Source organism: Nitrosopumilus sp. K4, assembly GCF_018128925.1.
Taxonomy (GTDB): Archaea; Thermoproteota; Nitrososphaeria; order Nitrososphaerales; family Nitrosopumilaceae; genus HKST03.
This window is the reverse complement of the sequence record NZ_CP067007.1, coordinates 904,954-960,679: the sequence shown is the minus strand read 5'-3', so window position 1 is coordinate 960,679 and position 55,726 is coordinate 904,954. Positions and strand designations below refer to the sequence as shown.

At 35.0% G+C, this 55,726-nt stretch carries 70 protein-coding genes and 2 tRNA genes (2 of these 72 running past the window's edge); 41 read left to right on the top strand and 31 right to left on the bottom strand.

Annotated elements, in window-relative coordinates; all coding sequences use genetic code 11:
* From NsoK4_RS05795 to NsoK4_RS05775, 5 genes are all read right to left on the bottom strand, one after another.
* Positions 1–182: the 5' portion of an H/ACA ribonucleoprotein complex subunit GAR1 gene (locus tag NsoK4_RS05795; protein WP_249111000.1), read on the bottom strand. The gene continues 67 nt to the left of window position 1, outside the view; only the first 182 of its 249 coding nucleotides appear in the window; it begins with the start codon at positions 180–182; the stop codon falls past the left edge of the window.
* 95 nt (positions 183–277) lie between these two features.
* On the bottom strand, positions 278–577 hold the full coding sequence (locus tag NsoK4_RS05790; RefSeq protein WP_211686049.1) for a signal recognition particle subunit SRP19/SEC65 family protein: 300 nt from the start codon (positions 575–577) through the stop codon (positions 278–280).
* 4 nt (positions 578–581) lie between these two features.
* The gene (locus tag NsoK4_RS05785) at positions 582–962 is read right to left on the bottom strand and encodes a 30S ribosomal protein S8e (protein ID WP_211686048.1); all 381 of its coding nucleotides are present in this window, start codon (positions 960–962) and stop codon (positions 582–584) included.
* Between the two features lie 59 nt (positions 963–1,021).
* On the bottom strand, positions 1,022–1,597 hold the full coding sequence (gene scpB, locus NsoK4_RS05780) for an SMC-Scp complex subunit ScpB (RefSeq protein ID WP_211686047.1): 576 nt from the start codon (positions 1,595–1,597) through the stop codon (positions 1,022–1,024).
* 51 nt (positions 1,598–1,648) lie between these two features.
* Positions 1,649–2,323, bottom strand: a complete 675-nt coding sequence (locus tag NsoK4_RS05775; protein WP_211686046.1) for a chromosome segregation protein ScpA — start codon at positions 2,321–2,323, stop codon at positions 1,649–1,651.
* 95 nt (positions 2,324–2,418) lie between these two features.
* Here NsoK4_RS05775 and NsoK4_RS05770 point away from each other — a divergent pair, with 95 nt between their 5' ends.
* Complete coding sequence (locus NsoK4_RS05770; RefSeq protein WP_211686044.1) at positions 2,419–3,471, top strand: alcohol dehydrogenase; 1,053 nt, start codon at positions 2,419–2,421, stop codon at positions 3,469–3,471.
* A gap of 53 nt (positions 3,472–3,524) precedes the next feature.
* Positions 3,525–4,274, top strand: coding sequence for a response regulator (locus NsoK4_RS05765; RefSeq protein WP_249110999.1), 750 nt, complete (start codon positions 3,525–3,527; stop codon positions 4,272–4,274).
* Here the strand turns inward: NsoK4_RS05765 and NsoK4_RS05760 are convergent.
* Both NsoK4_RS05760 and NsoK4_RS05755 read right to left on the bottom strand, forming a co-directional pair.
* The gene (locus NsoK4_RS05760; protein WP_211686042.1) at positions 4,266–4,766 is read right to left on the bottom strand and encodes an Lrp/AsnC family transcriptional regulator; all 501 of its coding nucleotides are present in this window, start codon (positions 4,764–4,766) and stop codon (positions 4,266–4,268) included. The two genes, NsoK4_RS05765 and NsoK4_RS05760, sit on opposite strands and share 9 nt — an antisense overlap.
* Before the next feature lie 50 nt (positions 4,767–4,816).
* Positions 4,817–5,377 carry a YkgJ family cysteine cluster protein gene (locus tag NsoK4_RS05755; RefSeq protein WP_211686040.1) on the bottom strand — a complete coding sequence of 187 codons (561 nt, stop codon included), beginning with the start codon at positions 5,375–5,377 and terminating at the stop codon, positions 4,817–4,819.
* A 105-nt stretch (positions 5,378–5,482) separates the two neighbouring features.
* On the opposite strand from NsoK4_RS05755, the gene eif1A reads away from it, so the two are divergent.
* Together eif1A and NsoK4_RS05745 are read left to right on the top strand one after the other, a co-directional pair.
* Positions 5,483–5,794, top strand: coding sequence for a translation initiation factor eIF-1A (gene eif1A / locus NsoK4_RS05750; protein ID WP_211686038.1), 312 nt, complete (start codon positions 5,483–5,485; stop codon positions 5,792–5,794).
* 66 nt (positions 5,795–5,860) lie between these two features.
* Positions 5,861–6,052: a cold-shock protein gene (locus NsoK4_RS05745; protein ID WP_211686036.1), complete on the top strand. Its 192-nt coding sequence runs from the start codon at positions 5,861–5,863 to the stop codon at positions 6,050–6,052.
* 87 nt (positions 6,053–6,139) lie between these two features.
* On the opposite strand, the gene NsoK4_RS05740 is transcribed toward NsoK4_RS05745, so the two are convergent.
* Positions 6,140–6,265 (bottom strand) — tRNA-Tyr (locus NsoK4_RS05740).
* Between the two features lie 108 nt (positions 6,266–6,373).
* Here NsoK4_RS05740 and NsoK4_RS05735 point away from each other — a divergent pair.
* From NsoK4_RS05735 to NsoK4_RS05700, 8 genes are all read left to right on the top strand, one after another.
* Positions 6,374–6,985, top strand: coding sequence for a hypothetical protein (locus tag NsoK4_RS05735; protein WP_211686034.1), 612 nt, complete (start codon positions 6,374–6,376; stop codon positions 6,983–6,985).
* Positions 6,986–7,320: 335 nt separating this feature from the next.
* Positions 7,321–8,232 (top strand): HEPN domain-containing protein, encoded by a 912-nt coding sequence (locus tag NsoK4_RS05730; protein ID WP_211686032.1) that lies wholly within the window; start codon positions 7,321–7,323, stop codon positions 8,230–8,232.
* 138 nt (positions 8,233–8,370) lie between these two features.
* Positions 8,371–8,781, top strand: coding sequence for a translation initiation factor IF-5A (locus NsoK4_RS05725; RefSeq protein ID WP_211686030.1), 411 nt, complete (start codon positions 8,371–8,373; stop codon positions 8,779–8,781).
* Positions 8,782–8,850: 69 nt separating this feature from the next.
* Positions 8,851–9,519 carry a hypothetical protein gene (locus NsoK4_RS05720; RefSeq protein ID WP_211686028.1) on the top strand — a complete coding sequence of 223 codons (669 nt, stop codon included), beginning with the start codon at positions 8,851–8,853 and terminating at the stop codon, positions 9,517–9,519.
* Between the two features lie 196 nt (positions 9,520–9,715).
* Entirely contained in the window at positions 9,716–10,405 is a 690-nt protein-coding gene (locus NsoK4_RS05715; protein ID WP_211686026.1) for a diphthine--ammonia ligase, read from the top strand.
* On the top strand, positions 10,398–11,723 hold the full coding sequence (locus NsoK4_RS05710) for a signal recognition particle receptor subunit alpha (protein ID WP_211686024.1): 1,326 nt from the start codon (positions 10,398–10,400) through the stop codon (positions 11,721–11,723). Before NsoK4_RS05715 ends, NsoK4_RS05710 begins: the two co-directional genes overlap by 8 nt.
* A gap of 29 nt (positions 11,724–11,752) precedes the next feature.
* On the top strand, positions 11,753–12,904 hold the full coding sequence (locus NsoK4_RS05705) for a tRNA pseudouridine(54/55) synthase Pus10 (protein WP_211686022.1): 1,152 nt from the start codon (positions 11,753–11,755) through the stop codon (positions 12,902–12,904).
* A gap of 176 nt (positions 12,905–13,080) precedes the next feature.
* A complete protein-coding gene (locus NsoK4_RS05700) occupies positions 13,081–13,788 on the top strand; it encodes a hypothetical protein (RefSeq protein WP_211686021.1) in 708 nt (235 codons plus the stop codon).
* 2 nt (positions 13,789–13,790) lie between these two features.
* Here NsoK4_RS05700 and NsoK4_RS05695 read toward each other — a convergent pair whose 3' ends face one another.
* From NsoK4_RS05695 to NsoK4_RS05685, 3 genes are all read right to left on the bottom strand, one after another.
* Positions 13,791–14,144 carry a hypothetical protein gene (locus NsoK4_RS05695; RefSeq protein ID WP_211686019.1) on the bottom strand — a complete coding sequence of 118 codons (354 nt, stop codon included), beginning with the start codon at positions 14,142–14,144 and terminating at the stop codon, positions 13,791–13,793.
* A 103-nt stretch (positions 14,145–14,247) separates the two neighbouring features.
* Positions 14,248–14,421, bottom strand: a complete 174-nt coding sequence (locus tag NsoK4_RS05690; RefSeq protein ID WP_211686017.1) for a 30S ribosomal protein S27ae — start codon at positions 14,419–14,421, stop codon at positions 14,248–14,250.
* Positions 14,421–14,840 (bottom strand): hypothetical protein, encoded by a 420-nt coding sequence (locus NsoK4_RS05685; protein WP_211686015.1) that lies wholly within the window; start codon positions 14,838–14,840, stop codon positions 14,421–14,423. The genes NsoK4_RS05690 and NsoK4_RS05685 overlap by 1 nt, the downstream gene beginning before the upstream one ends.
* Positions 14,841–14,923: 83 nt before the next feature.
* Between NsoK4_RS05685 and NsoK4_RS05680 the strand changes: the two genes are divergently transcribed.
* Complete coding sequence (locus NsoK4_RS05680; protein ID WP_249110998.1) at positions 14,924–15,484, top strand: DUF309 domain-containing protein; 561 nt, start codon at positions 14,924–14,926, stop codon at positions 15,482–15,484.
* Here the strand turns inward: NsoK4_RS05680 and NsoK4_RS05675 are convergent.
* Entirely contained in the window at positions 15,468–16,754 is a 1,287-nt protein-coding gene (locus NsoK4_RS05675) for an alkaline phosphatase family protein (protein WP_211686013.1), read from the bottom strand. The genes NsoK4_RS05680 and NsoK4_RS05675 overlap by 17 nt on opposite strands.
* 209 nt (positions 16,755–16,963) lie before the next feature.
* On the opposite strand from NsoK4_RS05675, the gene NsoK4_RS05670 reads away from it, so the two are divergent.
* Both NsoK4_RS05670 and NsoK4_RS05665 read left to right on the top strand, forming a co-directional pair.
* Positions 16,964–17,980 (top strand): galactose-1-phosphate uridylyltransferase, encoded by a 1,017-nt coding sequence (locus NsoK4_RS05670; protein ID WP_211686011.1) that lies wholly within the window; start codon positions 16,964–16,966, stop codon positions 17,978–17,980.
* Positions 17,981–18,022: 42 nt separating this feature from the next.
* Positions 18,023–18,463: a hypothetical protein gene (locus NsoK4_RS05665; RefSeq protein ID WP_211686009.1), complete on the top strand. Its 441-nt coding sequence runs from the start codon at positions 18,023–18,025 to the stop codon at positions 18,461–18,463.
* Here NsoK4_RS05665 and NsoK4_RS05660 read toward each other — a convergent pair.
* From NsoK4_RS05660 to thiD, 3 genes are read right to left on the bottom strand one after another with little or no spacing between them, the layout of a single operon-like run.
* The gene (locus tag NsoK4_RS05660; protein WP_211686006.1) at positions 18,460–18,897 is read right to left on the bottom strand and encodes a GNAT family N-acetyltransferase; all 438 of its coding nucleotides are present in this window, start codon (positions 18,895–18,897) and stop codon (positions 18,460–18,462) included. The two genes, NsoK4_RS05665 and NsoK4_RS05660, sit on opposite strands and share 4 nt — an antisense overlap.
* Before the next feature lie 9 nt (positions 18,898–18,906).
* Complete coding sequence (locus NsoK4_RS05655) at positions 18,907–19,608, bottom strand: nucleotidyltransferase family protein (RefSeq protein ID WP_211686004.1); 702 nt, start codon at positions 19,606–19,608, stop codon at positions 18,907–18,909.
* A gap of 58 nt (positions 19,609–19,666) precedes the next feature.
* Positions 19,667–20,965, bottom strand: coding sequence for a bifunctional hydroxymethylpyrimidine kinase/phosphomethylpyrimidine kinase (gene thiD, locus NsoK4_RS05650; RefSeq protein WP_211686002.1), 1,299 nt, complete (start codon positions 20,963–20,965; stop codon positions 19,667–19,669).
* A gap of 102 nt (positions 20,966–21,067) precedes the next feature.
* Between thiD and NsoK4_RS05645 the strand changes: the two genes are divergently transcribed.
* From NsoK4_RS05645 to thiC, 3 genes are all read left to right on the top strand, one after another.
* On the top strand, positions 21,068–21,265 hold the full coding sequence (locus NsoK4_RS05645; RefSeq protein WP_211686001.1) for a hypothetical protein: 198 nt from the start codon (positions 21,068–21,070) through the stop codon (positions 21,263–21,265).
* Between the two features lie 2 nt (positions 21,266–21,267).
* The gene (locus NsoK4_RS05640; RefSeq protein WP_211685998.1) at positions 21,268–21,486 is read left to right on the top strand and encodes a hypothetical protein; all 219 of its coding nucleotides are present in this window, start codon (positions 21,268–21,270) and stop codon (positions 21,484–21,486) included.
* 231 nt (positions 21,487–21,717) lie between these two features.
* Complete coding sequence (gene thiC, locus NsoK4_RS05635; RefSeq protein WP_211685996.1) at positions 21,718–23,046, top strand: phosphomethylpyrimidine synthase ThiC; 1,329 nt, start codon at positions 21,718–21,720, stop codon at positions 23,044–23,046.
* Here the strand turns inward: thiC and NsoK4_RS05630 are convergent.
* The 10 genes from NsoK4_RS05630 to NsoK4_RS05585 form a co-directional block, all read right to left on the bottom strand.
* A complete protein-coding gene (locus NsoK4_RS05630) occupies positions 23,029–23,436 on the bottom strand; it encodes an NUDIX domain-containing protein (protein WP_211685994.1) in 408 nt (135 codons plus the stop codon). The two genes, thiC and NsoK4_RS05630, sit on opposite strands and share 18 nt — an antisense overlap.
* Positions 23,437–23,441: 5 nt before the next feature.
* Positions 23,442–24,296, bottom strand: a complete 855-nt coding sequence (locus tag NsoK4_RS05625; protein WP_211685991.1) for a prephenate dehydrogenase/arogenate dehydrogenase family protein — start codon at positions 24,294–24,296, stop codon at positions 23,442–23,444.
* The gene (locus NsoK4_RS05620; RefSeq protein ID WP_211685989.1) at positions 24,293–25,663 is read right to left on the bottom strand and encodes an aminotransferase class I/II-fold pyridoxal phosphate-dependent enzyme; all 1,371 of its coding nucleotides are present in this window, start codon (positions 25,661–25,663) and stop codon (positions 24,293–24,295) included. Before NsoK4_RS05620 ends, NsoK4_RS05625 begins: the two co-directional genes overlap by 4 nt.
* A gap of 4 nt (positions 25,664–25,667) precedes the next feature.
* Positions 25,668–26,765, bottom strand: a complete 1,098-nt coding sequence (aroC, locus tag NsoK4_RS05615) for a chorismate synthase (protein ID WP_211685987.1) — start codon at positions 26,763–26,765, stop codon at positions 25,668–25,670.
* 325 nt (positions 26,766–27,090) lie between these two features.
* Positions 27,091–28,359, bottom strand: a complete 1,269-nt coding sequence (gene aroA, locus NsoK4_RS05610) for a 3-phosphoshikimate 1-carboxyvinyltransferase (RefSeq protein WP_211685985.1) — start codon at positions 28,357–28,359, stop codon at positions 27,091–27,093.
* The gene (locus NsoK4_RS05605) at positions 28,349–29,203 is read right to left on the bottom strand and encodes a shikimate kinase (protein ID WP_211685983.1); all 855 of its coding nucleotides are present in this window, start codon (positions 29,201–29,203) and stop codon (positions 28,349–28,351) included. Before NsoK4_RS05605 ends, aroA begins: the two co-directional genes overlap by 11 nt.
* 1 nt (position 29,204) lies before the next feature.
* Positions 29,205–30,041 carry a shikimate dehydrogenase gene (gene aroE / locus NsoK4_RS05600; protein WP_249110997.1) on the bottom strand — a complete coding sequence of 279 codons (837 nt, stop codon included), beginning with the start codon at positions 30,039–30,041 and terminating at the stop codon, positions 29,205–29,207.
* Positions 30,042–30,111: 70 nt separating this feature from the next.
* Positions 30,112–30,783 (bottom strand): type I 3-dehydroquinate dehydratase, encoded by a 672-nt coding sequence (gene aroD / locus NsoK4_RS05595; protein ID WP_211685981.1) that lies wholly within the window; start codon positions 30,781–30,783, stop codon positions 30,112–30,114.
* 1 nt (position 30,784) lies between these two features.
* Complete coding sequence (locus NsoK4_RS05590; protein ID WP_211685978.1) at positions 30,785–31,843, bottom strand: 3-dehydroquinate synthase II; 1,059 nt, start codon at positions 31,841–31,843, stop codon at positions 30,785–30,787.
* A complete protein-coding gene (locus NsoK4_RS05585; protein ID WP_211685976.1) occupies positions 31,836–32,618 on the bottom strand; it encodes a 2-amino-3,7-dideoxy-D-threo-hept-6-ulosonate synthase in 783 nt (260 codons plus the stop codon). Before NsoK4_RS05585 ends, NsoK4_RS05590 begins: the two co-directional genes overlap by 8 nt.
* 160 nt (positions 32,619–32,778) lie before the next feature.
* Here NsoK4_RS05585 and mqnC point away from each other — a divergent pair, with 160 nt between their 5' ends.
* On the top strand, positions 32,779–33,897 hold the full coding sequence (gene mqnC, locus NsoK4_RS05580) for a cyclic dehypoxanthinyl futalosine synthase (protein WP_211685973.1): 1,119 nt from the start codon (positions 32,779–32,781) through the stop codon (positions 33,895–33,897).
* Here the strand turns inward: mqnC and NsoK4_RS05575 are convergent.
* Positions 33,889–35,334, bottom strand: a complete 1,446-nt coding sequence (locus NsoK4_RS05575) for a menaquinone biosynthesis decarboxylase (protein ID WP_211685971.1) — start codon at positions 35,332–35,334, stop codon at positions 33,889–33,891. The two genes, mqnC and NsoK4_RS05575, sit on opposite strands and share 9 nt — an antisense overlap.
* Positions 35,335–35,446: 112 nt before the next feature.
* Here NsoK4_RS05575 and NsoK4_RS05570 point away from each other — a divergent pair, with 112 nt between their 5' ends.
* Positions 35,447–35,677: a hypothetical protein gene (locus tag NsoK4_RS05570; RefSeq protein ID WP_211685969.1), complete on the top strand. Its 231-nt coding sequence runs from the start codon at positions 35,447–35,449 to the stop codon at positions 35,675–35,677.
* A 3-nt stretch (positions 35,678–35,680) separates the two neighbouring features.
* Here NsoK4_RS05570 and NsoK4_RS05565 read toward each other — a convergent pair whose 3' ends face one another.
* A complete protein-coding gene (locus NsoK4_RS05565; RefSeq protein WP_211685967.1) occupies positions 35,681–36,055 on the bottom strand; it encodes a hypothetical protein in 375 nt (124 codons plus the stop codon).
* A gap of 99 nt (positions 36,056–36,154) precedes the next feature.
* Between NsoK4_RS05565 and NsoK4_RS05560 the strand changes: the two genes are divergently transcribed.
* From NsoK4_RS05560 to NsoK4_RS05550, 3 genes are all read left to right on the top strand, one after another.
* Positions 36,155–36,835, top strand: a complete 681-nt coding sequence (locus tag NsoK4_RS05560) for a trans-sialidase (protein WP_211685965.1) — start codon at positions 36,155–36,157, stop codon at positions 36,833–36,835.
* 67 nt (positions 36,836–36,902) lie between these two features.
* Complete coding sequence (locus NsoK4_RS05555) at positions 36,903–37,094, top strand: hypothetical protein (protein ID WP_249110996.1); 192 nt, start codon at positions 36,903–36,905, stop codon at positions 37,092–37,094.
* A gap of 139 nt (positions 37,095–37,233) precedes the next feature.
* Complete coding sequence (locus NsoK4_RS05550; RefSeq protein ID WP_211685961.1) at positions 37,234–38,172, top strand: trans-sialidase; 939 nt, start codon at positions 37,234–37,236, stop codon at positions 38,170–38,172.
* A 25-nt stretch (positions 38,173–38,197) separates the two neighbouring features.
* On the opposite strand, the gene bcp is transcribed toward NsoK4_RS05550, so the two are convergent.
* Positions 38,198–38,656, bottom strand: coding sequence for a thioredoxin-dependent thiol peroxidase (gene bcp / locus NsoK4_RS05545; RefSeq protein WP_211685959.1), 459 nt, complete (start codon positions 38,654–38,656; stop codon positions 38,198–38,200).
* A 97-nt stretch (positions 38,657–38,753) separates the two neighbouring features.
* Between bcp and NsoK4_RS05540 the strand changes: the two genes are divergently transcribed.
* From NsoK4_RS05540 to NsoK4_RS05485, 12 genes are all read left to right on the top strand, one after another.
* Complete coding sequence (locus NsoK4_RS05540) at positions 38,754–39,458, top strand: MIP/aquaporin family protein (RefSeq protein WP_211685956.1); 705 nt, start codon at positions 38,754–38,756, stop codon at positions 39,456–39,458.
* A 37-nt stretch (positions 39,459–39,495) separates the two neighbouring features.
* The gene (locus tag NsoK4_RS05535; protein ID WP_211685954.1) at positions 39,496–39,924 is read left to right on the top strand and encodes a hypothetical protein; all 429 of its coding nucleotides are present in this window, start codon (positions 39,496–39,498) and stop codon (positions 39,922–39,924) included.
* 1 nt (position 39,925) lies between these two features.
* Positions 39,926–40,753: a hypothetical protein gene (locus tag NsoK4_RS05530; RefSeq protein WP_211685952.1), complete on the top strand. Its 828-nt coding sequence runs from the start codon at positions 39,926–39,928 to the stop codon at positions 40,751–40,753.
* Between the two features lie 38 nt (positions 40,754–40,791).
* A tRNA-Arg gene (locus NsoK4_RS05525) sits at positions 40,792–40,866 on the top strand.
* Between the two features lie 49 nt (positions 40,867–40,915).
* A complete protein-coding gene (locus NsoK4_RS05520) occupies positions 40,916–41,251 on the top strand; it encodes a hypothetical protein (protein ID WP_211685950.1) in 336 nt (111 codons plus the stop codon).
* 89 nt (positions 41,252–41,340) lie between these two features.
* Entirely contained in the window at positions 41,341–43,788 is a 2,448-nt protein-coding gene (locus tag NsoK4_RS05515; RefSeq protein ID WP_211685948.1) for a PKD domain-containing protein, read from the top strand.
* A gap of 175 nt (positions 43,789–43,963) precedes the next feature.
* On the top strand, positions 43,964–44,845 hold the full coding sequence (locus NsoK4_RS05510; RefSeq protein WP_249111190.1) for a PAS domain-containing sensor histidine kinase: 882 nt from the start codon (positions 43,964–43,966) through the stop codon (positions 44,843–44,845).
* 245 nt (positions 44,846–45,090) lie between these two features.
* A complete protein-coding gene (locus tag NsoK4_RS05505) occupies positions 45,091–45,477 on the top strand; it encodes a DUF302 domain-containing protein (RefSeq protein ID WP_211685944.1) in 387 nt (128 codons plus the stop codon).
* Positions 45,478–45,726: 249 nt separating this feature from the next.
* A complete protein-coding gene (locus tag NsoK4_RS05500) occupies positions 45,727–46,314 on the top strand; it encodes a plastocyanin/azurin family copper-binding protein (protein ID WP_211685943.1) in 588 nt (195 codons plus the stop codon).
* Positions 46,315–47,147: 833 nt separating this feature from the next.
* On the top strand, positions 47,148–47,945 hold the full coding sequence (locus NsoK4_RS05495; RefSeq protein WP_211685940.1) for a winged helix-turn-helix domain-containing protein: 798 nt from the start codon (positions 47,148–47,150) through the stop codon (positions 47,943–47,945).
* Positions 47,946–48,118: 173 nt separating this feature from the next.
* Positions 48,119–48,832 (top strand): PAC2 family protein, encoded by a 714-nt coding sequence (locus NsoK4_RS05490; protein ID WP_211685938.1) that lies wholly within the window; start codon positions 48,119–48,121, stop codon positions 48,830–48,832.
* 222 nt (positions 48,833–49,054) lie between these two features.
* On the top strand, positions 49,055–49,420 hold the full coding sequence (locus NsoK4_RS05485; RefSeq protein ID WP_211685937.1) for a DUF5654 family protein: 366 nt from the start codon (positions 49,055–49,057) through the stop codon (positions 49,418–49,420).
* A gap of 3 nt (positions 49,421–49,423) precedes the next feature.
* On the opposite strand, the gene NsoK4_RS05480 is transcribed toward NsoK4_RS05485, so the two are convergent.
* Positions 49,424–49,609 carry a hypothetical protein gene (locus NsoK4_RS05480; RefSeq protein WP_211685935.1) on the bottom strand — a complete coding sequence of 62 codons (186 nt, stop codon included), beginning with the start codon at positions 49,607–49,609 and terminating at the stop codon, positions 49,424–49,426.
* A gap of 67 nt (positions 49,610–49,676) precedes the next feature.
* On the opposite strand from NsoK4_RS05480, the gene NsoK4_RS05475 reads away from it, so the two are divergent.
* Positions 49,677–50,645, top strand: a complete 969-nt coding sequence (locus NsoK4_RS05475) for a dienelactone hydrolase family protein (protein ID WP_211685933.1) — start codon at positions 49,677–49,679, stop codon at positions 50,643–50,645.
* Between the two features lies 1 nt (position 50,646).
* Here NsoK4_RS05475 and NsoK4_RS05470 read toward each other — a convergent pair whose 3' ends face one another.
* Positions 50,647–51,072, bottom strand: a complete 426-nt coding sequence (locus tag NsoK4_RS05470; protein WP_211685930.1) for a hypothetical protein — start codon at positions 51,070–51,072, stop codon at positions 50,647–50,649.
* Positions 51,073–51,149: 77 nt separating this feature from the next.
* On the opposite strand from NsoK4_RS05470, the gene NsoK4_RS05465 reads away from it, so the two are divergent.
* Complete coding sequence (locus tag NsoK4_RS05465; RefSeq protein ID WP_211685928.1) at positions 51,150–51,701, top strand: DNA-3-methyladenine glycosylase I; 552 nt, start codon at positions 51,150–51,152, stop codon at positions 51,699–51,701.
* 10 nt (positions 51,702–51,711) lie between these two features.
* Here NsoK4_RS05465 and NsoK4_RS05460 read toward each other — a convergent pair whose 3' ends face one another.
* Positions 51,712–52,017, bottom strand: a complete 306-nt coding sequence (locus NsoK4_RS05460; RefSeq protein ID WP_211685925.1) for a hypothetical protein — start codon at positions 52,015–52,017, stop codon at positions 51,712–51,714.
* A gap of 90 nt (positions 52,018–52,107) precedes the next feature.
* On the opposite strand from NsoK4_RS05460, the gene NsoK4_RS05455 reads away from it, so the two are divergent.
* The 4 genes in view from NsoK4_RS05455 to NsoK4_RS05440 are tightly spaced (at most 59 nt apart) and all read left to right on the top strand, a layout consistent with a single transcriptional unit that may run on beyond the window.
* The gene (locus tag NsoK4_RS05455) at positions 52,108–53,382 is read left to right on the top strand and encodes an NRAMP family divalent metal transporter (RefSeq protein ID WP_211685923.1); all 1,275 of its coding nucleotides are present in this window, start codon (positions 52,108–52,110) and stop codon (positions 53,380–53,382) included.
* Positions 53,383–53,441: 59 nt separating this feature from the next.
* Entirely contained in the window at positions 53,442–53,957 is a 516-nt protein-coding gene (locus NsoK4_RS05450) for a ferritin (protein ID WP_211685921.1), read from the top strand.
* 47 nt (positions 53,958–54,004) lie between these two features.
* Positions 54,005–54,340, top strand: a complete 336-nt coding sequence (locus NsoK4_RS05445; protein WP_211685918.1) for a hypothetical protein — start codon at positions 54,005–54,007, stop codon at positions 54,338–54,340.
* Positions 54,341–54,359: 19 nt separating this feature from the next.
* A protein-coding gene (locus tag NsoK4_RS05440) for a cation:proton antiporter (protein ID WP_211685916.1) crosses the window boundary here: on the top strand, positions 54,360–55,726 show its 5' portion. It continues 244 nt past the right edge of the window; 1,367 of the gene's 1,611 nt are visible here — the first part of the coding sequence; the start codon lies at positions 54,360–54,362; its stop codon lies off the right edge, out of view.

The window sequence follows — 55,726 nt, the reverse complement described above, 5'->3', positions numbered from 1 at the left end:
TTGCCAATGTACTTTTTGATGTTGTTTGTTAATGGACTTGCTGATGCAAACGGTCTTTTTACTGGACCGATTAATTCCATTACTTTTGCAACTCTAGTTCCTTTCTCGTCGCAGAGTATGTTTCCTTCTACTACCTTTTCAGATAGTTGAATGATTACCCTGCCACTACCGGCTAGGTGCATTATTTCGCCTACCTCCTGCAATTAGAAACACTAATCATGATATTCTTATCATAGACTTCTGTCAACTTTACTTTAGCTAAGAGCTAGAATTGATTTTATTTTGATTGTTTGGAACGTTTTAAAACTAATTTTTCTGAAATCTTGTTAAGAATTTTTGTCTTTGAGGATCCTTTTGGTAACACAATGTATCCTGACCTGACAAATGGCCGTCTAGGAAATCTTACTTTGTCATCTGTTTCTGTAATCTCAAATCCTGCAGATTGAGCTGCATCTGATAATTCTTTTAATGATGGATCAAAAATACACTTTTCTTTTTCTAATTTCCGTCCTTTTGATCTTGGTAATGTCTTGTTGAAATAATCCAACCAGATTACGATGTGTTCGTAATCTTTCATTCAATCACTTTAAGAGAACTGCGTTTACTATTCCGGTTTGCCCTGGTTTAGAAACGACTTTGCATTTACCTTCTTGTGTTTCTAATATTGCACCTTTTGTAATAATGCCTCTTCTTTGATAGTCGTTGTTTGTTGCATTCTCCAAAACTTTGAGAATTTTTGTCTTCTTTACTTTAGCATCACCTGTTGCTAGATTAACAAAATCAATTGACTTTAAAGCAGTTTTTCTATTATCTCCGCGAACTCTTCTTGTAATGGTTACCTGAGCTCCATTGACAGCTTCGTTAGGATATCTGTCTGTTTCATATTTTCTTCTTATTCTTAATGGATGTCTTCTTCCACCTGTTGTTTTGCTGGTTGCAAGATTTTCGACGGATTTTCTCACAAACTGTCTTTTAACTACTCTAATTTATACAAAACGCAAAGATTTAGGCTTGATTGAATTTAGTTCAACTCTGTTACCATTGTTGGAGGGGGTGTGGTTGACCTTGTCGCAGTCTTTCTGACCTTAGAGAACAATCTTTGTTTTAGATCTTCTACATCTCCTTGTATCCCAAAATATTTTTGGAATTTTTCTGTGGTGCTGTAAATTTTCAATCTTCCTACATTTTGGTGTGTGATAAAGTCTAATTGTTTTAATTCTTTTAGATGTGCATATACTCCTGATCCTCTGGTTTCTACAAGTTGTTTTGATGAAATTGGTTGACTATATGCTATGTATGATAATGTCTTCAATGTTGCATTTGGTAAAATTGGTTTTGCTGCGTATTTTTTTACTGTTGAGCTGTACTCTGGTTTTAATTGAAAAACATATGATCCATCTGGTAAAGTGACTACTTCGATTGCTTTAAAGGCTGATTTGGCTTTTTTCATGATTGATTGTAAGCATTGATGCGTCTTGGTTCGAGATTCTGTGCCTGAGGCTCTGATTAATTCTTCAATTCTAAGCGGCCTTCCTGCTGAATAAAGTGCTGCTTCTATTCTTGCTGTTGCCTCATCTAGATTCTCTACTTTTGTCATACCCAAACCTCCTTGAAAATATACTTAAAGAAATTCTTTCTCCATTTTTGATCAGTTTGTAAATTCCTGTTTTATCAGGGTAATTTTGATATCGTCTTCGACCTGTTCTAAATCTGCTTTTTCATCTCTTGCCAAAAATAATGCTGCAAAGAAACATCGGATTGAATCAACTTCATCAAGATCTTTTATGATGTCTTGTAGTAAACCCCAACCCTGTGCGGTGATTTTTTTGATGATCAAGTCTTCGTATTTTCCAATAATGCTTTCAAGTGAGATGAAATACTCTTGGAAGTTTGGTGGCTCTATTGGCTCGATCTCAACACTTCTGCTTCTTCTTGATTGAGGGTTTGCAATTGAACCAATAAGATTCTGTAATAATCCTAACAAGTCATCTAGTGAAACTGGATATGTTGACTCGTGACGATATGGTATGTCGATTAAGTCGATATCTATGTCTGTTCTTTGTCTGATTGGTTTCTTTTCCATTGCTGCTTTTTGTAATGCAAATATGCTCTCAACTTTCATTCTGTAAATTAATGAAGATGATAATGCTGCCATTCCTGCAACTCTAAGATCTTTTTTGCCACTTTTTTCAAGAATTCTTATTAATAAATTCAAAATCTGAATTAGATCAATTTCCCAAACATCTTTTTTTGCAGCCGATTTTGGATCAAATAGAATATTCACTGGTGCAGTAGAAATGCTAGGTGGTTGTTCTTCGCTCACAGGAATGATCACTCTCTATTCAATAATATCTAGAGGCTCTATTTTTTTCTCACATCCAGTCAACTCTTATATTGTTAATGTGGAATTGCTAATTCATGAAATCAGCCCGTATTACAGGACCCAATGAACCCTTGAAACTATCTGAATCTGAAACCCCAACACCTCAAGATAATCAGGTACTGGTAAAGGTCAAAGCAGTTGGTGTGTGTCATAGTGATTTGCATCTGTGGGAAGGTGGGTATGATTTAGGTGATGGTCAATTCATGAAAGTTACTGATAGGGGAGTGAAATACCCTGTTACTCCTGGACATGAAATTGCTGGAACTGTTGAGGCCGTTGGTAATGATGTTTCAGGAATTTCAAAAGGTGATCAAATACTCGTTTATCCTTGGATTGGATGTGGTCAATGCCCTGCATGTAAAGTTGAAAATGAAAATTTGTGTGACACTCCAAAATCTCTTGGGGTTTTCCAAGATGGCGGTTATTCTGATTATGCTCTTGTTCCTCATTACAAGTATGTTGCAAAATTAGATGGACTAGATCCAGAAGTTGCTACATCATTGGCATGTTCTGGTCTAACGGCATATACTGCAATAAAAAAATCAAATCAAAATTCACCTGAATTCTTAGTCGTAATTGGTGCTGGTGGTTTAGGTTTAATGGGTGTTCAAATTGCAAAGGCAATTACTAAAGCAAAAATAATTTGTGTTGATCTTGATGATCAAAAACTAGAAACCGCAAAAGAAATGGGTGCTGACTTTGTCGTAAACTCTAAAGATCCAGAAACTGCCAAAAAAATCATGTCTATCTGTAATGAAAAAGGAGCAGACAGTGTTGTTGACTTTGTGAACGCTCCTCCTACAGCTAAACTAGGATTATCTGTATTGCGAAAAAGAGGTAATTTGGTTTTAGTTGGTCTCTTTGGTGGTTCACTTGAAATGTCTTTGGTCACAATTCCACTAAAGTCCATTATAATACAGGGTGCATACACTGGAAATTATCATGATATGGTAGAATTGCTTGACCTTGCAAGAAAAGGAGTCATCAATCCAATGATTTCAAAAAGATATTCTTTAGATGAGGCAAACAATGCCTTAGAAGATCTTAAAGCTAGAAAGATTCTTGGACGTGCAGTAATTAATCCATAGTTGTCCTTAACACTACCAAAATGTTATAAAATAACATACTACTGACAATAATATTGGATGTTAAGGCAAATTGCGAAATTGCATTAACTCATTTGAAAAACAGACAATTCATTTCTGCACATAACATGTTTTTGAATCAAGCAAACGACCTACAAAAGAAAGATTTTCTAAAATCTGCACTATTGTACATATTGGCATCTGAATGTAAAACCGAACAAGGAAAAGAATCTAAAGATGAAATCTTACAAGCTGCAAATCTGTTTTTAAAATATTCAAAGTCTAAAGATGCAAAAAATATTCAAGGATCTTTACTTTGTGCCTCAAAATGCTTTTTGAGTTTAGGCGAATTTGACAAAGCTAAGGAAACTTATCAAAAAGCTAAATCAATAATTCCTGAAACTGTGGATACTCTAAATACTATTGTAATAATAGATGATAGTAAAGCAATTGCATTAAAACTTAAAACATATGTTGAAAAATTAGGATATCAAAATATTTTTGTTTATGAAAACGGCAAAGATGGATTGAAAGGATGTCTGAAGCTATTTTCTGAAGACAAAAAACCTATCATCTTGCTTGATATGGGATTGCCTGATATTGATGGTGATGTTGTGGCCTCAAAATTACTTAAAGAAAAACATGATGTACAAATCATTGTAATTACAGCAGATGAAAAAACCACAAAACGAGTATACAAGACTATTAGTTCTGGCGTAGCTGCATTTATTCAAAAACCATTTACTCTAGATGAGCTCAAAAAAGCAATTGATATTGCTGAATCTGAATATTCCTTATTACAATAACAAAAGTGACATGTTCAAAATATTTGCATCTTTAATATCGATCTCATTAATTCTGTAATCTGTTAATTGTTCTGAAAACTTTTCAACAATCCTTTGAGCAGTGTTTTTCTTTTCGGATTCTACTTGGATTATTGCAAACATGTTCCATTCTCCCTCCATATTTCCTACAAGCAAATAATTATCTAGTTTTGTGATAAAATCTTTGATTGAATCTTTTACAACCTCTAATGATTTTGATGGTTTTAATTTCATAAAGACAGCTTGATACTCTATAATGCCTGATACATCTGTTAGAACGGCCTTGTATCCTTTTATGATTCCGCTTTTTTCTAACCTCTCGATTCTTTTTCTAATTGTTCTATCTGAAACATCTTCCCCTGCCTTTTTTAATTCAGATGCAATTTCTTTTGACGGTGTTCTTGCATTATTGTTTAAAATTTCAATAATTTTCTGATCTATTTTATCCAGGTTTGACCATGCGTCTTCACTCATGATATATCCATAATTTCTATTGTTTTTGTATTTTTGGTTTATTTTGTGTCTTATTGTTCTAAAATCCAACCTGAAAGAACTTCTTTCTTGTCTGTTTCTTCTCCTATTCCTGTAGCATATCTCCAAACAAATTCTGAATTCGTATTCATTTTTGATTTGATTTTTAACAATGATTCTATTTCTAAATTCAAATTTTCATCTGCATTTCCGTTTTCTTTGCAAAATTTGCATTTCTGATCTAATTGAATCGGTTCATTTTCTAACAATGGGTATGTCATACAAGCTAATGGTCTTTCTGAATAAATCTTGCATGGGTGTCCTCCATGTGGTGATTTGTCATTTGTTTTGGTATCTAAAAACGGACATGTGTTTCCATTTTTTTCAATTCCCATCATCTGATATGCTAAAACTTTTGGTAATTTGTTAGGACTGTCTGAAACACCTATTCGTGGAATAATGTTTATTTTTATATTGTTATTCTTTGCAAGTTTTTCAATTTTTTCTTTTTCTTCAGGTAAAACTAATACTCCTATTTTTCCAAATTTCTTACTTGGATAATACTCTCTTTCAATACAGCATTGCGAGCAGTCTTGAACGCAGTGAAATTCCACATTTTATTTTTGTTGTCTATAAATAAAATTCCTATGCTGATTGATTTTTTCTAAAAACCTGAGAAAAATCCCCACAGTTATATGCAGAAACTGTGGATATACTGTATGGGTAAACGCCAAGTTAAGAGCGAAAGTGATCTTAAAGAAATAAGATTGCCTGAAGAAGGTGAAATGTTTGGAAGAGTTCTTAAGATGCTTGGTGGTGAAAATGTCCTTATCAAATGTACTGACGGTGTAACAAGAAGAGGCAGAATACGAGGAAAACTGAAACGTAGAGTGTGGATTCGTGATAATGACATTGTAATTATTGCACCGTGGGACTTTAACGAGTCTGAAAAAGGCGATATTGTATGGAGATTTACTTTGCCTCAGGTAGAATGGCTAAAAGACAATGATCATATCCCAAAAGATTTCTAGATCTGAATTGCTCGCTGAACATTAGATAACTTACTTAATATAGTGAATACATTATTTGCAAATCAAATGGAACAAGGTACCGTAAAATGGTTCAACCGAACAAAGGGCTTTGGTTTTATCGAAAGAGAATCTGGTGAAGATCTGTTTGTTCACAAATCAGATGTTGATGGATTCATCAATGAAGGCGATAAAGTCGAGTTTGAAGTAGGCGAAGGTAGAAAAGGACCTGCCGCCCAAAAAGTCAAGAAATCAGCATAGGCAATAGTTTTTTAATTTAAGACATTTTGTTTTCTTAAATCAGTCTATCTTTTTATTATTTTTACACTGTTTACCGGGAAAAATTTGTGGTCCCAAGCGAAGGAATTGAACCTTCGACAACCCGGTTTCTGTATGCCTGATATGCTGTTATTCGGTCAGCCATCAAAGCCGACAACTACAGCCGGAAGCTCTACCAGGCTGAGCTAGCTTGGGACAAATTCCCGAAGTTATCTAGTATTAAAAAACTATCGAAGATGCCTATTTTTGAAAAGATCGTTTCATTCCATACAGCATAAATAGTGTTTTTGGGCATTTGTCCTAGTGTCCGAACAAGAACTAACTTACTTTGGATATGTATGTGCTCCTTATCTTCATAACCATAAATCTATTGAACTAAAAGATCAGTGGATATCCTCAAAAAATATAGAAGAATTGTTTTTTGTCACGGGAACTTTTTCAAATGAGAGCAAACCGTATTTTTCAGATTCTACAAACCATTATCTTCTTGCTAAATTCAAAAATGGTCAACAAATAACTGAGGATCTGATAAAACATAATCAAGAAAAAACTTCGTTTGTTTTTAGAGTAAAGGAAGATCTTTTTGAGAGGGAATCTACAGGTGATACAAACTTTGTATCTGTTTATTACTTAGAGTATGGCGAATCTGGAGAAGACCATGTTGAAATTGCAAACCTTCTTCTTAAAAAAGACAAGATTCACATGGCGGGATTGGGATTTATGGATACTTTTTGCAAAACTCCATCCAAATTTACGTTTCCTTATTCTGATAATATTGTGATCATTGAAGTTTCAAGTGAAAAAAGTCACCAAAGCGTAAAGAAGTATTGTGATGAAACCCGACGTGATGTAAATAGAAAAGGTTTGACAATGACTAATTTGGTGAGTCTCTCAATTTTAGATCAACTAAAGTAGAAAAGTTAAACCGAGCACTTGCCTGCCGAGTAGAATAGTCGAAATTATACCTAAATTTGCTCAATTTGGCGATCATGAGTAGAATTCATTATTTTTCTACTCTGCTGGAATTGGATGTTCTAACCACTCATAGGCGATTTTTCATTCAAAGATTTTCCTATGTTCTACTTTTCTAATCCTCTCATGTCTATTCTGACTAAAAGATTATTTTCCTAGTGAAATACTCTCTTTTACTGATGCAATGGACATCTTATGCCCCTCTACTAAATTTCAAAGTGGACCAAGATTTCAGTATTGGAAATTTCCAAATAATTAAAACAATTACTGATGATTTTTTGAAAAAACAACATATTGATTTGAAACCTCTTGATGAATTCGAACAAAAAATGATTCTTAATTCGCCTATGCTTGTAGTTAAACTGAAAATTCAAGAAAATGTTGTAGATGTGTTAAAACAAGTGATGAATGGTGGTTCAGCTTTGGTTGATAGGGGAAGTATATCTGATAAAATAGGTAGTGAAGGTTCTGCTGAAGTAAATGGATTTCTAAATGTGTTGACTTTATTCAAACCTTGGATGTTCACTCCTTTATTTGCAGGTCCTATAATCTATCGAGGTTTTCATGAGGGAATTCATGCTGGTTGGACTAGTGGGACAATTAACCCTAAAAGTGTGGCATATCCAAAATTTTATTATAATTTAACTAATTCTGAAATTGAAGAATTACAAAATTTTTTTGTAAGTATAAGTACATTTTTTGATTCTAAAAAGAACAAAATATCTAATAGAATAAATTTTGCATATTCATGGTTAAAAAAAGCAAGAGAAATTGTAGATGTTAATGATAGACTGATTTTTTTAACAATAGCAATTGAATCTTTAATGTCTAAAGAAACTGATGAATTATCATATCGTATTAGTCATCGTACATCTGCTCTCCTAGGAGAAACTCTTCTGGAAAAACAATTTATTTTCAGAAACATGCGTAAAATGTACAAAAAAAGATCTAGTCTCGTTCATGGTGTTCCTATATCTATAAGGTTTGCAGAAACAGAATTTTTACTTGAAGTGTTACGAGTATTGATTCTCAGAATGATGTCTTTGTCTTTGAAAAATTATTCTGATGCCAATTTATTGGATGAATTACTTGATACTATTTTTGAACCTGATCGTGTTAAAACTATTCTATCTGATAGCACACAACTTTTTGGAAGCAAAGCTCATTTTCATACTTTTTTGACTCGATAATTTTTTAAAATCTTCTGGTTAGTATTTTGAATTATTTTTACTCTGAAAAATTTTTAGGTTTCTTTAAATATTTTTTGGATCTATTCAACTCGTCACCCAATTGTAAACGTTAAATATTCGACAAAAACCTGCTTTTTCATGAGTAAGCCAGCAGACCTTGGTTCATTAAAGATTGGTTCTTACATTTTACTACCTGTAGGTGATCAAGCAACTGGAGAACCATGTAGAATCGTAGAATACGATACGTCCAAACCGGGAAAACATGGAGCCGCTAAAGCAAGAATTGTAGGTGTTGGTGTTTTTGATGATCAAAAAAGACCTCATGTGGGGCCTGTCAGCATGCAAGTGCATGTGCCTTTGATTGACAAAAGAACTGGACAAATTATTTCTATAACTGGTGAAACCATCCAAATCATGGATTCTGAGTCTTTTGAGACCATTGATGTAACCCTAGTTGATGATGAAATCCAAGGAAAATTAGAAAATGGTCAAAATGTCGAATACTGGAAAGTTATGGACAGAACAAAAATTATGAGAATCAAATCTTAGGTTTTCTTTTTCTTCTTTTTATTGACTATGAATTAATTATTAATAATGGTATTTTTCATCTAATGTAAATTGAATTTTGAAAGACTCTGCAACAAATTACTTAACTCCAATCCAAAAATACGATTTACTGGGATTTTAAATTCACGGGGCTCTTTGATTGCTCACAAAAGTAGAGCAGATGCTGCTTCATTACTGACTGATGACGAAGTAAAGATGTCTGTTCACTATACTTATGATAGGTGGAACCGCCTTCAAAACCTTCAACATAGGCTGGGGAAAGTAAGAGAAACTGTTACCAAATACGATAATGTAATTACCATTACTTTGATTTTCGAAAATAATCTGTTTTTGATTAGTGCTGATCCTAACTCAAACTCTAGAAAAATTGTTTCAGAACTGTGGAAACTGATTGATAAAAAACAAGTAAAACCAGCAAGAAAAACTGCAGCTAAAAAGAAAACCACAAAGAGAAAACCAGCAAGAAAAACTGCAGCTAAAAAGAAAACCACAAAGAGAAAACCAGCAAGAAAAACTGCAGCTAAAAAGAAAACCACAAAGAGAAAACCAGCAAGAAAAACTGCAGCTAAAAAGAAAACCACAAAGAGAAAACCAGCAAGAAAAACTGCAGCTAAAAGAACTGTAAGACGTCCTTCTAGAAAAAATATCTCAAAATTAAAGCCTAAGATTGACACTCTTGAAAAACGTGTAAACTCACTTTATCAAAAATACAAAAAATAATTTCCTATTTCTCAGTACACAAAATCTGGTTATGTGATGTTTTTCAGACTAAAATAACACTAACCTCAAACAGAAATGGATGCTGATGATGATTGGAAAAGCCGTCTGAAATATGATGAGGATTATGAGTAATGAAGCATCCGAGGCTTTTTCCTTTTACCACATAACATATTTTCTCTAAATTTTAACACCTATTGTGAAATTAGCATCGTTATTTTCTGGTGGAAAAGATAGCACATATGCAATTCTTGTTGCAAAAAATCAAGGACATGAAATCAAATGCCTTCTTAGTGTATATCCAAAATCTGATGAGAGTCACTTGCTTCATCATCCTAATTTGAAGTGGACCAAATTACAAGCAAAAGCCATGAATATTCCTCAATTGACATTGAGTTCTAACTCTGATGAAACCGACACTGAACTTTCTTCCATTGAAACTCTTTTGAAAAAGGCAAAAAACGAATATGGTGTTGAAGGCTTGCTTCATGGTGGAATTGCTAGTGATTTCCAAAAACAAAAATTTGAAATGATATGTAAAAAACTGAATATTAAATTATTATCTCCTTTGTGGCATAGTGAACCAAAAACATACATGAGTGATTTGTTAAAGTCTGGTTTTGATTTTATTATTACAAGTGTATCCTCAGATGGGCTGGATGATTTTTGGCTAGGTAAAAAAATTACAGTTGAAGACCTAGACACATTACACTCATTGTCTGAAAAATATGGATTCAATCTAAATTTTGAAGGTGGTGAGGCAGAAACCTTTGTTGTTAACTGTCCTTTGTTTTCAAATAATATAATTATCAAAAACAGTAAGACTCATTGGGATGGCTATCGAGGAAGGTTTGAAATAGTGGAGGCGGGGTTGGAAAATAATGCTTGATGGTTTGAAGACAAATTTACGTGATGCAATAAAGAAAATTGTAAAATCATCCGGAATCGACGAGGAATTAATCAAAGAATTATCTAAAGACGTTCAAAGAGCATTACTGCAGTCTGATGTAAATGTTAGATTAGTTCTTGAGATTACAAAACATTTGGAAGAAAGATCACTTAACGAAACACCCCCTCCTGGACTATCTAGAAAAGATCACATTGTAAAGATTCTGTACGATGAACTAGCAAAACTTTTGGGAAAAGAAACTGAGTTTGATTTCAAACCTGGAAAGCAAAATAAAATCATCATGCTTGGAATTCAGGGAAGCGGAAAGACCACTGTTACTGCAAAACTTGCTAAATTCTTGATGAAACAAGGTTACAAAGTAGGAGTAATTGGTGCTGATACTTACAGGCCCGGTGCATTAGTTCAACTAAAAACAATGTGTGACAAATCTAATGTTGAGGTTTATGGGGAGGAAAACAACAAAGATTCCCCTGAAATTGTTAGAAACGGTCTAAAACATTTTGAGAATATGCCCTTGGACGTAATTCTTATTGATACTGCTGGACGTCATAAAGAGGAATCTGATCTTTTATCAGAAATGCAACAAATTAACAAGGTGGCAGATCCAGATTTGGCGCTATTGGTAATTGATGGGACAATCGGACAACAATGCTTCAATCAAGCAGAAGCATTTCACAAAACTGTTCCTGTTGGAGGCATTATTATCACAAAACTTGATAGTTCTGCAAAAGGTGGTGGCGCAATAGCTGCATCTGCAGCTACTGGAGCTCAAATCATGTACATCGGTACTGGAGAAAGAATTGATGATCTTGAAAAATTCTCCCCAACTAGATTTGTTGGCAGACTACTTGGAATGGGTGATATTCAAGCTGTTTTAGATTTAGCTAAACGATTAGAAAATGAAGGCGATGAGGTTCGTATGAAGCGAATCTCAAGTGGAAAAATGAACATGGATGATTTTTTCTATCAATTAGAAGAAGTTACTAAAGTTGGTTCTTTGAGAGGATTTTTGGATAACATGCCTGGTTTGTCTGGAATGGTAAAAGATGATCAACTTGATCAAATGGAAGGCAGAGTTTCCAAATGGCGTTATATCATTCAAAGTATGACTAAAGAAGAGAAAGCAGATCCTGATTTGTTAAACTCCTCTAGAATTAAGAGAATTGCACGGGGTTCTGGATGGCCTGAACATGAAGTAAAGGAATTGTTAAAAAATTACAAAAATTCCAAAAATATGATGAAAGCATCAAAAGGTAGACAAATGCAAGGTACCCTAAGACGCATGGGATTGGGTTAGATTTTTCAATAAATGATAGACCTCTTGTCATGACTACTTTTACTGATGTTATTCCTCTAGCAAAACAAATTTTAAAAAAATATGATCTTTGTGACAATTGTTTAGGTAGATTGTTTTCCAAACAACTTCGTCTATCCTCTAACAAACTTCTTGGCAAAAAAATACATAAAAATCTAAAATCATCTAGCACTAAATGTTATATCTGTAAAAATCTCTTATCCAACCTAAAGTTTTATGTGAATCTCATGGAAGACTATTCGTCAAAATATGAGTATTCTACAATGTTGGTTGGTGCAATAATCAAGCCTTCAATAATTGACCGAGATGATCTGATTAAATCTAAATTCAAAATTCGTGGAATTGACAGTGTTAAAACAGATATCACAAAAGAACTCGCACATCAATTTACAAGAAAGAACAGAAAAATAATTGATTTTATGGATCCTGATCTTACGTTTACAATAAATTTCAAAGACGAATCATGTATTGTTCGCTCAAAACATCTCTTTTTTCAAGGAAGATACACAAAACCGACCCGTGGCCTTCCTCAAAAACAAAAACCTTGCCACAACTGTAAAGGTAAAGGATGCAGAATCTGTAACCTTCATGGCATTGAAAAATTTGAAAGTGTTGAAGGAAAAATCTCAAAATATTTATTTTCAAAATTTGGTGGAACCACTGCAAAATTCACTTGGCTTGGAGGTGAGGACAAATCTAGTTTGGTTTTGGGAACTGGACGGCCTTTTTTTGTAAAACTGCTAAACCCCCAAAACCGTAATGTACGAATGCCCAAAAAAATTAATCTCTCCCCTATGACATTACTTCACTTTAAACAGATCAAAGAATCCCCGAAAAAACTTCCTAAATTTACCTCATTAATAGAAATGAACATTCATTCAGAATCCGATATTGATTCAAAAAATCTGAAAAAAATCAAAAGCATTTCCAATAATCCCGTAGTGGTTTATGAAAAATCTGGAAGACGTACTGAAAAAGAAATATTTGATATAAAATATAAAAAAAAATCTAAAAATGATGTTGTTATAACAATTCATGCTGAAGGAGGATTACCTGTGAAGAGATTCGTTGAATCTGATGATGTTGTACCTGGAATCAGTTCAATTCTGGATGTGAACTGTCATTGTACTTATTTTGATTTTCATGATGTCTGTCTCAAATGATAACAATTAACTAACACCTATTTTTTAGATAAAACATGCCACTTAGAAAAAAAGGTAAACATGCAAGATGGGCAGATCAACGCGCTGAAAGACGTAGTAAAAAAAAATCTAAATCTGGAAAACCAAAGTCTAGATAGAATCAACCTTTTTACATTCAATACTCCGGAGATGGTACATTGGATCCATTAATCCGACTAAAAGAAGCTCATCTTAAGGGACTGATTCCTGACAAAGTCTATGATCTAGTTGTAAAACGATTTCCTATAGTTGTTGAGGGAATCAATAGAATTGAAAAAGCATCTGGAATTAGATTTCCAATTGCTTATGTAGAACCTTCTATAGTTGTATCTGCTCCCAGTTCAAACCCTTATGCATTTGGGATATTGTTTGCTAGGACAATTCCTGTTACATTTGATGAAAAATTTCAAGTTGTAATTCAAATATCTGCACCATTGATTGCTTATGGTCTAAAGGGGACAATTCATGCTATTTTGGCACACGAGTTTCTTCATTTTCTTGATCTTATAAGAAAAATCTCAAAAATGGAGTTGCTTTCTGATGAAATTACTGGCAACCTTTTTGAAAGTGTTTATGCCGATGAAACCCGTCTCTTTGAACCTAGAGCTGTCTTTGATGATAGGACATTACTTCATCATATCACAAAACGATTTCCTGCTGGATTTAGAGACTACAAACTTGAAGATAAGGCTATGAAATTCTGGATTGAAAAAGAATTGCCTAGGACAAACATTTCTCTTGATTCCAACACTGTAAAACTCTCAGCTGAATCAATATCTAAAATAAAGATAGATCCTATGTTTTTAAAAAAACTAGATGAATTGGAAGCAAAAAGCAGTAAAATCCGTAAAAAGAAATTATACTAAACTCATTGATTTTTTGCAATGATTGATTTTACATTTGATATGATTTTTGAATAATCTGCATCTGGTTCTGTACTTAATAAAAATAGATTTTTTTCTAAAACGATGCTAATCATTATGACATTTTCATATTCTGTAATGGATGCAACTTCTTTTCCAAGTTTGTATTCTAGATTCTGAAGTTGATTCCATCTTTCATAAGTATAGTGAACAGACATCTTCACTTCATCCCCTGTAAGCAAGGCATCATCATTTTTGTTTTTTTGAATGTCTAAATCTCCTCTGGGATTTAAAATTCCTGTAAATCTTATTTTCGGGTCTGATTTTATGACTTCTTCACAGAGTTTTTCAAGGTTCATTGTATCAAAATTTTGTGCATTGTACTGTTATTAATTATGATCCTTTACAAAAATTTATTTCTAAAAATAATATTTACAAAAACTCAGAATATTTTTTTAAAAATTATTGATTAAACTCTGTTAGTCCACACTTACCACATGTGTGTCTGTCTTTATGTTCAGACATATAGACGCCTTTGCCACATCTTGAACAAATTTTTCTAATTCTTGAAACTTTGTCTCCATCTACTTTGAAGTATTTGTATACATTTGGACTAGAACCCTTTTTTCCTGCCATTATTCAGACTTCTCCTCTTTTGCTTCTTCTGCAGGCGCATCACCTTCTGCTTTGACCTCTGCCTCTGCAGGCGCATCACCTTCTGCTGGAGCTTCTTCTGCTGGTTGTTCTGCAGCTTGTGCTTCTGCCAATTTTGCTTTAGCCTTTTCTAATCTTTTGAAAATTGTTGGGTTGATGTGTTTTTTTGCTAACCCTTCATCCTCATAAACATAGAAAGTTCCTGTTATTCCTGGTTTTCCAACGTGACTTTGTAATATCATTGGGATGACAACTTTACCATCGAGTTTGAACTCTTTGGTGACCATGTCTACTGCATCAAGTTTTTGGAGTTTGCCTCCCAACCCTGCAAAATTGCAAGTGAGCTCTCTTCTCGATAAGAATGTGTTATCTACGTCACTTACGGTCTCGATAATGGACATGTATCCAAAATCCTTTAGATATTTCATATAAACCTTGATTGGAATTAGACAAGAAATTTAAGAAATTACGATAGATTTTAACCGTGGAACGCTATATGCTTCATCTTAAGAATAAAGGCTATTCTCCCAAAAACTCTCGTGAACTTGTGTATAAAGCACGAGATCTATGTGCAGACATGGATGCATCCATTAGAGTTGCACGTGTTGCAAGTGATTTTGTGGAATTAGATGTTTCAGTTGAACAAGACAAAATGGAGTCTCTTGTTGAAAAACTCAGTCCTATTGGAACCTTGGATAATGCCAGACATGTTTTTGAAGAAGAAATTGCAAAAGAACAAGGAATTCGTGATGGGATTTTTTATTTTAACAATGAACGATTTTGGGAAAGTCACGAGGCATTTGAAGGAGTTTGGAAAAAATGTGTTGGGAGAGAAAAAGAACTAGTCCAAGGAATTATTTTACTTGCTGTTGCATTTGCACATGCTCAAAAAAATGAAGAAAGTATTGGAATTGGAATGCTAACACGTGCGCTAGAAAAACTTGGCAATTCCCCATCTATGTATACTACCATTGATGTTGATAGAATCCGACAGAAAATTAAAGAAATGCAGGCAGAAAACAAACTGACTATATTTGAGATTTAATTAAATTCAAAGATGTTTCGATGACTTCTGCTCCTTGAATCAATCCTATGCTTCCTTTCTTTGCTTGTTCTTCTGTCATTCTTGTTGTTCCGTCATTTTTGATAAAATCTGCAGAAACTAAAACAGGAACAGGATCATCGCTGTGTCCTTTGTTGATACATGGCGTTGAATGATCTGCTGAAATAACAACTGCCACTTTACCTGTATCGATATTTTCTAAAAGCGTTTTGAAAAACCTTTGATCAATTTCTTCGATATTTTTCATTTTACCAATAGCATCACCATCGTGACCAAACTCATCTGGCCCCTTTAGGTGCACATAGATTGCATTTTGTGTTTCCATTGCTTTTGCTGCGACTTTAGCTTTTTCTTCATAATCTGTCAATCCCCCTGCTTCAAATGCTTTCATTTTGAGTACTTCAGAAATTCCTAACTCTACAGGCATGTCCACTATACATGAAAAATTCATGGAATATTTATCATTGATGGGAATTACATCTGGGTATTTGTTGCCTGCATCTCTAAGTAAAATACAGCTTAGTAATTTCTTGTTTTGCTCTTTTCTTTTCTGGTTGATGGGGCTTTGTTTCATTATTTCGATTGACTGTTCATTAAACTCGTTTACCAAATTTGATGTAAATTTTGTATCCTCGTTCTCTTCAAGTGGTAAACATTTCTCGATTTTCAGATAATCTCCTACTGCTTTTGCTACTCCCATTCCTCCAATGTTGCTATATGCAGGATCTGTGTTTGTGATCTTTGATGATAGTTCTCTTGAATCTGATCTTATTCTAACTGTAACTCTGTGTCCTATGGTTGGAGCAACTACTACTGATGTGTTTGGATGTGAAAAATTTATTTTACTTTCAATCTCTTTTGCAACTCCATTTGCATCTTCTTTTTCTATATGTCGTCCTGCTCTTCTGTCTGTAATTACCCCCTGATCATCAAGTGTTGCATAGTTTCCTCTAAGTGCTAAATCCCCATTTTTAAAATCAATGCCGACGCCAATTGCCTCAATAACTCCACGACCAGCATAATCAGAATGGTGAAATTTGTATCCTAACATATTGAACACTGCAATATCTGACTCTGGTGCAATGCCCTTTCCAACTGAAATCACTTCTCCAATTACGCCATTTTTAGATAATTTGTCTAATGTTGGGGTGTTTGCTGCCTCCAATGGTGTCTTTCCATCTAAATCTGGATGAGGAAGATCTCCTACTCCATCTAACAGAACGTAAATCATATGGATGTCAGAATTTTTCATTGGGTTTTTACCTGATTTTTCACTTTTAGTGCTCTAGTTTAAAGCTTCCATCATTAGTTTGCGATCTGATTTTTCAAAAATAGGATGTTTTGTTTTCTTGAAATAATTTATTGTATGTTTTGATGAAATTACGATCATAATAATTTTGAAATCTTTTTGTTTTTGGATCTCCGTAAACGTTTTAACGCTCTTTGAGTGCAAAATCAACTATGGGAGACATGCGCAAAGACTATGTTTCTGAGCGTTTTATGATCGTTTCAAAAAAAGATGACAAAGTAGTTGATCCAAAAAAATCTCCATATGCTCCTGGAAATGAATCTATGACTAATCCTTCTGTTTTGTCTCTTGTTGCAAAAGATGGCATGCTTCAACGGTTACAGGACAGTGAGGATGAATATGTTGAAGGTTGGTCAATTAGAGTTTTTGAAAGTAAGAATCCCATCGTGTCAATTGATACTGAAAATACTTACAGTGATAGGCCTCATTATAGCGAACCTGCTTATGGTTATCATTATGTTGTAGTTGCATCTCCTAAAGAAAAGGACACATTTGCCACTATTGATTCAGAACAATGGTCAAATGTTTTAGTTGTTGTGCAGGATAGACTAAGATGGCTTTACACGCAAAAAGGCGTTACTTATGTTTCAATTTTTGCTGATCAGGGAGAATTGGCAGGAAGCACTAATCCTCATCCACATTTGAATATCTTGACATTTTCTACAATTCCTCCTATAATAGAAGAAGAGGCAGAAGCATCTCATAAGATTCTAAATGAAAAAGGTGTATGTCCTATGTGTCAAACGGTTAATGAAGAAATTGGTGGCCCTCGTCAGGTTCTTCAAACAGAAGGTTTTATTGCATTTTGTCCTTGGGCACCTTCATACCCATACGAATTTTGGATATCTCCTAAAAAACACACAACAAGTTTTTCAAAAATAACTCAAAAAGAAATTAATGATTTGTCTCTTATTTTGAGAGCAACTCTTGGTGGATTGTCAAAAACCATCAAAAATGTTTCTTATAATTTGGTCTTTCATCTTTCTCCTGAAAAGAAAAACAGTAGACAAATCCATTGGCATATTGAAATTTATCCTATAACAAAATCTTGGTCTGGCTTAGAACGAGGTTATGGTATTTTCCTCAACGATGTTTCTCCAGAACAAGCTGCTGAAAAACTAGGCGCCGCATGTAGAAAAGAACTTGCAAACTTGGTTGGCATTGTATGATATTTCTGAATGGTTTATTTATCAACTTGATTTTTTAATAACATGGCACTAGAGAAATGGGCTGCAATTGCAAGCATTGGTCTTTTTGCAATGTTTTCTGGAGAGATGATTTCAATTTACTATTTTATGACAAACATCCCTGCTGATTTTGAATTTGCGACAGCTTTTGAAGCAAATCCAAAAATTTTACAATTTATTTCAATTGGAGTTGCACCTGCCTCTATTTTAGCTGGCCTTTCATTTTTAATGTCTAGACGCTATGGCTCACGACCAAACGGATTGATGATAATTGGTGGTGGAATAATTATGCTAGTTGGAATGGCAATTTGCTATTCTGTTGTTGACCAAATTCCTGAACAATACATAACTGATTCTGTTAGATATGTTCCAATTTTATTTATGGTCTTATCTGCTCCTGTTATGATAGTTGGATTTGTATTATTCAAAATAAAAAAGAAACGTCCAAAAAAAGAGTACTTTTAGCTGTGATCAAATCTTAATGCATTGGAACTTTTCTTAAAACCTATTTTTTCGTAAAATGGCTTTACGTCATCTGTACAGTCTAAAATTGTCTTGTAACAACCTCTGTTTTTTGCAACATTAAGTAGGTATTTTACAATTTTTTCTCCTATTCCCTTGCCTTGGTGATTTTTGTCTACTACGACATCTTCTATATGGCCAACCAAGCTACCGTTATGAATGAATTTTGATTCTATAAACAGGGTAGTGGAACCCACAATTTTCCCATCTATTTCTGCCACTGCAATTATGTGATCTTTGTTTGAATTTATTTTCTCAAAAATTTCTTCAGCTTTTTGTTTTTCAATTTTGCTTGCTTCTCTAAGTGAGTCTAACGAAGTCAGAAAACCATTCCATAAATCCTCTCTTCTCAATTCTCTGATTATTGTATTGTTCATTTTTTATTTTTAGATCTTTCCTAGCTTTTGTAGATATTCTTGATTTGCTTTTTTGTAAGATGCTTTGTTTCCAATATCTGTAAATCCTCTTTTTGTAAGAAAACTACTGACGAGTTTTCTTTTTGACATTGCTTTTTTAATGACATCATCCATTCCATATGGTCTATTCTTTGGAATCAGATTCATCACTCCTGGTTCCATGACATAACATCCCATGTTGATGTTAGCTTTTATCTCTGGTTTCTCATTCCAGCTAAGTACCTTGCCGTTCTTTGCAGTATCTATTACACCGTATGGTAAATTTGTTTTGTATTCGTGCAAACTCATTGTAACAAATGCTTTTTTCTTTTGATGTTGTTTTATCATGTTTCTTAGACTGAAATCATATATTGAATCGCCATACATGCAAACAAATGTTTCGTCAATAAACTCTTCAGCAGTTTTTAATTGTCCTGCTGTGGCTAATGGTTTGTTTGAAATTGCATATTCAATTTTTACTCCAAAAGCACTACCGTCCTCAAAATAATCTTCAATTGTTTTTCTTAGGTAACTTACACATAGTACAATTGACTTTACGCCGTTTTTTCTAGTCCAATCAATCAAATGTTCTAAAATTGGTTTTTCTCCTAATGGTAACATTGGTTTTGGAAGAAATGTGGTGTATGGTTGTAATCTTGTACCTAATCCACCTGCTAGGATCACTCCTTTCATGAAATTGATTTGAAATATGGCTATTTATGTTCAAGTATGGATTTGAACTGGACGTTAATTAATCATGTATGATTTTTAGAATTTTTTCTAGTGTGTTTGAAGGGTTTTTTCCAAAAACTATTATCATGGGCTCTTTACCAAAATCCCCCTTGTGAAATATGACGTCTGGTGGTTCTTTGGAGTTTTTTATTGCATTTTTTATCCCCCATGCTACCGAAGATCCATTGCTTTTGATTTTATCTGGTTCTTTGTCTCTATCATAACTTGATACTTTGAATTTTTTTCTTATTTTTGAAATCATTTTGTTTTGATATCTCAGATTTACTGCAGAGCGAATTTCTGGAAACTTTTTGCTTACTTCAATCAATGCTGTTGCTACGTGTTTTGAGCCTCCATATTGGAGATCCCCTGCCACTGTTACAGTTTTACCTGTCTTGACAATTCTTCCCTGAATTCCAAGAACCTCTTTTGCTGTTTTTGGTTCTTTTTTGGAATATACAAAATTTGTTTGACATTCTGGGATGTTTTTGTAAATATTTGTAATTTCTGTAAACTTTGAAATTGATTTACTTAATTCTGTAAATAATTTATCATAATTCTTGTTTTCAGTTATTGCTATTCCTTTGCCTATTTTTCTTGCATTTTTGATTGAATTATAGGTGAATTTTTTTGCAAATTTTACAGCATCCTTTAGTGAATTGCCTGTGGATAAAGAGTATAGTATTGCTGAGGAATAATTTCCACCACTTCCGTGATTGGTTTTAGATATTTTGTTACTGGAGATAGAGTATTGGGTTTTTTCTTCAAAAACAAAATCTGTAATTTTGCCCTTTTCTTCTATTCCTGTAATTACTACGTTTTTGGCTCCTAATCTCTGAATTTTTTTTACAGTGTCTTTTAATGATTTTTTTGAATTAATTTTTGAATTTGTTAAAAATTCAGCCTCAAATTTGTTTGGTGTGATGACTGTCGCTAACGGAACAATATATTTTTTAAAATCTTTTAGAGCTGATTTTTCTAAAAGCATTCCTCCCGTAGTTGATTTGATTACTGGATCAATAACGATTATTGTTTTTTTATCCTTTAATTTTTGATATATTGTTTTAATTATTTGAGAATTATACACCATTGAAATTTTTATTCCATCTATTTTAAAATCTGAAAACATTGTGTCTATCTGATCACTTAGAAGTTTTTGTGATACTGGTTGAATCTTTCCAAATGTTGATGTGTTTTGTGATGTAATTGCAGTGATGATTGTCAAATCATGCGCGCCAAACTCATCAAATGTTTTGATGTCGCTCTGAATTCCTGCCCCTCCTGATGGATCTGAACCTCCTATTGATAGTAAATTCATGATTTTTTTTGATTCACTGTACTAATCTATTTTGCTATGAGGTTGTTTTGAAACTTATTCTCGTAGAGAATTTATACATCAAATCTATTTTCATATCTATTGATGAATGGCAAAAAAATTCCACTTGTTGATGATCCTCCTGACGAATTACTTTGTACCGTTTGCCTGCTTCCTATGCAATACCAATCTAAACTTCAAGACTCATTTGTTTGGCAATGCTTCAAATGCGGAAAAAAGTTTTTTGTAACTAACGATAATGGAACTTACAAAATAAAAGAATCGTGGAGTTCTGCCAAATAATTATGACTGAGATTGATTCATTAAAAAAAGAGAATGAAGATCTCAAAAAGCTTGCATCTTTACTTTTAGCTGAAATTGAATTAATAGAGCGAATAACACAAATCAAAGAAAATTTTACAAATTCCCCAGACTCTATGCGTATAATTGAGCCTATTTTAGATAGGGTATCTAAAATTAAGGATGAGAGGAAGGTTCTCCAATCCTGTCTTGACCTAAAATAATTTCTAATCTATGATGCTTGTTTTGCACATTCGTATGAACAAAATTGGTCTTTCATACTTTGAAATTCTCTTCCACAATGAATCCACTCTCTTGCAGTTCTCATGTGATCGTATTAGGTATTCTTGTTTATAAAACAGATCTATTTTTTTAATGTGCTATTATGATTTTCATCTTCATGATTTCTTTAAGTTTGACGATTGTTTAAATCAGGCAAGGACGTAGTTTACTTAATGGGTACTCAAATGAGTGCAGCACGTCGCGGTGTTGCAACTGATGAAATGAAACAAGTTGCCAAAGACGAGGATGTGACACTAGATTGGCTAATTCCAAAAATTGCAAAAGGGTCTATAATCATTCCAAGTAACAATGTAAGACCACAAAAAATTCATAACGTTGGGATTGGAAAGGGCCTCAAAACCAAAGTTAATGTGAACATTGGAACTTCTACATTAAATGTTAATCTCGAAGAAGAAATTGAGAAAGCAAAGGTTGCAGTCAAATATCATGCTGACACTATGATGGATTTAAGTGATGGTGGAGATGTTAAAAAAATCCGTCAGACCCTTTTAGAGGTTGCCCCTATAACTTTTGGAACTGTTCCAATCTATGAGGCATATAATTACGGTGTTGAAGTTCACAAGAATCCATTAAACCTCACTGAAGATGATTACATCAAAGCATTTGAAAATAATGCCAAGGATGGTGTTGATTACACTACTATTCATTGTGGTATAACAAAAGATATTGCTAAAAGAATTTTGAAAGTTCAAAGATATGGTGGAGTTGTAAGTAAGGGTGGAACAATTACTGCAGCATGGATGTTAAAACATGATAAAGAAAATCCCTATCTTACTCACTATGATTATCTGGTTGAACTTGCCAAAAAATATGATGTTACGTTTAGTTTAGGTGATGCACTTAGACCAGGCTCTATTTTAGACTCTCATGATGAATTACAAGTACAAGAAATGATCAATGTTGCTAGGCTAACAAAACGTGCTCATGAGCAAGATGTTCAAGTAATGGTTGAAGGGCCTGGACATGTTCCACTAAATGAAGTTGCAGCAAATGTCCGATTGGCAAAATCTCTCATAGGTGATGTGCCTTACTATGTTTTAGGCCCGTTAGTGACTGATGTTGCTTCAGGACATGATCATATTGCAAGTGCAATAGGTGCAGCAGTTTCTGCAGCAGAAGGAGTTGATCTTTTGTGTTATCTGACCCCCTCCGAACATTTGGCACTGCCTAACCCTGATGAAGTAAAACAAGGACTGATAGCTTATAGAATTGCAGCACATGCTGCTGATCTTGTAAAAATTCGTGACAAGGCAATCAAATGGGATCTTGAAATGTCTGAAGCTCGAAGAACGCTTGATTGGGAAAAACAACTTGCACTATCAATCGATCCTGAAGAAGCAGCTAGGATTCATAGTAGGACTGGTCAACATCCTGGAAACAACGTACCTTGTACAATGTGTGGTGGTGCTTGTGTCTATATGATGTTGCCCCAACAAAAAACATACGTAAAAGAAAACGAAAATCTACAACAAATTGAATAATACTTTTTCAAGACTAGGAACTGTCTTGTAGCTTGATATCTCGTCTTTGCTAATCCAAGCATACTCGGAATTTTCCCAATTTAGTTTGATTTCGGGATCTTTTTTTACTTCAAACAAAAACGGAAAAATTTCCCATTCATGATTTTCGTATTGTGGTGACACTACTCGCATTTCTTGTGCTGCTTTGATCAGTTTTATTTTGTCTTCAGAAATTCCCAACTCTTCAAAAATCTCTATTTTTGCTCTTGATAATGGCTCTTCGTTTTTTTCAATAATTCCACTGACTCCTGCCCATAACCCTTTCATGGTTTTTACCTTTTCACTCCTCTTTAAGAGAAGAAGTCTGTCTTTGTCTTTGATAAATGAAGTTACAATCTTAGTTGAGCGCATTCTTGCTACTTTTCAACAGCATTAACCATTTTTGTTAATTTCTTGTACGAGTCTTCCAAGTTTGTATTCTCAGATAGTCTTTCTTGGCATGACTTGATGTAGTTGATTACTTCTTCAGTCTTTGATTCCTGGACTGCTGTAAGCAATCTGCCTATGTCTTTCCATAACTCTTCTGCCACTCTTCTTATTTCCGGATTTGCAATGATTGTTTCAATTAACTCTGGTGATTCAGTCATGATGCTTTCTGCCAATGTCTTTTGAACCCTAAATGTGGTTCCTGACATTTTTTCTGTTAGTGACATCTTGTCATCTTTTGAAATGATGTTTGCAAACACTAGATTCATCAAATGTGTTAATCCTAAAATCACTGCAATCTTTTTGTCATGTTCAATTGCATCTATGGTGACAAAATTAGCTCCTGCAAAAATTGATTTTGCAACAGTAAGTTCTTTTTTGGCATCTTTTATTGGGACTGAAATTATGTTCTGGCCTTTTATTGATTTTGTACCTGGACCAAACATTGGGTGGATGCAAATTGGGTTGATTTTAGCAGGCATTTTTGATAAAGACGAAACCACTTTGGACTTTTCTGAAGAAATTTCAATCAGGTATGTTCCCCTTTTCATCTCTTTTGCAATAAGTCTGATAATCTCTGGTGTTCTTCTTGTAGGTGTGCACAACACCACGTAATCTGCTTTAAGAATGGCGCCTACTAGAGATTCTGCTTTTGTGATGTTTTTTCCTGAAATCTTGTTTTCTGAATCGTATCCGGTTACCTCGTAATCATTACTTGCAAAAAACTTTGCAAACCATTGACCCATTTGGCCACCTGCACCGATAATTGTAACTTTCTTTTTCATTGTATTCCTCTTATTGTACTGTTAAGTATATTCATACCTTCTTTTAGTGTCTTTTCGTCCTGACAAGCTGAAATCCTGATAAAGTTCTTGTAGTCGCCAAATCCTTGACCTGGAGCTACTGCAAGTCCTTTCTCAAGAAGAGAGTTTGCAAATTTTACTCCATCAAACCCCTCGTGATTGACTCTGGCAAATAGGTACATTGCACCATCCGGAATTACAAAATCCAAGTTCATCTCTTTTGTATCTTGAATCAATGAATCAAGTCTCTTTCTAACTGTATTGGTATTGTTTGAAGTGTCTGCTTCTAGTGCTTTCATTGCTATGTATTGAATTGGTTCGGACACATTAGTCAAACACAATGCCTCAAGTTTTGCCATTTTTTCAACTATTTTGGGACTTGATACTGCGTATCCTATTCTGAATCCTGTCATGGCATGTGATTTTGAGAATGACTGTGTGATTATACTTTTTTCATAATTGTATGCAAGAACACTTTTCCAATCTTTGAATGCATATTCTGAATAAATTTCGTCACTTAGAACATACAGATCATTGTTTTTAGCAATTTCAATTATTTCGTCTTGCAGTTTTTCAGGAAGGATTTTTCCAGTTGGGTTGTTTGGATAGTTTAATACAATCATTTTTGTATTGGGGTTAATCATTTGTTCAATTTGTTCAATTGATGGTTCCCAATTGTTTTCCAAAGTTGTACTGACTGTCCTTACTTTGATTCCTGCATTTAATGCACAATCTTTGTATGCTGGCCATGCAGGCTCTATTACTATCATTTCATCCCCTGGATTCAAAAGTGTTGTAATTGCAGTAAAAATTGAAAACCTTGCACCCGGACTAACAATGATATTTTCATGTGTGATGTTTGATGAAAATTTCTTTGAGACATATTTTCCTAACGCTTCTCTAAATGTAGGCATTCCTTTCGCTTGACCGTATTTCAAAAATCCTTTGTCAAACACTTCCTCTAGTGCTTTTTTTACAACTTCGGGCGGTAGAAAATCTGGTTCTCCCACCTCCATGTGTATTATTTTCTTTCCCTCTTGTTCAAGTGATTTTGCTTTGAGAAATATCGAAAGATGTGTTTGTTTGTTTGTTGATTGAACCTTTACTGATTCATTAAGTAAAAAATTCAGAAATTTCGTGGCAATTGATTCATCAAAATTTAGATTACTGCATAATTCTAAAACCTTAGAGCGAAGATTGTCTTCTCTTGTTTCATCTGTGACTCCTTTCCCAATGTTCTTTTTGACTTCTCCAATCTCTTTTGCAATGTCCGTTCTGGTTTTTAGTAGTTTGATCATTTCGATTGTAATTTCATCCATTCTGTTACGAAGTTCGTTGATATCTGACATGTCTCTATAAAACCGGCTTTATTGTGCCTGAAATTAAGGCATGATCTGCAATAATTAATGAAACTAGTGAATCCACCACTGGAGGTGCTCTTGGAACCACACATGGATCGTGTCTTCCTTTCACTTGGAGTACTGCAGGTTTTTTGGTTTTGATGTCTACTGTATCTTGTTTTTGAGCAATTGATGATGCTGGCTTGAATGCAACCCTCATCGTAATTGGCATGCCATTTGAAATTCCTCCTAATATCCCTCCTGAATTATTTGTTCTAGTAACTATCTTGCCTTTTTTTATTGTGTAAAGATCATTATTTTCAGAACCAAATAATTTTGAACCTTCAAAACCTGAACCAAATTCTACTCCTTTTACAGATGGAATAGAAAACATTGCTCTGCTTAAATCTGATTCAAGTGAATTAAAAATCGGTTCTCCTAATCCCACTGGAACGTTCGTTGTCACTGATTCGATAATTCCTCCAAGTGAATCTCCTTTTCTTTTTGCATTCATTATGGATTCTTTCATTTTCTTTGCAGTCTTTTCTTCTGGACATCTGACATCATTTTTGTAAATGTATTTCACCATTTTTTCATCAAATTCTCTTTCCATCTTTATTTTACCAATTTGTGATGTGTATGAGTTTGTTTCAATTCCTAATGTTGTTTTTAATAATTTTCTAGCTATTGCCCCTCCCATTACATGAGTAGCTGTTAATCTTCCAGAAAATCTTCCTCCTCCTCTGTAATCATTAAAGTGATTGTACTTTATCATTGCAGGATAGTCTGAATGCCCTGGACGTAATTTTGTTTTCAAGTTCTCATAGTCTTTTGATTTTTGATCACTATTCCAAATGACCATTGTAATTGGTGCACCTGTTGTATGCCCTCTAAACACTCCTGAAATAATTTCAACCTTATCGCCTTCTTTTCTTTGAGTTGTAATTAGTGATTGACCTGGTCTTCTTTGGTCTAACATTTTTTGAATGTCTTTCTCGTCTAATTCTAATCCTGCAGGACAACCTTCTAGAACTGCGCCTATTGATCTTCCATGACTTTCACCAAAACTAGTTAAAACAAGTCGCTGACCAATAGAACTTCCCGGCAACATATAATGAGTACAAAACGATGCTTATAATTCCTCATCCTGTCTTTGGAAAAAATTTCTATTTGTTTTGGGACTTTTTCAGATCAATGAGTAGATATACTAAATATATGTATGATTTCTTGATATATTATGTAATTATTTCAAATAAATCTTAAATATCACAATAACGTATATGATATATGCAAAAACGTGTAAATTATACTGCATAATTTGCGCGGCCCTGCGAAAAAGACATGTTATCTGCGCTAACGCGCTGCGGGTGAAGAGAATGCTTTTCACTCTATACAGGGTCGCGCCTCTTGCCTCTTTAGTTGATTTTTTTTAAATTTTATAATCTTTGAATCTTTGCGCCACAGTTGTTCATCTCTTCGATAAAATTTGGATATGATACTGATACTGATTCTGGATCTGTTACCGTGCAATCTCCTACATACATTCCTGCTATGCAAAACACCATAAACAATCTGTGGTCATTTTCTGAATCTAATTCTGCAGGTTGTAAATTATTTGATGATTCTAAAATCAACCCATCTTCATTTTCTTGAACTTTGATTCCTATCTTAACAAGTTCTCGGGAAAGAATTGCAATTCTATCTGTCTCTTTTAACCTGGCATGTTTTACATTGACAACTTCTATTGGCTTTTCTGTTTTTAATGCTAAGATTGCAAGTGGTGGAAGAAGATCTGGGGAGTTGCTCAAATCAAACCTACCTCCGTTTAGTTTTTCTGGAGCTTTAATTTTGATTTCCTTTTCATTAATTATTACATTCACTCCTAATTGTTCTAAAATATCTATGAATACTTCATCTCCTTGTGGTAGATTCCCTATGTTTCCTTTAATTGAAAAATCATTTCCGTTTAGAACTGCTGCAGAAAGCAATATCGCAAGGCTTGAAAAATCTATTGGAACATCAAATGATGATGGATTGTACACTTGTGGTGATACGTTGTATCTTTTGTATGGAATTAATGTTTGAACTGAGACACCAAATTTTCTCATTGTTGCAATTGTTGCATCAAGATATGGTTTTGAAACAAGATTTCCTTCAATTGCCAAGTTAATTCCTTTTTCAGTTAGTGGAGCACAAATTAACAAAGCTGATATGAATTGACTAGAAAAACTTCCTGGAATTGTAACGTCTCCTCCTGATACTTTTCCAGTAATTTTGATTGGGGGTTTTCCATCTGTTGAGATACATTTTGCACCAATACTTTCAAGTGCATCTAGTAATGGTTGCATTGGTCTTTTTTGTAGACTCTCGTCTCCTGTGAGTGTGATTTCTTTTGAAAATAGACTTGCAATTCCTGATGCAATTCTTATTGTTGTTCCAGAGTTTTCAGCATTTATTTCAGGCACGTCTGTGTCTGTTTTGATGGGATTTTTGACATTGATTGATGTATTTTCTTGCTCTATTTCTGCACCAAATTTCTTACATGCTTCAATGGTTGCCTTTGTGTCTTCAGAAAATAACACGTTGTTTACTTTGCTGTTTCCTCCAGCAAGTGATGCTAGAAATATTGCTCTATGTGTATAACTCTTGTTTGGTGGACATGTGATTTGTCCTGATACGTTTGATTTTTCTATTTTACACTTCATGAACTTCTGCCTTTTTGTTGTTTACTTTGGAAACAATTGTTGTTCCTTCTAATCCTGAAAATACTTTTTTTACATTAGCTTCATCTTCTTTCTTTGTTATTGCAGCAATTGATGGACCATTTCCAGATACTGAAGCTGCAAGCGCTCCTTTTTCTATTAGGTTTGTAATTATTGTTGGATCTGAATTTAATAAAACTGATGTTGCCAATCCGTTAATTGTCATAGCATCCCAGTACTTTGATTTCCGTGCAAGTTCCCACGCGTTGTCAAATACTGAAGACAATACTTTCAAATTTTTCAAATTACCGCGCTTTCTACTTTTTGGAAGAAATATCACTGCACTTAGATTTGGTGGTATTTTTTCATAATGTGTTCTTTGTTTCTTTTCATTGTTTGTTACATTGAATCCTCCAAAATAACATGAACATGCATCATCATATGCTCCTGTCATGCTTACTTTGGTCTCGATTGATGCGTCTACTCCTGCTAGTAGTATCTGCTGATCAGATGCTTTTGGTTTGAAAATTTTTGCACATGCTAATGCAACTGCTGATGAAATTGCACTGGAACTTTTCAATCCATATCCTAATGGGATTTCTGAATTAAGAGTAATGGCAATATTGTTTTTTTCTAAATCTTTTTTTGGAACAATTTTTTCTACCGTTTTATTGACTAGTCGTGAACTGAGACTCTTGTTTTTTGATTGAATGCTTATTCCTTTTCCTGTCTTTGTTTCTACAATTGCTTCTACTTGTAACTCGATTCCTAGCGTAGCTCCTTTTTGATTTGCTATTGCATTTACGACTGAAATTGCCCCGTGAACTACTGCTACTGCCTTGGCCATGTTATACCCCTCCTAACAATGCTCGTTTCATGGCATTATAAGGTGCTTCCATTCCGTGCCATATCTCAAATGCTCTTACTGCTTGACCTAATAGCATCTCATAACCAAAAATTATCTTGGCTCCTTTTTCTTTTGCTTTTTTTAAGAAATCTGTATTCATTGGCATGTATATGATATCGTAGACTATGGTGTTGCTGCTGATGCCTTCAAGTGAAATTGGGCTTGGTTCGTTTTTTAATCCTACAGATGTTGCATTTACTATGATGTCGTAATCTTTGGCAGTGCCTCCTACCTCGTCTATTTTGACATATTTTGATTTTAATCCTACCTGCTCAGAAAACATTGCTAGTTTCTTTGCATTTTCAAGGGTTCTGTTTGCTATTGTGATTGATGCTGCATGTTCTTTTGCAAACCCTGCAACAATTGCTCTTGCTGCTCCCCCAGCACCAAGCAATAAAATTTTACGACCTTTGATCTGAATTTCTTTTTTCTTTATGGGATCTAAAAATCCATCCATGTCTGTATTGTATCCCTTGAGAGTTCCGTTGTCATTTGTAACTGTGTTGACGGCACCGATAATACTGCACGATTCATCTGTTTTGTCTAAAAATTTCATCATTTCGACTTTGTGTGGTATTGTTACATTGAATCCTGCTATCTTTATTTTCTTGAGTGCCTCGATTCCTTCTTCTAACTCTCCTTTGGGAATTCTATATGCAATGTATGAATGCTCCAAATTTAATTCCCTAAACGCTGCACTGTGTATATTTGGAGACAATGAATGATCAATTGGATCTCCAATCACTGCATATGTTGCCATGTGGTTTTTCTCAATCATTGATTGATTTAAACTCTCAACTATTGTTCTGCACATCCAAGTCAAATCTTGTGTGCTAGGAACTTTCCTCTTATTTTTTGAGATTTGTTATTTTTTTAACTTCGTCTAAACTGAATTGACCTGGAGCCACAGGCTTTCCAAGAGAGACATATGTGTATGGGCTGCCTAAATACAGGCACAAAATTCTTGAAATTCTTCCTGCATCCCCCATGGAAAATGCAATGAGTGTTGTTTTTCCTTTCTTGTTGTATAGTTCCAGAACTCTAGTAGAATCATCTACTGTTTTTGCAGTTGTTACTATTTTTACAATTGATGAATGCCTTGACATTTTTTTCAATTGGTTTTTTAAATTTGCAGAATTTGGAGTCTTTTTAAAATCGTGCCAAGAAACTAATAATTTTGTTTTTGATGATCTAAGATATTTTTCTAAGTCTTTGTGTTTTTTGATAGTGTTGTACTCTACATCAAGTAAAAATGGATTGTATTCTGAAATTAATTTTAAAATTGAGATTCTTTCTTTTTCGCTTCCTTCAAATGCGCCCCCTTCTGTTTTTGGTCGTAGTGTGCATACTGCTCTTGTAAGTTCTGCTTTGACCATGTTCAATGCTTTTGGAATCTGTTCTGCTTTGAGAAAATCAAATCTTATTTCTGCATAATCTGATTTCTTTAAAGCTATTTTGAGAGTTTTTTTTAATTTTGTGGGTGTGTTTTCAGCAATTGATACACATGTTTTGTGTTTCATTTTATTTTTCTAAAATATATTCATCAGACACTTCCATTCCAAAATGTCTTCCTGTAGCAGCTTTTGCATGAACCATTACTGTGTCTCCTTTCTTTAGATGTGTAACTGAAACTAATTGGCCATTTGGTTTTACGAATCTAATTGTTTCTGCGTCTTGTGCAATAATGCCTCCTACCTCGTCTCCTACTTTTGCTTTAATCATTAACATTGGGCGTCTTTCGATTTTTGATCTTCCAACCGTTGCCCTTCTTGCCTTTCCTTTTGAATTTAGGATTAACACTTCAGATCCTGTTTCTACTTCTGAAAGATAATTTGTTGTACCATCTGGTGATAATGTGTAGCAGTGAACTGCCCCTGCATTCACTCTAAATGGTCTTGGCGATGTAAATGAAGACCCTACTGATTCATTATGAACTAGAAACAAAAAGTTTGATCTGCTGCCAATCAACATCCCCTCTCCTTTGTGTAGCATCGAAGCTGTATCTACACATACACGTTCTCCATCTCCGACTTCTTTAATCTCTGTGATTTTTGCTGGCTTCAAGTCAAAACTTCTGGTACCCAAATAGACCATTGCTTCTCTTACTTCGTTTATTGATGATGTGCTAAAGATAACCCCATCAACTCCTACTTCGAGAATTGAGAACATTTTTCTTACTTCCTCAGGCGTTCTTGCTATTGCAAAAATTTTGGTATGGATTTTGTGCAGTTTTGCAATGATGTTCTCCAATGGAATAATTTTCCAGTCTTTGACCTCTACTATTACGAAATCAAGTCCTTTTTTTGCAATAGTTAGAATATTTTCAATATCATTATTTGATAATACTTGGAATTTTCTTCCTACTTTCTTTCCTTTGGGTTTTGGTCCTTCTTTTTCAAGAACCACATATTTTGCAGATGTTGATGGATAAACAATGTCAAGTTTTGTTTTTTTCTTTCCAAGTTTTTTTGGGTCTAGATACACCATTTTGACTCCTTCTGATTCTAATTGTGGGATGAACTTGGCTAATTGTGCTGATGACACCTTTGGTGAAACGATTAACTCTCTGTTTTTACTCAATTCTTTTCATTGCTTCCTTTGCAGATTCCTTTCTGAAAATAATTGCTGCTAGAGCTTCTGTCATCTTTTCTGGCGATTTATGTGCAAAGATATTCCTGCCATATGTGACGCCTTTTGCCCCTGCAGCCATTATGTCTTCAGTCATTTGTAAAATATCCAAATCTGTTTTAGCTTTTGGCCCTCCTGCAACGACAATTGGAACTGGTGTGCTTTTTACAATTTTAGCAAATGAATCTACATCTCCTGTGTACATTGTTTTTACAATATCTGCCCCACATTCTGCACCGATTCTTGCAACATGACCTACAATTTCTGGATCGTGTGGGTTCTTGATGTTCTCTCCTCTTGGATACATCATTGCAAGAAGTGGCATGTTCCATCTGTGGCATTGATCTGCAGTCAATCCTAATTGCTCTAGCATTTCTGGTTCTTCTTTTCCACCAATGTTAATGTGCAAAGAAACTCCGTCTGCCCCAAGTGCTACTGCCTCTTTAACAGTACCTGTAAGCATTTTACGATTTGGTGATAATGATAATGATGTGCTGCTTGAAAAATGAACTAAGATTCCAACGTTTGTTGGTTTTGGAAGTGATTTGATGATTCCTTTGTTAATTATGACGCTTGTTAGGCCGTGTCCTTCACATTTGTAAATTATAGATGCAGGATCTTCAAGGCCTTCAATAGGTCCATTTGAAATTCCGTGATCCATTGGAATGCAAAGCATCTTTCCTTTTCTGAGAATTCTGTTTAATCTAATTTGTAACCCAGATACCATGAGACAATCTCCTTTTGGTGCCCTACTTAAAAATAACGTGAATGATGTTGCTTGAAAATATCATCTTTTGAGCACGAATCACTCCTTTAGTTTGAAATTATTTTCTAACTTTTTCTACCAAGGATTAAATACAATTCAAAGAGGAATGATGACAAGTTAATTGAGTCAAACCACTAAACAACTTCACAAAAGCGATATTGGAGATATTCTTGAAAATTCTCTAAATGGACAACGACCAAGCCCTGATGATTGTCTTCGATTGTTAAGATCAGATGATGTCCATTTGATGGGGCTGGCATCTGGTCATCTTACAAGAAAACAATTTGGGAAGAAAGCCTCTTTTGTAAATAACATTATTTTGAATTATACTAATGTGTGTATTACAGACTGTAAGTTCTGTGCGTTTTATCGTTCGCCTGGCTCTGATGAGGCATATACGCTGACTTTAGATCAAATTGAATCTAGGGTGAAAACTGCATGGGATATGTTTAAGATTAGACAAGTGTTGATTCAAGGCGGTCATAATCCTAATCTGAAAATTGAATATTATGAAGATGCATTCAAACTGATTCGTGAAAAATTCCCTGACATTGGTGTTCATGGATTATCTACATCTGAAGTCGATATGATTGCTAGAGTTGAAAAGACATCCACCAAAGAAGTGCTTTCTAGACTAAAAGAAGCTGGACTTCAATCTATCCCAGGAGCTGGAGCTGAAATACTTGTTGATTCTGTTAAAGACGTAATCAGTCCAAAGAAAATCTCAAGTGCTGATTGGTTGCGAATTATGGAAGAAGCTCACAGTGTTGGATTGCCTGCATCAGCTACGATGATGTATGGACATGTTGAAAACAATAATGATATTGTAGAACACTTTTTCAAAATTGTAAAACTCCAAGAAAAAACCAAAGGCTTTATGGCGTTTATTCCGTGGAATTTTGAACCCAACAACACTTTGATGCAAGAAGAAGATCTAGTTACATATGGAACTGGAGGTGTTCAGCTACTCAAAATGATTGCAATCTCTAGACTGGTTTTTGATGGTCTTATCCCTCATATCCAGTCTTCTTGGCTAACAAACGGTATTGGTATGGCACAACTTGCTTTGCAGTATGGCGCAGATGACTTTGGCGGTACTTTGATTGGAGAAGAAGTGGTATCTTGTACTGGTGCACGCTCTACTGAATTGACAGACAAAATCATTGTTGATGCAATTCATCAGATTGGCTATAAGGCCGAAGAAAGAGATAATTTCTATAATCCTATCAAACTAATCTAAACCGTAGTCTTTCCACTTTGCATCTACAAGGTCTTTTGTCTTTTCGTCAACCTTTACTTGCTGTTGAATTTCTCTTTGATATCCCTCTTCTTTAGTTTTTTGTGTTGCATCTATTCCCATCTTAGAACCTAGATTAACAAGTGGTGATGCTGGATCTAAAGTATCTGTTGGTGTGTTGTTTATGATTGTGGTATCTCTTGCAGCATCTGCTCTTGTAGTGATTGCCCAAATTACATCATTGATGTCATGAACATTGATGTCATCATCTACTACGACAAACATCTTAGTTAATGCAAGCTGTCCCATTCCCCAAAGTCCCATCATGACCTTTTTTGCCTGTCCTGGATATCTTTTCTTTATTGAAATTATTGCAAACCCTTGGAACCAGCCTGCTGCAGGCATGCTAAAGTCTACCACCTCTGGATGAAACATTCTGATCAATGGCAAAAATGACTGTTCAATCACCTTTCCAATGTATGCATCTTCTAGAATGGGTTTTCCTACTACGGTCGTAACATATGTTGGATTTTTTCTTCTCATAATTCCTGTCAATGTAAATGTTGGATATGGTTCAACAGGTGTGTAATACCCCGTGTGATCACCAAATGGACCTTCTTCTCTTATGTCGTTTGGATCTACATACCCTTCTAAAACAATCTCTGCATTTGCTGGAACGTCTAAATCAATTGTTTTGCATTTTACGGTTTTGATTCCTTTCTTTCTTGTAATTCCTGCAAATAGATACTTGTCTAGACCTTCTGGAACAGGTGCAATTGACGAAAACACTGTTGCAGGCTCTCCTCCAATAATTATGGCAGTTGGGATTTTTTCTCCTTTGTCTTTTGAAATTTCACTATGATGTGCACCTCTCTTGTGTTTTTGCCAATGCATTAATGCATGCGTGCTATCTAAAACCTGCATTCTAAAAACACCGAGATTTCTAACACCTGTTTCAGGATGTTTAGTTGCGACAAGTCCAAGTGTGATGAACTTTCCAGCATCGTTTGGCCATGATTTTAAGATTGGCAGGTCATCAAATGATGCATTGTTTGATGTAATCTCAGTAACCGGCCCGTTATTTTCTGGTTTTGGAAAAGACTCTGTCATCTTTGATAATTCTGGTAGTTTCTTTATTTTGTTTAGAAAACCTGATGGTATGTCCATCTTTGTCATATCTACAATTCTCTGACCAATTTCGGTAAAGTCTGTCATTTGTAATCCTATTTCTAATCTCTTCATTGATCCAAATGCATTTCCTAAAACTGGCATGTCATAATTTTTTACATTTTCAAAAAGAATTGCAGGACCATTTGAATACATTGACCGTCTCAAAATCTCGGCAATCTCTAAATCTGAATCAACTTCTGTCTTTACTCTTTTGAGCTCCCCGTTTTTTTCTAACTCGCTGATGAATTCTGGAATGTCTTCTATTGCCACATCCTCTCACAATTTAGATCAAGTATAAGCTTAACTAGATTGTTAAATTCTTAATTTTTTGAAAATAATCTTAACACATTCATTTTAAATCACTGCTTTTGTAAAATTACTCATGGCAGATGATAAATGCGCAGTATGCAACGGAACCGGAACTATTGATCTATTGGATTCTGAATGCCCTTTTTGTAACGGAACCGGAGAGCCCAACAAACCTGCAAAGTCTTATCTTGATTCTCATATCTGTCAATGTGTCTTCTTGGATAGAAAGCGATGCCCGTTATGTGGAAAACGTTGCCATCATGACACACCGAACAAACCAAAAATTTTACTGACTCCTGATTGACTTTTACATTGGTGGAAGCTCTGTTTTCTTTTCATGTCCACCTGAACCAAATTTACAGTAAAAACATAGTTCTGATTCCATGTACTTTAACTGCTCCACTTGAATTGCTCCAAGCTTTAATGCGATCTTTGTTAGTATCTTGTATTTCATAGGCATTGAAGGAATTACCTCGTCCATGTATACTCTGTAATGATCGGGACAAAACTTGAGAGTTACCTTTGAAGCTTCTTTTCCTTTTTCGTTTACTTGTTTTGTAAAATTGATCTGTTCTCTGATGTACTCATGTTTTGGACATGGGCAATCTTTTCCCCCTGGATGCTTGTAGGCAGGAGTATTTTTCCAATCAAATCCTGGGTATTCTTTTTCAAAGTCATCCATTGCCATGAGTTGTTCTTTTATGCTTATAAAACTTGATCAAGGTTTGTCGATGGGAATCAACCCAAATGTAAATAAACCCCGGTTATTCAACCCAGTTAAATGGTAGCTGCTAAAAAGCAAACAAAGAAAGATCTTGAAGACAAGATTGCAGAATTAGAAGCTAAGTTAAACAAATTATCTACACAACTTGAAACTCCAGCACCAAAACCAGCTGAGACAAAGCCTGCTGAGACAAAACCAGCACCAAAACCAGCTGAGACAAAGCCTGCTGAGACAAAACCAGCACCAAAACCAGCTGAAAGACCAGCTGCAACAACAAAACCAAAAGGCACCCTGCCAAAAGGATTTGATAAACCAGCAGAGTCTAAGCCAGCAGATGCACCAAAGCCAGCTGAGACAACATCACAACCACCAGCAACAATTCAAGATGCACTTGAAAATGCATACATGAATGCTCCAATGACTGACTTGCACAAATACAGGGCAACAGTTACTGGATATACACCAGCACCAAACAGATACTTTGTAAGAAGAACTGCTCCTGTAGGTAAAGTTCCAACATCAAATTGGAATGAACAAAAAGCAAAGGTAACTGGATATACACAACCATCAAACCAATACTTTGCAACTAGAGCAAGACTTGCATACCATCCTCCAACCAAAACATTTGGTAGTTTTAGTGGAACAGCTTTAACTGTTGAAGGCGTAGCTGCACAAGCTCAAACTCAACAAGCACCTCCTCCAAAACCAAAAAGAGGAACACTGCCAAAAGGATTCTAATTCAATAACTTCTTTATTTTCTATTTTTCATCGTAACACTATTCTTTGATTATGTATGTGGTATATTGTGCCTCCAAAAATTAAATGTCCTAACTGTGGGCAAAATGAATGGCTTGAAAATCCTGAACTGAGTTATCTTCCACGTGTCACTAAATTGGAAAATGGAAAATATGTATCTGATATTGATAATGGTATTCATGTACGCTTGTGGAGATGTAATAATTGCTTGTTTGTAATGCAGTTCTGGGAACCTGATTGATTCCCATATCTGGGATTACATGTCTTAATAATTTATGATGAATTTTTTTACATGATTGATCTTGTATTTTGTAATATTTACAAACTAGATGACTGCTTGATCAAAATGTAAATAAACAATACACTTCTTACTGTAAGGAATGGCAACTAAAAAGGCAAAGACTGCAACAAAGAAAGATCTTGAAGACAAGATTGCACAGCTCGAAGAAAAACTATCCAAATTATCATCACAATTAGAAAAGCCTGCTGAGACAAAACCAGCACCAAAACCAGCTGAGACAAAGCCTGCTGAGACAAAACCAGCACCAAAACCAGCTGAAAGACCAGCTGCAACAACAAAACCAAAAGGCACCCTGCCAAAAGGATTTGATAAACCAGCAGAGTCTAAGCCAGCAGATGCACCAAAGCCAGCTGAGACAACATCACAACCACCAGCAACAATTCAAGATGCACTTGAAAATGCATACATGAATGCTCCAATGACTGACTTGCACAAATACAGGGCAACAGTTACTGGATATACACCAGCACCAAACAGATACTTTGTAAGAAGAACTGCTCCTGTAGGTAAAGTTCCAACATCAAATTGGAATGAACAAAAAGCAAAGGTAACTGGATATACACAACCATCAAACCAATACTTTGCAACTAGAGCAAGACTTGCATACCATCCTCCAACCAAAACATTTGGTAGTTTTAGTGGAACAGCTTTAACTGTTGAAGGCGTAGCTGCACAAGCTCAAACTCAACAAGCACCTCCTCCAAAACCAAAAAGAGGAACACTGCCAAAAGGAACAGAAAAACCACAAGCTCAAACTCAACAAGCGCCTCCTCCAAGTAATGATGAAAACAAATCACGACAAGAGCAACTTGAGGAATATGAAAAAGATTACTTGGAACGACTGGAGAGAGAACAACGAGAAGCACAAGAAACTGCACAACAAGCCGAGTCTGAAATCATTGAACAAGAAGTTGCAGAAAGAGCAAAGGCAAGAGGTTCATTACCAAAAGGATTTGAACCAAAACCGGAACCTGAAAAACCAAAAACATCTAGAGGAACATTACCAAAAGGTTTCTAATCTTTCAACAACTTTTTCTTTTACTTTATTTTGAAAATTCTTTTAGTACTTCTTCTGAATGTCCTTTTGGTTTTACTTTTGGAAATACTTTGAAAACTTTTCCTTTCTCATCCACCAAAAATGTACTTCTGTTTACTCCCATGTATTCACGACCCATGAATTTTTTTAAACCCCATACACCAAACGCTTTTGAAACAACCTTGTCTACGTCTGCAAGTAATGGGTATTTTATTCCCATTTTCTCACAGAATTTTTTATGAGACTCTACATCATCAGGACTTATTCCAATAATTTCAATTCCTAATTTTTGAAATTTCTTATAATCTCTTGAAAATTCATCAGCTTCTGTGGTGCATCCTGGTGTGAAATCTTTTGGATAAAAATAGATTACATGCTTTTTGCCTTTAAGATCAGTTGATTTTATTTTATCCCCGTTTGCATCATTTATCTCAAATTTTGGAACACTGTCTCCCTCTGAAATCATAATGGTTTGTTGAGTTTTCCATAATTAATTACTTTATGACTGTGATCAGGAATCTGGTCCGAATGTTTTATATGGAAATTGGATTGGCTTTTGCTTGATGGTTAATCCAAGAGCATACCTTGCAGAAGCAATCGCAACATATGGCTTGGTGTTTTTCGGACCTCTTTCAGTAATTCTTGCAATTGCATCATTTGGAGAGGAATTAACCACAATGTCTGTTCTATTCATTTCACTAGGACACGGAGGAGCTATTGCATTAATGATTTACGCATTTGGTCATGTATCTGGTGCTCACATTAATCCTGCAGTAACAATTCCTATGATGATTACACGAAAGATTGGGATTGCAGATGGAATTGGTTACATTATTTCACAATTAATTGGAGCAGTAGCAGCTGCTGCCACTCTAAAAGCAATATTGCCTGAAATTGGTGCCAAAGTAAACTTTGCAACCCAAGGCGGACCAAGTGATCTTATCAATAACAGTATTGGATCAGGATTTGCAGTAGAAGCAATCCTGACATTTTTCTTGGTTACTGTAATCTTTATGAGCGCAGTTCACAAAAAAGCCTCTCCTGGATGGCACGGATTCACAATTGGAGGTATGGTATTTTTAATACACTTGATTGGCGTTCCATTAACTGGCGCATCTGTCAACCCTGCAAGAACATTTGGTCCTGCATTGATTTCTGGATTCTGGGAATTCCACTGGTTGTATTGGGCAGCACCAATCTTGGGTGGAATAATTGCCGGCTTGATTATGAATTATGTTTATGTCAACAAGGCAGAAAAAGAAGCATAACCCAACGTTTTTAAAAATTTGAAATCCTTTTTACACTATGAGTTCTTTTGATGACATCTCAAGAATGTTTCAGACTGAATCTGAGAAACTTGCTGGTTTAATCAACAATGCAACAAAATCCAAATTGTCTGTTCATGAGATTGTAGAAACATACTATCAAATCATGAATATATCGTCGATGACTACAATGTTAAAACAACAACTTGATGGCACTAAACACGAATCATTGCTTAAAAAAATTGCAGAAACTGAAAAAACAATTTCTGATGAATTCAACTCTAAAATCCACCCTCAAATAATGGAAAATCTCTCAAAATCCATTCAAGAAACTACCGACAATCTTCAGGCTGGAAACTCTGCTCAAAAATCAAAAGAGGAAATTGAAAATGAAGCAAAACTTTACGATGAATTAAGACAACAAATGAGCACCAGAGAATTTGTAGAGCAATACGACAAAGGCATTTGAAATGATTAATGCCCTTGCACAAAATATTGTTAGTCTGAAAAAAGAATTTTCAAAAACATATTCTGGCTCTGCAAACATTCAGGAAGTAATTCCATTACTGAACTCTGAAACCTTTCAAATTGAACAAAATGATTTGGATTGGCTTCATACCTTTGCAAAAAACAATCCGATTTACTATAATTCATATGAACAAAAAATTTCTGATGTAAACTGTATTGTTTATGAGGGTGACATTAACAAATATTGGTTAAACAGCATTCAACACGGTTCAAGCAGAGCTCCTTTCTCTCCAACATGGATTCTCTCCGCATATGTTATGTCCTTACATGCAAAAGAACTTGGATTTGATGAACTCATAGATGTTGGCTCCGGTGATGGACGGATTGCATTTTGCGCCAAAGTTTTGGGAATGGATTCTTTTAGCTTTGAAATTGATAACATGCTAGTAGATCTTCAAAAATCCATTTCAGATTATACTGGAATTGAATTTGATGCAAACTGCACTGATGCCACAACCTTTGACTATTCTCATTTGAATTTAAAAAAACCTCTTTTCTTTATTGGTGGGTTGGCTCAGATGGGGGGAATCTCTTTGGCCACTGGCGTATTGGATAATTTAAAATCAAAATCTGAATCAACTAACACAGGAATGGTTTTTGCAGGAACCTTTTCTCAAAAATATCCCCCAGATCCAATGTCCAAAGCCGGTTGGGGAACTTTGATTCACAAGTATGGATTGCAAGTAATTGATACTGTGATCTTGCCATCTGCCTGGACTTTTAGAGAACTTGATGACACTCCTTACGTTTTTACAAGATTTGATGCATAATAGTAATCCAAATTAAACCAACATTGACCAAATTTTTTGGGCTCGTTGCATAGCATGGATAGTGCGAACGCTTGCGGAGCGTTAGGTCGCCGGTTCGAATCCGGTCGGGCCCGTACCTTTAGTGGTTCTTAAATTGGTTTCCAGCCTAATAGATGTGAAAAAATGTCAGAATATGAGACCAACCCACTGGAAAACTTCTTGTTTGGAATCAAGAGCCCTATCACTAAGGACAGATATCAGAGAAGACTCGCTGACTTTTTTGCGTTTATGAAGATTCATGGAGACCTGACAGAGCAGTCAAAGCATTTTATGATGATATCAAACGAGAAAGGAAAACAATGGATTTTTGCAACTGTTATGAAGTTTCTTACATTTCATAAGGAGAGGGCAGAAACGGTTCGAGACATCTGTTTACAGTACAAAATCGAATTTAATGATAGATTTGGTTGCGTAACCATTTGGTTTCATGTCTTGAACCAAAATCAATTATTCTTTTGAGGGTTGTATTCTTTGATCGCATACACAAGATCATCTTTAAATTATTTCATAAGTTCATCATTTTGGTTATGAGAGGTATATTTCTACTATTGTTATTTGGTATTGTGGTTTTCGGGCTAATTGGATTTTCTCAAGACGTATTTGCAGTCAGTGGAGATATATCTGATCAGGCTTCATGTGAGGCCCTTGGATTAACATGGGTTAATCCTGATACCTGTAGAGTTGATGGTATACTCGATGTGAACTCTGGTGATACCTTGATTGTTAATTCTGGCATCACCCTTTCTGTTTATGGTGTTGTATTTAATGAAGGTACCATAATAAATGAAGGAACAATCATTCTACATCACGGCGGACGTTTGACCTCTTATGGTGTTGTAGAAAATAATTCAGGCTCTGTTTTAATAAATGAATCTGGTGGTTATCTGGAACTTAATTCTTATTATCCTTCTAGTTTTAGTGATTTCAATATCAATTCTGGAAGTAGGATAGATAATTTCGATGCGATAAATGTTATACAATTCTCTACCCGATTAAACATCAATGGCCCTGATGCGGTATTGAACAATTTTGATTCCATGGATCTTACGTCTACTAGAGTAGAAATTTTTGGAGGCACTATCAACAATCACGGTAACATTCGTACAGATCATGCTGCAATCATACTTGATTCAGGAGCTGTATTAAACAACTTTAATTTACTGGGTGTATGGGTTACGGGATTTGAAAATAATGGTCAAATAAATAATCACTGCGGCGGAAAAATAGACAGTGTACAACCATACATCTCTATTTCAGGAAATCCTGTAAACGAAGTTTTGTGCATACCAAATCTAATCTCCCCTGAAAATGGAGCAACTGTGTCCGACACAAAACCAGATTTGATGTGGGAAAATGATTTAGAGTTACGACCTGTAAGATATTTACCATCTCTGGAATCTTCGTCTAATCCAGGATTCCCAATTGAGCTTGTGTCTCTAGATTTGGTATCTTCAGAACCACTTGATGTTTTAGAAAATGGAAATTACAACTGGGAATTATCTGTTGGGTTAGACTTAACATACTCTCCAATTTACCCTTACATTGTAATACCTGCAACAAGTCCGACATTTTCATTTGATGTCAATGTAATCCTTGATACCGATGGAGATGGAATACCTGATGATGTCGATAATTGTATTCTAATCCCAAATCCTTCACAAACTGATGCTGATTCAGATGGAGTTGGGGATGCATGTGATTCATCACCAAGCGTTGTACTGTCTTTGACTTTTGAAACAGAACCACCTACAGTTGGTACTGCCATAACATTTTCCTGTCAAAGCACAACTGGCAATGAGCCTTTCACATATTTTTGGGATTTTGATGATGGAACTACCAGCAACGAACCAATATCTGTTCACACATACGCTGAACCTAGAATCTTTAATCCGACATGTACTGTAACGGATGCAGACGGTGATACTGACGAAGGCACTACTTCTGTTGATCTTAGACTATTCCAACCAGACCTTGGCTTTGGTGGCGGTGCTGTGGAAATTGAACCATCTGGAAATAATGTAATTTTCACGTGGTCTCCAACAAATGAAGGAGATGAGGATGCTGTAGATGTATTTGCAAGAATCTTCCGATTGGGTGAACGTATAGGACCTGATAATGACGAAAATGGATTCCCTGATGACCGACATTTTCCTGTAGTTCCTGCTGGATGTGTACCTCCTATTCCTCCTCCTGTTCCTCCCAGCACCAATGAATGTCCAGTAGATGTTGTTGTTCTTCCATCACTGCCTCCTGGAGAACACACTTTGGAGATTTTGCTTGATCCACCAACAATTCCTGGAGACACGCCTGTCAATCCAATTGATGAGTCTGATGAGACAAACAATTTAGGTACATTTGTTTTTATAATTCCTGACGAAACTCCAGTTGCAGATGTAACATCTGATGTTACACGAGGCCTAACTCCACTAGATGTTTCCTTTACATGTGATAGCACAACTGGCAATGCTCCATTTACATACTCTTGGGACTTTGGTGATGGAGGAATCTCTGAATCCAAAAACCCCTCACACACATATGAAACCGGAGGAACATTTACTGCAACATGCACTGTAACAGACTATGATGGTGATACAAGTTCTGACTCTGTAGAAATTATTGCTGAAAACCCGATAACACCAATCACTGTTGACCTTTCTCCTGATTCTATAATGTGTAAATCAAAGGGTGTAATTCCTACTACAATCTTTTCTTTACCTGATTTTGATGCAACTCAAATCGACCCTCCATCTCTTCATCTAGAATCATCACCAATCACTGAATCTCATAATAAACTCCATCTGGAAGATGTTGACCGAGATGGATTAACAGATGTAATTTTACACATTGATACCCAAGACATCTGTCTGTTCCTTCCAGATGGTACTCCAACTAGAGCAACTGTAACAATTACTTTAACAGGCTCAACTTTGGATGGAAAGGAGTTTGAGGGATCTGATGATGTTATCCTTAAAGGTTCAAAAATTAAAGAAAACTAAAGTTGTCTTAGGAACAACGCCCTCTTTAAACGTGGGTCTTGAATTGATTAGGATCTTTTGAGACCTTGATTATCCTTATTGGCAGTTAGACTATGGGTATTTTTGACCTATCTCAAACTCCTATGCATTTTTTAACGCCAATTCCATCTGATGATTAATGCCTATTTTTCTGGATATGCACAAATTGGGAGATTACACAAAAGAGCAATTAATTATGGGATTAGAAGATGAAGCAGATGAATTCGGTGTTACAGTACATCAAATGATGTTTAATGAAAAGGAAGACATTTTGCATTGTATTTGTTCTGCTCCCGATATAGAATCTGTAGAAAAACATCATATGAAATTTAACACAAAATGTGATAAAATTTTTTTAATTGACGAAATCAAGACTGACAAAATTATCAAAGATGAGAAATTAAAAGTGATTGGGGAACTTTCTTCTCGATTTGCACACGATGTTAGAAATCCTTTAGCCGTTATACAAACTTCTGTGGATATTTTAAAATCAAAATATCCTGATATATCTGAAAAAGAAACTATCAAATTTGATCTGATAAATACTGCAATAAGTAGAATTGCACATCAAATAGATCATGTATTGGGCTTTGTGGCTTCCAAGAAACTAAATTTCAAGTTAAACAACATCTCTGAAATTTTGGATTCCTCTTTTACAGGAATATCTGTTCCTAAAAAAATATCAGTGCATAAATCCAAAAATAATGTTTCTCTTTATTGTGATTTTGAAGCAATACGTATTCTTTTTGTAAATATTCTTCTTAATGCGATACAAGCAATGAATGATTCTGGAAAAATAGACATTAAAATAACTCGAGATACGGATAATGTTTTAATCTCTTTTGAAAATTCTGGACCTGGTATTCCTGAGAAACTAATCTTAAAAATATTTGATCCTTTGTTTACTACTAAACAAACAGGTACTGGATTAGGTCTAGTTAGTTGTAAACAAATTGCAGAGGCACATGGTGGTAAAATAGAAGTAACAAACAATCCTACAACCTTTACTGTTATTTTACCTCAAAAACACATATCGTGATTTATTATTTTACTAACAGATTGCACATACAAACCGTACTAAACTAAAATCCATAGGCTCTTTTGATGACTTGATGTGGTTCAAATCCCACAAAAAACATATGTTAAAAAATGAATATTTTTTGATTTTGTTGTACCTAGGGTTCAAATTGTAATGAGAGCGTTATGTTGTTGAGGTATAGACAAGGCGTCGTCATTTGACCTTTCTAGAAAACTATATTCCATAGATTCACCGACTTACTAGCATTGACGTTTAACTATGCTGTAAAAACTCAAAAAAACATAGATGATGTTATTTCAGAAATCACTGCCAAACTTTCAGAAATAAAGTTTGGTGTTTTAGGAACCCTAGATTTTAAGGAAATTTTTGCAAAAAAAGGAGTTGATTATCCACACCAATACAAACTACTGGAGGTTTGTAACCCTCAAGCTGCAAAACAAGCATTAGACTCTGATCCTAATGTTGGGTTGCTACTTCCCTGTACTATTGCAGTATATGAGAAAAATAATGAAAATTTTATCAGTTTAGCAAAACCTACTGAATTGCTTTCAGTTGCATCAAATCCGGAATTAAAGTCAATGGGAAAAGAGATCGAAACTAAATTGATCCAAGTCATTGATGATGTAAAATGATTGATTTTGTCTCTCAAGAGTAAAACCTTCGGAGTCTTGAACTAACTTGACAAGTCACATCAAGGACCTCCAAGAATTTTTTACAACAAAAATTATGTTTCACGCTAATGTCGTTTTAAGACCCACCTTGTAGGCTTGCTAGGTTGGATTCAAAACATGAATTGTGGCCAAAACAGTTCAAACTTCTAGGAATTCACAATTGAAAATCGTATTTTCTCTTTATTAGAACAATATTGATTTTTACTCTCAATGGGATCCATGGATAAGGCAGGCATTGTCATTGCAATTGCAATTGTTGCAGCAGCTGTAGGTTTTACCATGACTGGTGGTACTGGCTCTCCTCAAGACATTCCTGTCACAATAGGAAAATCCACTGAACCAATTAAAGATGTCACTAAAAAAACTACAGAAAAAATCAAAGAACTTTCTGAATCAGGCACTAAAGTAATGAAGGACGTCTCAGAAAAAACCCAAGATATTGTAAAAGAAACAAAAGATATTGGTAAAACAGCTAAAGAACTTACTACATCAAAACTACCTTCAAGACTGGTAAGCATTCCAGCAGGAACATCTGTACCTGGATGTGATGATGTTGACAAATGTTATGATCCACCATCGTTGATAATCTTCAAAGGTGGAGAAGTAATTTGGAGAAATGATGACTCTTCTGCCCATACTGTAACCAGTGGAGATATTGTTAATGGCCCTGATGGAAAATTTGACAGTGGACTCGTAATGTCTGGCAAAACTTTTTCACACAAATTTGAAGAATCTGGCGAGTATGCTTATTTTTGCATGATTCATCCCTGGGCAAATGCCTCAGTCACTGTGAATTAATCTCTAAAATTAATTTCTACTTAGGTGCAAATTCGTTTAGTCTTTTCCACTTATGAAATATGTGTTTCTATTTTATTTGCTACTTTGTGAAAATGAATTTCATGATAAATCCCTCTGATGTGGTATCTATATTGCTCGAAGACCCTCACACTATGTTGTATGTTGCAATAGGTGTTATTGCCACTGTGATTTTTGTTTCCTTAAAACTAAGAAAAACCAGAACTAAATGAAACACAAAGAAACCATCTCAATACTGCTAGAAATAACCTGTTGGATTGTATATGACAGAACAAAAATTATGACCGACGGAAATGGATGAATTTCTGAAAACTATCTTGTCGCCTTATTTTACCTTTGTACTATCCTGGAATCGTTCTTCATTGTGATCTTTACCTACAACCTTAATCCCATAGATCAAGATTGTGTTTCATGTTTCTTATTATGTGTGGCTTTTCAAGTAACGACTCGTGACACGAAAACCCTACTGAGACTATCTTGTGGTCTGTATATCTTTGAAAGAATTGCTGTAGATCCCAGCAGGGGTAAAAATAATGAAAGTGGAGCACTTTTGGGATGTCACGCTGGTCGACAAGACTGACTATCCTGTATGGTAGAAACTCTATTTTTGAAAGACAGCAATCACATACTGGCATGTCCTCAATTGAGTCATCTTTTACATACTTCACAGATTAGCCGTTTCCTAATAGAATAAAATATTTAGTAAACATGTATGTTTAGTTCTAAATATCTTAATGAAGAAAAATGAACATGACTGGTATGTTTTATGATGTTGCAACTTGCTTAGATGTGTCATGTGGTGAGGTCCATATGTTATGAAAAATTCACATCTTTTACATGATATTGTTGGCGATACGAGTCTGAAAATCCTACATATTCTCTCAAAAAAACCAATGAAATCTACTTCCATTGCCAAGCAACTGAAAATCAGCTTTCCGGGAACACAAAGACACTTGTTGAAATTGCAATCTCTTAATTTGATTAAAAAAAATTCTGATTATTGCCTGTCATTGACTGAAAGAGGCATGATTGCACTGGATTTACTATCCGGTTTTGATTTTTTGCAGGAAAAACAAGAATATCTGAAAAACCATTCATTGATGTTTCTTCCTTCCAAATTCATCAAAAGAATTGGTGATTTACAAAACTGTAAAGTCTCCCGTGGATTTGTAAACAATATAGAACTTTACAAAAAAATCATTCTTCATACAAAAGAATATGTGAAACATTGCACTAATGTCATATCTTTAGATACGTACAAAATTGCCATTCCTCATTTTAAAAAACACGATGTTAAAATGTCTTTTATTTTGGCAAAAGACATGACTTTGCCTCCTGGCTGGAAGTCTCTTCAAGGAACGCTTGGCGAAGAACAACTTGTCCGAAAAGGACTGATGGAAAGAAGAATGATTGACAAATTAAACATAATGATGTGGGTTTCTGAAGATCTGTGTTCTTTAATATTTCCTGGAGTTGACGGTGAACTGGATTTGAGAACGATGTTGGTAAGCTCTGATGATTCTTTTAGAGAATGGTGTTTGGACTATTTTGATTACTTGTGGAATCAAAGCCATGGCTTTGTCCAAAACTATGTTTATGAAAATTCTCTATGATGAAAAATTAGTTTTAAACATTAAACAAACACAGAATTTTTGAGCGTGTTCTTATACTTCTCAAAAATTGTGTTGACTTTGGATGTATCATGTCTAAACTCAAACCTTCCAACAAACAGGGGCACGACCAATCTTTTAGTGATTTTTAAATTGTGGCAAAACTCTATCTTTGTATGGCTTCCCAAGATGAAAAATTATTGATTGTGGCATTTCCAAGTGTCGGACTGGTTGGAGCATTTGCCACGTCTTATCTTGTATCTCAATTACAAATGAAAGATGTTGGAGAGTTGGAGATTGCAGAAATCTCTCCGTCATATGTCATAAAAAATGGTGAAATTTTTGGCCCCAATAGAATATACAACAAGGATAACGTGTATGCAATTTTGGCTGGTTTTCCACTAAATATTGTATCTGCTTATGATTTTGTAAAGAACTCTATAAAATTTGCAAAAGACAATGGGATTGAAAAAATAATCATTCCAAGAGGTTTGGAAGTTGGCGACAATTACAAACATGGACCTACTTCATATGGATTGGCAATCACTTCTGACTCTAAACCGTTTTTGGAAAAATACAACTTGCCCATTATCCCCCATGCAACAATTCTTGGCACTGATGCTGGAGCCATATCTGCATTAAAGGATTCAGACGTGCCTTGTATTGTTTTGTATACTACTTGTAGAATGATGTTGCCTGATGATGATGCTATAATAAAATCCATCAAAACTATGGCTGAAATCATTAATGTACAAATTGAGACTGAAAAATTTGAAGAAAGGTTAGAAAAGATTAGCAAGGAAAATCAAAAAATGATCGAAGATACTAAAAAATACTTTGAACAGACATCTGGAAAACCTGCATCTATGCCTACTCCTGGTGTGGCATAATCTTCATAACTCAAGTGTGTTCTCAAATTCCTTCTCTGTGCTTGTTACTTGTCTTTTTTGACCTAAAATTATAAATCAGGATTCAAAAGCGAAACTTCATGCAAACTTCAAAAATTGCAGCTGCAACCTTTGTGCTTATAGCACTTGCAATAAGCATACAACTCATGCTTTGATATTTTATGCATGTTTTTATAGATTGTATTTTAGAAAAAATAGTAGAAAATGGGTGAGGACGAGAAACCCCCTTCAGTAAAGCAAGAAATTTTAGATAAAATTTCGGCTCTTGTTGCTGCTGCCTTTGGTTTAGTTGCAGCATTGGCTTGGAACGACGCAATTAAATTATTATTCAAAGAACTCTTTGGAACCCAAGACCAAGTAGGACCTATGATTTTGTATGCACTTGTGGTGACAATTATTGCAGTAATCTTGACAATTATTGTTGCACGTGCTGCCTCTAAAGCAAAAAACATCATGACAAAAACATATTTCTGCAAACTATGTGATTTCAAAACCACTGTCCAATCTGAACTGACAGAACATAATGCCAAAGATCACACTGCAAACCAAAATAAATCCCTTAACAAATAATTTCTAAAAAATAGACGGCTTGTCAAATAATAACAGTAACAAGACTCCTCCAAAAATCACAAATGCCCCCATAAAGTAAATCACCACATGAATATTACCTATTTTCTTTGAAAAGTAATTTCCAACAAATACGATGACAACTCCTGTGCTAACGATAATTGCACCTATTATGAGATTTGTATAATCCAATGACCAAATGTGTTTTAACACATATCTAAAAGATACTTTAAATCTAATTTGTTCTTATGACTAACTGATGAAACTTCTTTCATTTTTTATTTTGTTTTTGGTATTTTCAATTGGAATTGTGTCTTATGCTGAGGCACAAACAATTGCTTATTTTCCTCCTCCCTTAAAGCAGATAAAAGCAGGACAAGATCCTGCAAATGTTACCTGTACTGAAGGAAAGGAATTAGTGTTGAAACAAACAACTGGAATGCCTGCATGCGTCAATTTCTCATCTGTTGAAAAATTAATTCAGCGTGGATGGGCTATCCATGTGTTGCCTGACTATTCGTTAGGGAATAACAATTCTAAAATTTTCAAGACAGGAAAATTTGAAACAATCTCCGAAAATGTGAACTATTTTCAATCTACAAATGGCTATCTTGCCAAACCTTCATCTGATGGGGATTTCCCAGGCGTAATTATGATTCATGAGTGGTGGGGATTGAATCAAAACATCAAAGATATGGCAGACAAACTTGCATCTCATGGTTATGTTGTTTTAGCAGTTGATCTTTACAATGGCAAAGTTGGGACCACTTCTGAGGAAGCAAGACGCCTAGTTTCATCCTTTGACAAACAGCAAGGCATTCAAAACATGAATGCCGCAGTTTCTTATGTTGAAGAAAATTTTTCTATAAACCGAATTGGTTCTATTGGATGGTGCTTTGGTGGTGGCCAATCCCTTATTCTTGCATTAAACAATAATTCCATGGATGCAACTGTGATTTACTATGGTTCTGTAACATCTGATGTTGAATCCCTTTCTGTCATATCTTGGCCCGTTTTAGGAATATTTGCAGAACTTGATAGGGGAATTACACCAGATAATGTTAATGAATTCAAATCAACACTAGATGAATTATCCATCCAAAACGAAATTCATATCTATCCTGGAGTTGACCATGCATTTGCAAACCCTTCAGGTGAAAGATTTGCACCCGATGCATCACAGGATGCATGGCAAAAGACCTTGCGTTTTCTAAAAGAAAATTTATAGTCTAAAACGTCTTTGTTTTTCTCAAAAAAATTGTTACAGATGCCATGTAACATACAGTTGCAATGCCTTCTGAAATTAACGAAGCAGCAAAAGCCTCTATGTTGATTTCAAGAAAATAGTATAGGGTGGGCCATCTTATGCCTAGGTATACGATTTCTCCAATCCCAAATGAAGAAATTAAACTGAGGATCTCTTTTTTAATCAAACCTTTTTTCATTTGGCTGTAACGCCTTCTATTGTCCATGTAAAAAAGAAATGAAAAAATTCCAAAGTAAATGGTGTATCCAATCACAATTGTTATTGTTGTGACTATGTGGCTTTCATATTCTGAAAGTAATTGAGCTGTTATTGCAGAAAGTGAAGATGAGACAATAAAACAGATTAGAAAATTTCGATTAATCTGAAATAACTGTTGATTTAGTTTCACGATTTTGATATCTCAATTGTGATTATTAATATTGACAAGTTACAAAGATATTTGAATCTGAAATTGTTTTTTTAATCATGAATCGATGTCAATGGGCAAAAGATGAACCAAACATTTCATATCATGATGATGAATGGGGCAGACCTGTCCATGATGATCAGAAATTATTTGAATTTTTGATTCTTGAAGGCGCACAAGCTGGACTTTCTTGGGTTACAATTCTAAACCGAAGGGAGGGATACAGAAAGGCTTTTTCAAACTTTGATCCAAAAAAAGTTGCAAGATTTGATGAGAAAAAACTCTCAAAACTGCTTTTAGATGACTCGATAATTCGAAACAGACTAAAAATAACATCTGCAGTAAACAACGCCAAACAATTTCTTAAGGTTCAAAAGGAATTTGGCTCTTTTGACAAATACTTGTGGGGGTTTGTAAATTACAGGCCCATCAAAAATAAATTCAGAAAACTATCTGAAATTCCTGCATCTACTCCCCTTTCTGAAAAACTAAGCAAGGATCTAAAAAAACGAGGTTTTACTTTTGTTGGACCCACAATATGTTATGCCCTAATGCAGGCAGTAGGCATGATCAATGATCATACTGTGGGATGTTTTAGATATAAAAAATAAAAAATTGATGCTATAGTGACTTCATTTTTTCTATTGCATCTGAATACATGTTGATTGGAACAATTTTCACAGTACTTACAGATGAAATTCCGACTTCTATGCAGAGTTTTTCAATATCGTGTGAATTATCTGCATCTAAGATGATGATCCATTCATGCTCCAGCACAGACATGTAGAATCCTAGAATCTTTGATACTTTGAAACTTTCTAGATTAGCTTCGATTTTGTCTTGAATTTGCATGAACATTTCTCTGCTCTCTTTATTGTTCATTGGACATGATTCTGGACTATGTATTGCAAATACTCCAAAAAGCATGAGAAAAATAATTTTTTCTTATATTTAACTTTGAGTTACTTTTTAAATTCTGATAATTTGTTATATCGTACCTTTCTTTCATTTATTAAAATGAACGACAAACTTTCATCTTTTTCAAAGACTGCAGGCCCTGGTGTGCTTTTTGCAAGTACTGCAATAGGCGTGTCTCATTTAGTTCAATCTACAAGAGCAGGTGCTGATTATGGGTTGCTATTGATTGGATTTGTAATTTTGGTAATGGCTATGAAATACCCTTTTTTTGAATATGGATCAAGATATGCAAATGTAACTCAAACCAGCATCATAGATGGATATAAAAAATTAGGAATGCCTGCCTTGTGGCTGTATTTTCTTTTAACAATTGCTTCTATGTTTTTTGTTACCGGTGCTGTTGGGTTTGTTACGGCGGGGTTTTTTGAGAATCTGTTTGGAATTAATTTTCTTGGAGAGTGGACAATCATAATTTTATTTGCAATATGTGTGTCTGTTTTGGCAATTGGAAAATACAATGCACTTGATGGCTTGATAAAGATTGTAGCAATTACATTGCTTGTCTCCACAATTTCTGCATTTTTAATAACTTTGTGGGTTGGTCCGATTGAGCCTGTATCTGGATTTATCCCTCAGGATCTGTGGACTGTATCGGGAATCTTTTTCTTACTGGCTTTGATGGGGTGGATGCCAACTGCAGTTGATCTTTCAAGCTGGAATAGCTTGTGGACTCTGGAGCGAATGAAGCAGACAAATTACAGACCAAAACTTAAAGAAACTTTGTTTGAATTTCGATTAGCATATGTTGTTACTGGTATTCTTGCTGTGATGTTTGTGACTCTTGGTGCTTTCATTTTTTATGGTTCTGGAGAGGAATTGCCTAACAACAATGCGCTTTTTGCACAGAAAATTGTTACATTATACACTCAAACAATAGGTGATTGGAGCTATGTAATCATTTCAGCTTCTGCATTTACTGTGATGTTTGGAACAATCCTTGCAATCTTTGATGGTTATTCAAGATCATTACAAAGAACTATCGAATTGATTTTTACCTCAAAAGAACAACTAATCAGAACAAAAATTAGGGCATTTTACATTTTATTTCTGTTAATGCTTTCTATTGGTTCTTTGTTTGTAGTTTTGCAGTTTAATGACAATTTGAAACAACTGGTTGATTTTGCTACTGTTTTATCCTTTGTGATTGCACCTATAATTGCAATTTTTAATTACAAGTTAGTAACTGGACAATCTTTGGACAAAGAACACCAGCCATCATTTTGGCTAAAAGTTTTAAGCATTGGTGGTATTGTATTTCTGTCTGGATTTGCATTGTTTTTCATTGCGATACGATTTTTCTCTGTTTTTGTATGATTGAAAATTTAGCTGAAACTAACGAAAGTATTTTTAATTATGATGAGAACAACTGACTAATGAAAATTTCAAAAAACATGGAAAAAGCATTAAACGACCAGATTGCACTTGAAGCAAATGCATCTAATACTTACTTAGCAATGGCTTCTTGGTGTGAAGTTACAGGCTATGATGGAGGAGCAAGTTTCTTTTATGCACAATCTGATGAGGAAAGAACTCACATGTTGAAGGTAGTTCACTATCTAAACGACTTGGGAATTCCTGCAACAATACCTGCAATAAAGGCCCCTTCTGGAAACTACAAGTCCCTTGAGACTACTCTTAAGACGTCCCTAAAAAATGAGCAGGTAGTAACTGCTGCAATTCACAAAATGGTTGAAATTGCGCAAAAAGACAAGGATCATTCTACATATGCATTTCTAGAATGGTTTGTCAACGAACAAGTTCAAGAAGAAACAAAGTTTGAGACTTTGTTACAAAAATTCGAATTGATTGGAAGAGATAAACTTGCAATCAATGAAATTGACAAAATTCTGGCAGCAGAGGCAACCGCACCAGCTGACGCTCCAGCATAGATTCTTTTTTCTAAAATCATTAATATTCGATATTTTGGTGATAATCCATGACAGTTATCGTCCAAAAGATGCCTGGAGGGATTACTCAGTTATTTAACACTGAGACTGGTAGGGTGTCATACAAATGCAAGGCAGAGTCTGGTTTTATGTTAATTGAGGCATTTGGTGGGATTGTTAAATTTAATCAGAAAGGAGCCATGGCAACTGTTACTGGTCATGTCCTCGATCTTGATTCGTGTGATGTTCTAAAGGAGGGTGATTCTGCATACAAGGAAGCGTTATATCAAATCATTCAAGACCATAAAGACTTTGCAAAATCAAAAGAAGAAATGTATCAAAAGACGATAATTGATCTTGAAAATAAATTGTCTTCGTTAAACTAGGAGATATTGATTAACAAAATTGACGTTTGAGGCAATTCTCTACATTGGGGTTCTGATTTTATCTGCAAAGTTATTTGGTGAATTACTTCATAGAATAAAACAACCCACAATTCTTGGAAATGTTATTGCAGGAATAATTGTTGGACCTGCACTTTTTGCATTAGTTGAGCCGATTGATGAAATTGAGTTGTTTATATCCATTGGTGTCTTCTTTTTGTTTTTCTTAATTGGATTAGAAGAAATCGATGTTCCTGGTCTTTTTAGAGTTTTGAGAAAAAGAATTTTTGCAGGAGCTGCTGTTGCGTTTTTAGTTCCGTTTAGTGCTGCATCTGCATTAGGTATTGCAACTGACATGGAGTTTGTAAATGCATTTGCAATTGCATCTGTGATAGGTGCTTCGAGTCTTGGCGTTACTGCAAAAATCTTAACTGATCTTGGAAAACTCCGTTCTACTCTGGGCCTGGAAATATTTACTATGACTGCTATTGTGGAGTTTATCGCAATTATTTTTGTCAGTGTTATGATTCAAATTAATTCTGCTGGAGACGTTACTGAAATTACCGACATTGCATGGCTGTTTATAAAAATGATAATCTTCTTTGGTGTTGCTGGTGCATTCTCTGTCTTTGTTTTACCTCGCATTATGCGTGGAATAAAGAAACATCTCAAAGCAAAGGAGATCTATTTTGCCGCAGTAGTTGGTTTTATCCTTCTTGTTGCCTATTTTGCAGAAATAAGTGGAATTCATGGTGCAATTGGTGCATTACTTCTTGGCGTTGCTGTGTCTAGAATGCCACGAGAAGAATACTTTGAGATTTCAAAAAGTCTTCATGCTGTAGGTTATGGAATTTTTATTCCGATATTTTTTGCAGGAATAGGATTACACTTTCTTCCAAACTTCTGGAATCTGCCCCTTTGGATTATTGTGGGATTCTTGGCAGTTATTGTGGGTGTCAAATTCTTTGGTTCGTACATAGCTGCCAAATTTGCACGTATGAGACCTACAAATGCAGTAGCATATGGTGTAATGTCAAAAGGCGCAGTTGATCTGGCACTTATGTTGTCATTGCTTAGTTCTAATTTACTTGAAGAAGATCTCTTTTCCTTATTGGTATTTGGAACCTTGATGATGATGGTTTTATCTAGTGTGTTATTGCAAAAGAGTCTCAAAAAAATTGTTCAAATCAAAATTGGCTCTTCCGAAATTGGTATGATGCCCTTGTATTTTAGAAAAGCTGTTTCTAATCTAAAAGTTGAGGATGTTATGAGCGAAAAGTTTACTCGAGTACCTCACACCCTAACGGTTTCTGAATACCTACAAGAATATCCTGATGCAGACAAAACATCCTATCTTGTATTTGATGATGCTGAAAATCTTTTGGGAGC

Coding starts and splice junctions, on each gene's coding strand:
- NsoK4_RS05790 (WP_211686049.1), bottom strand. CDS start 577: ATGAAAGATTACGAACACATCGTAATCTGGTTGGATTATTTCAACAAG.
- scpB (WP_211686047.1), bottom strand. CDS start 1,597: ATGACAAAAGTAGAGAATCTAGATGAGGCAACAGCAAGAATAGAAGCA.
- NsoK4_RS05770 (WP_211686044.1), top strand. CDS start 2,419: ATGAAATCAGCCCGTATTACAGGACCCAATGAACCCTTGAAACTATCT.
- NsoK4_RS05760 (WP_211686042.1), bottom strand. CDS start 4,766: ATGAGTGAAGACGCATGGTCAAACCTGGATAAAATAGATCAGAAAATT.
- eif1A (WP_211686038.1), top strand. CDS start 5,483: ATGGGTAAACGCCAAGTTAAGAGCGAAAGTGATCTTAAAGAAATAAGA.
- NsoK4_RS05745 (WP_211686036.1), top strand. CDS start 5,861: ATGGAACAAGGTACCGTAAAATGGTTCAACCGAACAAAGGGCTTTGGT.
- NsoK4_RS05725 (WP_211686030.1), top strand. CDS start 8,371: ATGAGTAAGCCAGCAGACCTTGGTTCATTAAAGATTGGTTCTTACATT.
- NsoK4_RS05710 (WP_211686024.1), top strand. CDS start 10,398: ATGCTTGATGGTTTGAAGACAAATTTACGTGATGCAATAAAGAAAATT.
- NsoK4_RS05705 (WP_211686022.1), top strand. CDS start 11,753: ATGACTACTTTTACTGATGTTATTCCTCTAGCAAAACAAATTTTAAAA.
- NsoK4_RS05695 (WP_211686019.1), bottom strand. CDS start 14,144: ATGAACCTTGAAAAACTCTGTGAAGAAGTCATAAAATCAGACCCGAAA.
- NsoK4_RS05690 (WP_211686017.1), bottom strand. CDS start 14,421: ATGGCAGGAAAAAAGGGTTCTAGTCCAAATGTATACAAATACTTCAAA.
- NsoK4_RS05685 (WP_211686015.1), bottom strand. CDS start 14,840: ATGTCCATTATCGAGACCGTAAGTGACGTAGATAACACATTCTTATCG.
- NsoK4_RS05675 (WP_211686013.1), bottom strand. CDS start 16,754: ATGAAAAATTCTGACATCCATATGATTTACGTTCTGTTAGATGGAGTA.
- NsoK4_RS05670 (WP_211686011.1), top strand. CDS start 16,964: ATGGGAGACATGCGCAAAGACTATGTTTCTGAGCGTTTTATGATCGTT.
- NsoK4_RS05665 (WP_211686009.1), top strand. CDS start 18,023: ATGGCACTAGAGAAATGGGCTGCAATTGCAAGCATTGGTCTTTTTGCA.
- NsoK4_RS05660 (WP_211686006.1), bottom strand. CDS start 18,897: ATGAACAATACAATAATCAGAGAATTGAGAAGAGAGGATTTATGGAAT.
- NsoK4_RS05655 (WP_211686004.1), bottom strand. CDS start 19,608: ATGAAAGGAGTGATCCTAGCAGGTGGATTAGGTACAAGATTACAACCA.
- thiD (WP_211686002.1), bottom strand. CDS start 20,965: ATGAATTTACTATCAATAGGAGGTTCAGATCCATCAGGAGGGGCAGGA.
- NsoK4_RS05645 (WP_211686001.1), top strand. CDS start 21,068: ATGAATGGCAAAAAAATTCCACTTGTTGATGATCCTCCTGACGAATTA.
- NsoK4_RS05640 (WP_211685998.1), top strand. CDS start 21,268: ATGACTGAGATTGATTCATTAAAAAAAGAGAATGAAGATCTCAAAAAG.
- thiC (WP_211685996.1), top strand. CDS start 21,718: ATGGGTACTCAAATGAGTGCAGCACGTCGCGGTGTTGCAACTGATGAA.
- NsoK4_RS05630 (WP_211685994.1), bottom strand. CDS start 23,436: ATGCGCTCAACTAAGATTGTAACTTCATTTATCAAAGACAAAGACAGA.
- NsoK4_RS05625 (WP_211685991.1), bottom strand. CDS start 24,296: ATGAAAAAGAAAGTTACAATTATCGGTGCAGGTGGCCAAATGGGTCAA.
- NsoK4_RS05620 (WP_211685989.1), bottom strand. CDS start 25,663: ATGTCAGATATCAACGAACTTCGTAACAGAATGGATGAAATTACAATC.
- aroC (WP_211685987.1), bottom strand. CDS start 26,765: ATGTTGCCGGGAAGTTCTATTGGTCAGCGACTTGTTTTAACTAGTTTT.
- aroA (WP_211685985.1), bottom strand. CDS start 28,359: ATGAAGTGTAAAATAGAAAAATCAAACGTATCAGGACAAATCACATGT.
- NsoK4_RS05605 (WP_211685983.1), bottom strand. CDS start 29,203: ATGGCCAAGGCAGTAGCAGTAGTTCACGGGGCAATTTCAGTCGTAAAT.
- aroE (WP_249110997.1), bottom strand. CDS start 30,041: ATGATTGAGAAAAACCACATGGCAACATATGCAGTGATTGGAGATCCA.
- aroD (WP_211685981.1), bottom strand. CDS start 30,783: ATGAAACACAAAACATGTGTATCAATTGCTGAAAACACACCCACAAAA.
- NsoK4_RS05585 (WP_211685976.1), bottom strand. CDS start 32,618: ATGGTATCTGGGTTACAAATTAGATTAAACAGAATTCTCAGAAAAGGA.
- NsoK4_RS05570 (WP_211685969.1), top strand. CDS start 35,447: ATGGCAGATGATAAATGCGCAGTATGCAACGGAACCGGAACTATTGAT.
- NsoK4_RS05565 (WP_211685967.1), bottom strand. CDS start 36,055: ATGGATGACTTTGAAAAAGAATACCCAGGATTTGATTGGAAAAATACT.
- NsoK4_RS05560 (WP_211685965.1), top strand. CDS start 36,155: ATGGTAGCTGCTAAAAAGCAAACAAAGAAAGATCTTGAAGACAAGATT.
- NsoK4_RS05550 (WP_211685961.1), top strand. CDS start 37,234: ATGGCAACTAAAAAGGCAAAGACTGCAACAAAGAAAGATCTTGAAGAC.
- bcp (WP_211685959.1), bottom strand. CDS start 38,656: ATGATTTCAGAGGGAGACAGTGTTCCAAAATTTGAGATAAATGATGCA.
- NsoK4_RS05540 (WP_211685956.1), top strand. CDS start 38,754: ATGGTTAATCCAAGAGCATACCTTGCAGAAGCAATCGCAACATATGGC.
- NsoK4_RS05535 (WP_211685954.1), top strand. CDS start 39,496: ATGAGTTCTTTTGATGACATCTCAAGAATGTTTCAGACTGAATCTGAG.
- NsoK4_RS05530 (WP_211685952.1), top strand. CDS start 39,926: ATGATTAATGCCCTTGCACAAAATATTGTTAGTCTGAAAAAAGAATTT.
- NsoK4_RS05520 (WP_211685950.1), top strand. CDS start 40,916: ATGTCAGAATATGAGACCAACCCACTGGAAAACTTCTTGTTTGGAATC.
- NsoK4_RS05510 (WP_249111190.1), top strand. CDS start 43,964: ATGCACAAATTGGGAGATTACACAAAAGAGCAATTAATTATGGGATTA.
- NsoK4_RS05500 (WP_211685943.1), top strand. CDS start 45,727: ATGGGATCCATGGATAAGGCAGGCATTGTCATTGCAATTGCAATTGTT.
- NsoK4_RS05495 (WP_211685940.1), top strand. CDS start 47,148: ATGAAAAATTCACATCTTTTACATGATATTGTTGGCGATACGAGTCTG.
- NsoK4_RS05490 (WP_211685938.1), top strand. CDS start 48,119: ATGGCTTCCCAAGATGAAAAATTATTGATTGTGGCATTTCCAAGTGTC.
- NsoK4_RS05485 (WP_211685937.1), top strand. CDS start 49,055: ATGGGTGAGGACGAGAAACCCCCTTCAGTAAAGCAAGAAATTTTAGAT.
- NsoK4_RS05475 (WP_211685933.1), top strand. CDS start 49,677: ATGAAACTTCTTTCATTTTTTATTTTGTTTTTGGTATTTTCAATTGGA.
- NsoK4_RS05465 (WP_211685928.1), top strand. CDS start 51,150: ATGAATCGATGTCAATGGGCAAAAGATGAACCAAACATTTCATATCAT.
- NsoK4_RS05460 (WP_211685925.1), bottom strand. CDS start 52,017: ATGCTTTTTGGAGTATTTGCAATACATAGTCCAGAATCATGTCCAATG.
- NsoK4_RS05455 (WP_211685923.1), top strand. CDS start 52,108: ATGAACGACAAACTTTCATCTTTTTCAAAGACTGCAGGCCCTGGTGTG.
- NsoK4_RS05450 (WP_211685921.1), top strand. CDS start 53,442: ATGAAAATTTCAAAAAACATGGAAAAAGCATTAAACGACCAGATTGCA.
- NsoK4_RS05445 (WP_211685918.1), top strand. CDS start 54,005: ATGACAGTTATCGTCCAAAAGATGCCTGGAGGGATTACTCAGTTATTT.